This is a genomic window from Zymomonas mobilis (assembly GCF_006715975.1).
GTDB lineage: Bacteria > Pseudomonadota > Alphaproteobacteria > Sphingomonadales > Sphingomonadaceae > Zymomonas > Zymomonas mobilis_B.
On the sequence record NZ_VFOF01000001.1, the window covers coordinates 125,343 to 183,013 of the forward strand.

The following is a 57,671-nucleotide window of genomic DNA, read 5'->3' on the forward strand; positions in this document are numbered from 1 at the left end:
TGGTTTTGCACCGCGATGATAAGCGGGGTTTGGCCACTATTGTCGGTAAGATTGGGATCAGCGCCGCTTTCCAATAAGAGCTGGGCACCGTCATCCCAACCGATTTGGGTGGCGAGCATCAGGGGCGTTTGGCCAGCCTTGTTTTTGACGTCTACCCTTGTTCTTTTATACAGAAAATAGGCCAGCCAAGGATTATCCCGTCCTTTAACCGCCAAGTGAAGCGCCGTATCGCCGCTACTATAGTCCTTGCTGTTGACGATGCTGGGTTGTTGATCGACAAGGGTCGTAATCTGATTGGTATCATGATCACGAACAGCCTTTAAAAAAGTATAGCTGTCGCTTTGCGCTTGTACGGCTATCGGGGCGGCTGCCAACCCCAAGGCCAGCATAACGCTGGAAATTTTTTTAAGGGACATTTGTTTCTCCGCTCCGAGACATGTTTTTTCCTGTTACGGTTCTTTTTATAATTATCAACGGGCGATCAGGCTATTTTCATTATATTACAGGAAATATCGCTACAAAAGGCCGGTTAACAGGTTATGGGGGATAATAACTTCTTTTCCAAAGAATTTTCCAGAGAATAAAGGTTTGTTGATGATTGATCGTTTTTGGGAAAAAATCCCGTTGGACGCCATGAAAAGGGAAGAATGGGAGGCGCTCTGTGACGGTTGTGGCAAATGCTGTCTTTTCAAGTTGGAAGACGAAGATACCGGTGATGTCGTTTATACCAATGTGGCTTGCCGTCTTTTAGATCGTGCTAGCGGTCAATGCTGTGATTATCAGCATCGTAAGAAATACGTGCCCGATTGTGTCCGTCTGGATGTGTCCTTGTTAGGGAAAATTCCGTGGTTGCCGGAAAGCTGTGCATATCGTCTTCTTTATGAGAAGCAGCCTTTACCGGAATGGCATTATTTGATCTGTGGCGATCGCGAAGAAGTCCATAAAATCGGGGAATCTGTTCGGGGATGGACAGTGTCAGAAGATCAGGCTGGTGACCTCGAAAATCATCTGGTTGAGCCACCTGTGTGATAAGGCAAAAAATCGGTATTTGGGTATAAATAGCTGGTTTTTGAAGGCGTTTTATCCGAGTGGCGAGAAATAAAATTTTCCTAAAATAAGAAAATATTTTGGGAATAAATTCGATATTTTTGATATTTTTTAAAATAAATATATGATATTTTGCGGTGTTTTTGTATTAAAATTTTTGTATTTTATTGTCTGTAATAATACGACTATATTCTCAACAGATTTTTTGAATATATAGACTATTCATGAAATAATATAAGAATATTAAATTGTAATATAAGAATATTATTTTGAATAAAAATTTATATTTAAATATTGGGTGTAAAATACGGAATTTGATATGGCGCTATGCCAAGAAAAAGATGAATTGTTATTGTCTTTATCTATACCTTACCTGTTATCACCGCTGATCATTCTTTATATTTCGATTTTTCCTTCCTACCTATCCGCGCAGTCTACATCGCTGGATTCAAAAGACTTGAAACCCTCGCCACTTTCCCTCTCGGATCAAGGACAGGTGATTTTAGAAGATGGAGAGAAGGCGAAGACATCAAATCCGAATGAGTCCAGCCGGATATCTGAAGGTAAGCAGGATGGCGCGCAGTCTGCTGCGATAGGGCGAAAGGCTTCTGATCAGAAGGCCGCTGATATTGTTGTTACTTCCAAAAAATATTCTGAAAATATCCAGAATATTGGCCGTTCTGTCAGTGTTATTTCGGGTGATGCCCTTGTTACCCGTAATGTGAACAATGTTTTTGATCTGCAATATCAGACGCCGTCTTTGCAAGTGACGCCGCAATTTGGAAGCGGACAGCCTGTTTTTGCGATGCGGGGCGTCGGGTTTAATAATTATTCCAGCAACAATACGTCTTCTGTGCTGGTTTATATGGATGAGGTCGCCAATCCTATTGGTTTTGCAACCAACGGGATGATGTTTGATATTCAGCGGGTTGAAGTCGCGAGAGGCCCGCAAGGTATGGCTTCCGGTCGCAATACGACAGGAGGATCTGTCAATTATACTTTGAACAAGCCGAGCGACCATTATACCGGCAGTTTATCGGTTCAATATGGCCGTTTTAACGCGACCAAAGTTGATGGCTATATTTCGGGACCTATTAATGATCGGCTCCGTTTCCGGCTATCAGGACAAAGTGAGCAAGGAGGCGCTTGGCAGCATAACGACCAAGGGCAATCTTTGGGGCGCGTTAATCGCAACGCCGCCAGATTATTATTTGATTATGATGCCAATGATGATCTGACTTTCGAGCTGAATTTACATGGAAGTTACGACCGTTCGGAAGCCAATGGATTACATCTGTTCTCTCCGTTGACGGCCGCCTCTGGTCAAGTTTTGCCTGCCGATCAAAGCCGTTACATTACCCGTTGGGGCACGTCGGCGGCCTTTGCCCGTGAGGTCGGTGTCAATCAAGATACGAAGCCTTTCAGCCATATTGATACTGGCGGGGTTAGCTTTCGGAGTGAGCAGCAATTCTCTTTTGCTAAATTGACGAATATCTTCAGCTATGACGGAATTCGGCGGCGAGAATATGATAATTTTGATGCTTCAACCTTAGGCTTGGCGGATGTTTCTTTCCGGACGAAAGCCCGTGTTCTTGCCAATGAAATCAGGCTGACTTCTGATCCGCATGAGCATTTGAATTGGGTTGCAGGAATCTATTATGGTCGCCAGAGTTTGAGTGATCGCTATCAATCGGGTTTTACGGATGCCGCGGCCTATGGAGCCGATGGTGATGTGCGTTATAGCCAAAGGGTCAATACGGTTGCTGCCTTTGGTCAGGTTAATTATCATTTTTCGGATAAGCTAAATTTTATCGGTGGCTTTCGGATTGAGCATGAATCCCGCACGCTTTTAAATCTGGCTTCCCATTATATTACCGATGGCGTTATCATTAATCCTGATAATGCGATTGGTCACCGTAATACCAGTTTTACCCAGCCAACCGGTAAAGTTGAAATTGATTATCATCCGGTAAAAAACGATATGCTTTATGCGTCTTTTACGCGGGGTATAAAATCAGGCGGTTTTACAACCTATAATTCTAATAATGCCGCCTTATCGGCAAAGCCTTTCAAAGCGGAATCTTTGTTGGCCTATGAAGTTGGTAACAAATTATCTTTAAATCAGGCGCATTTGACCCTGAATGTTGTGGGTTTTTATTATGATTATTCCAATCAGCAAATTCAGTCAGCGACTTTTAATAGTGCCAATGGTGGGTTGATTGGTCAGATTGTGAACGCGCCAAAATCGCATCTTTATGGTGGCGAAATCGAAGCAACATGGACGCCGCTTAAGGACTTGACGCTGTCGCAGTCTGCGGGTTGGGCTGTCGGGCAATTCGATCGCTTTTCATCTTTGAAAGGCGTGCAGAAATTGCCAGATAATAGCTATGCCGGTATTTACAAAAGTCGGAAGGGTGAATCCCTGCCCTTTCCGAAATTTACCTTGAATGGCTCGGCCAGTTATCGCTGGACGATTGGTGATTTTTATCTGACCACGGGTATGAATTACAGTCGGAGAAGCCGTTATCATTCCTTCTTCGGGGGAATCTATAACGTGCCTAGCTATACATTATGGGGTGCCGATATAACGCTTTCTCCGAAAAACAGTCGCTGGACGGTGGCTATTTTTGGGAAAAATATTTTCAACAAGCGCTATGATGTCACCCGCAATTTTTTCATATCCGGTGATAATATTGCCCTGTCGGGTATGCCCGCTACTTGGGGTGTTCGGTTAAGCGGAAAATTCTGATCCAGATGTAATCTTGGATGAGGTGAGAGGAAAGCTCAAAACCTCTTTTATAGATAAGCAAAAGAACAGCCTATTGTTGATTACCTTGATTCGGCAATAAAACGGAATTGGATTCGTTTTTGAGCAATTAGCAGCTCGATTAAAAATAAGAAAAAAGATAATAAATTTTGAATGAGTTCTCAAAGAATAGCCTGAAAGGCTATTCGGGAGGAATATTCCGTCGATAAAAATTAAGAAAATCAAATAAATATCAATAAAACTCTATATACAAAATTTCGCAAGAATGTAATAATTTAATGATGCATTTTTGAAGAATGTTAACATGAAAAAACCTATCTTGCGCCGATTATTGTTAAAAATATCCATTGCAGTCTTATCTGTAGCAATACCGATTGGATCTGATGCCTTTGCCCTGACAACTATGGGAAAATATCAGATCATCCGTATCAAAGATGCTGCAGAGCGCGGTGATCGTAATGCTGAACGCCTTCTTGGATATTTGTATTCGAAGGGGGGTATCGGAGGAATTCCAAAAGATTTCCATCTGGCATTACATTGGTATGAGGAAGCCGCCAAAGATCGAGATTCTGAAGCCGCGCAAATGCTTGGCCTGCTTTATTATAATGGGGATGGTGTTCCTGCCGATATAGGAAAGGCAGCCTATTGGTTTGAAAAAGCCGCGCATGAAGGCAACTGGGAAGCTGCCAGACGTTTAGCCACATTGTATATTAATGGTGAAGGCGTCGCCAAAAATGTCCAAAAAGGCATTTCATGGTACGAAAAAGCAATCATATTGGGCGATACCGAATCCAGCCGTCGATTAGGGATGCTTTATTGGATGGGGGAGGATGTTCCGCGTAACCCCAAAAAGGCGCTGCATTTGCTCGAAAAATCAGCCAATGACGGTAACAGCAAAGCATCGAGAACGCTCGCTCAGTTCTATTCTGATGGAGAGAGTCTGCCTGTTGATAAAAATAAAGCCGTGCATTGGTTGGAAAAAGCAGCAGAACAAGGCGATACGCCTTCTCGGAGTGTTTTGGCTACTGAGTATTATTTTGGAAAAGATCTTACGTCATCGGATAAAGGAAAAGCCGCCTATTGGTACGAAAAAGCGGCAAAAGACTATGATGGCGTTTCTGCAAAAATGCTTGGAAGTCTTTACTATAATGGAAGCGGTGTAAAATTAGATAAAGAAAAAGGTATTTATTGGTTAAAACGGGCTGCCGAATTAGGTGAACCAGAAGCCCAAAAACTAGTCGGTATTTTTTATCAAAAATCGAATGAGCTCGCCGACAAAGAAAAATCTGAATTTTGGCTCAAACTGGCGGCGATGCATGGTGACGAAGAAGCCAAAAAATGGGTTCATATTCTTTATGAAAATCCAGATCCAAAAATTTTAGAAACCCATAAAAACGTGATGCAGGCCTTGCAAGCAAAGGCTGAAAGCGGCGATAAAGAAGCCCAATATGATCTGGCTTTAAAATATTATGAGGGTGTTGAAATCCCTCAAGATTTTACACAAGCGGCCAACTGGTTTCAAAAGGCATCGGATCAGGGCGATTATAGTGCTGAGGTCAATCTTGGTGCCCTTTATTATCAAGGGAAAGGGGTTTCTCAAGATTTTCAAAAAGCGGCAGCTTTATTTCAGAAAGCGGCAGATCAGAATTATGCTCGTGCAGAATTATTTCTAGGAATTTTATACGAAAAAGGCGAAGGCGTTGCCAAAAATACTGAAAAGGCTTTGAAATTATATCAACAAGCGGCTGATCAAGATGAACCCGATGCCGCATTCATATTGGGATATGCCTATGATAAGGGAGACATTATCCCGAAAAACGCCAATAAAGCCGCGCGTTGGTATGAAAAAGCCGCACAGGCGGGTAGCCTTCGTGGCCAGATCAATATCGGGAATGATTATTTAACCGGCACTGGCGTCTCGAAAAACGTTCAGACCGCGATTTATTGGTTTCAGAAAGCGGCTGAAGAAAATAATATGATGGCCGAGTATAATCTCGGAATGGCCTATGCCGACAAAAACAATAAGGATATTTTTGATAAAGAAACGGCGACTTATTGGCTCCAGAAAGCCGTCGAGCATGGCTCTTCTAAGGCGAAGGCATATCTTGATGAAATCGATAATGAAGAAAAGCTCTCTTTGAATAAATAACCAGCGTTAAAGTTTTTTATTCGAGATTGAAGAAATCCTGATCAACGCGTTTGATTTCTATCGTTCGGCTAGTTCGGACGCCGACGTTATGTTCAATCATCAAATCGGCCAGCATTTCGCCATTGATGAGTATTACCCGTTGCGGCAAATGTTCGACATATTCTAAGGCGGGCATGCTGAATGAAGAGGTCGTAACAAAAACGCCTTTTGTTGCCCGATGGCCGACCAGACTACCAACAAAGGCCTGTATTTCAGGGCGACCGACACTAACATGAGGGGCATAGCGTTTAGCCTGCACATAGATGCGGTCTATGCCCAAGCGGTCTTCATTGATGACCCCGTCTACACCACCATCGCCCGTGCCACCAATCCGGCGTGCGGCGTCTTCATGATTACCTCCATAACCCATGGCGACCATCAGATCGACAATCAGTTGTTCAAAAAAAGTCGGATTTTTCTCTGCAATTTGATGCAGAATTTCAGAGCGCAGTTCTGTCTGTAATTCTTTATGCGCGGCTTCCATTCGTTCTTCCGGCGTTCCGGTAACGTGATCTTGCGTTGTCGTTGGAACAGATGTTTCTTGAGTATCTTGGCTATAATTGCGGTTACAATAGTCGATGAAGGGCGGATAATTTTTGAGTGTCGTTACCGTGATTTCAGAAGGTTTTGTTCGAAGGAGCTGTTTTCCGCTTTTGCTAATTGTGAATTGTCCTCTTGTCGGGATATTGAGCAATCCAGCTTTTGTAAGATAGGTTTTTGCCCAACTAATACGATTATGCAGTAAACGTTCCCGTCCACTGGGAAGCATTTCGTCCCGATCCGTTGCGGAAAGGCCTAACTCATCGGCGATAGCTATTTCTGCTTCTGCCATCCGTTTTTGCCCTGTTGCTGCGAAACGCAGAACAGGAAGCATCAGTTGCGAGAAACTAGGAACCGCCATTATCCAGCCTTTTATTCTTAATCTTGGTGAAACGCCTTACCTTGAGAGAGTATAACTTTTGAAGCGGTTGGCTATAGCGTCTTTTAAGAGGGTAATTTTTAGAAATATCTTTGGGGCGTTGTTGAGGCGCGCAAAATAGAGAAAGGCCGGATGAAACCGGCCTTCCCATAATTTATTTTTAGTGGCGGAAGTGACGGGTTCCGGTGAAGATCATCGAAATACCGGCTTTGTTCGCGGCGTCGATTACTTCCTGATCACGGATTGATCCGCCTGGCTGAATAACCGTTGTTGCCCCTGCTTCTGTTGCGGTGATTAAACCATCAGCAAAGGGAAAAAATGCATCAGAGGCAACCGCAGAGCCATGTGTGCGGACTTCTGACCAACCAGCTCTTTTAGCAGCATCTTCGGCTTTCCATGCGGCAATACGTGCGGATTCAAGGCGGTTCATCTGTCCTGCACCGATACCGACCGTCGCATTGTCACGGGCATAGACAATCGCATTGGATTTGACATGCTTGGCCACTGTCCATGCGAAAAGAGCATCTTTCATCTGCTGTTCGGTGGGTTTGGTTTCAGTGACAACCTGTAAGGCTGTTTCATCCAGCAAGCTACCATCACGGGACTGAACCAAAACGCCGCCTGCGATTGAGCGGACATTAAGGCCGTTCCGTTTCGGATCTTGCAATTTACCCGTAATCAGCAAGCGAAGATTTTTCTTTTTAGCGAAGATAGCTTTTGCCGTTTCATCCGCATCGGGAGCAACCACAACTTCGGTAAAGATTCCGGTGATGGCTTCAGCCGTTGCGCCATCCAATGGGCGATTGACCGCAATAATGCCGCCAAAAGCAGAAACACTGTCGCAGGAGAGGGCTGCGTTATAGGCTTCAATCAGGCTGTCACCGGAGGCAACACCACAAGGATTGGCATGTTTCAGAATAACAACTGTCGGAGGACCATCGCGGAATTCGCTGATCAGATCCAAAGCAGCATCGGCATCGCCATAGTTATTATAGCTGAGTGCTTTTCCCTGTAACTGTTCGGCCTGTGCTATGCCGTTAACGGCTGGCCAATCCGGTAAATTGGGCAAGGTCGGGATATAGAGCGCTGCTTTCTGGTGCGGATTTTCGCCGTAACGCAAAGAAGACGCTTTTTTCAGCGGAAGGGTTAACAGCTCTGGTAACTCTTCTTTGAGGTCAGCGGCGAACCATGCCGAAATAGCGGCATCATATTGAGCCGTAGCGGCATAAGCTTTTGCGGCGAAACGGCGGCGGCTGGTCAGGGTTGTTGCCCCGCCATTATCAGCCAGTTCGGCAATCAAGACCGAATAGTCTGAAGGATCGGTAACAATCGTCACGTGATCATGATTTTTGGCCGCTGAACGAACCATTGAAGGCCCGCCAATATCGATATTTTCGATGACTTCCTGCCGTCCGGCGCCTTTGGCAACGGTTTCACGGAAAGGATAAAGATTGACCACAACCAGATCAATTGCGGTGATGTCATGCGCTTTCATCGCAGCGACATGTTCGGGGTTATTTCTGACCGCGAGCAAACCGCCATGAACCTTGGGATGAAGGGTTTTGACCCGACCATCCATCATTTCGGGGAAACCGGTGAAATCGCTGATATCCGTTACCGCCAAGCCTGCGTCTCGCAGTAATTTGGCTGTGCCTCCGGTGGAAATCAGTTTGATGTCATGGGCGGCCAAGGCCTGTCCCAATTCGACCAATCCTGTTTTATCAGAAACAGAAAGCAATGCGGTTTTAATCGCTATATCGGTCATAGATGCCTTATCCTGTCAGTTTTTCCGACTAATCTGGGCGGCATAGGTGATTTATGGGGCAGGTTCCAGAGGGTTATCGATCTGTGGAATGAAAAACCTGTTATTAAAAGAGGATTGGGTAGGCTTTTTTGTTAAATAGACCCGCTTTATTTTAAAAAATATAAGGAAGATAATGATACCATTTATGAGATGGATACTTTTCGGTTCTTAAATGGATAAGGCGGCTATCGTGGTCACATTCTGAAAGAAGATGATTGGTTTTATAGCCGCCTCGGAATCGATAATTCTGATGGGCAAAAAAGCTGGGGTTATCCGGCTCTTTTCAAGACCCATGCGATGTTGCAGCCACCTGCCGGTGTCAGGCCGGAGATGGTGATTTGATTGGTTAGGCGTGGCCAGCCTGTCGGATCAATCCATAAGCTGGGTTCACAGCCCAATTTTCCACCACGGCAACGGAATTGCCATAAGGCACCGCGTTCGATCCGGAGCAAAGCGCCCAAGCCGTCAGCGGTATTGGTGACTTCAACCCAAGGTGCCAGATGGAAGCGAAGGATGAAGGGCATTTCGCTGGCTCTTCTCCGTCCAGCAGGAAGCAGAATATCTTCGCCGCGTAATTCCCAGCCATTGGCAGACAAGGTCAGTTTACGGCGGTGAATAAAGCCGAAGCGCCGCATATAACCATCATGGCTACCTTCGAGTAGGCTGCCATTTTGGCCTTCATGACGGTCGAGTTCGACTTCACTAACGCCGCGTCCCAAACTGCCGTCTTCCATGATGGCGGTTGAGTTGCTGTCTTTCAGGATCAGAGTGGAATGCGCCGCCGTTGCACGCAGCAATTGGCTGAGCTCTGGCGGCAAGGCTTCGTTATTATCGCCTTGATCGAGATCGCTGCCTAAAAGCCCGCCACAATTGACAATAAGTCTATCTGCGCCGTCTGACATTTCGAAAGCCAAGGTCGAAGCCGAAGCGAGACCTGCCCGATGGGTAACCGGAGGCGGTGCTGTATCAATAACCAAGGTGGTTTGGCCATGGCTGAGGCGTTGATAGCCCCATTCGCCGGCTCTGCTGAGCGGACGGCTACGGATACCAGCGGCATAGATGGCTGCATCGACCCGTTTTTTATCGACGGGCACGCCGCCTTGGAAACTGGCGAGGCCACCGTCACCTAATGTCACGCCAAGCAATGCCCTGACTGCTCGCGCCATAAGGCGGGTAATCATGGTATTGGGCTGCATATCGCGAGAGTGATAAACCGCGAGAAGCATCGCGCTATATTCAATCAGTTCTAGCTGATCGTAAGGCGTGCGGCTGATAATGCCACCATCTTCAAAGAGGCAGCGGTTTAAGGCTTTGAGCAAGCCTTGTTCATGGCGTTGTAAAAAGGTTTTTTCATCAGGCAGCAGCAAAGTTGCAGCAACCAGCCCCATCCATGCAATCGCGCGATTAAGGCCATTTGGCATCTTATCGGCGCTGCGGGTCAGATGGCGGCCACCCCGAGCGAGGCTGTTTAATAATTTGGAGCGATAAACCAGATCGGTTGAAGAGAGAATAAGCGGGGCATAAGCACCCCAGAATAGGATTCTGCGTCCCCAAATATCTGGTTGCCATGCTTTATCATCAATTTCTTCCGCATGGACTTCGAGCCAGTTGCGGGTCAGCTTTTCCGCAATTTTCGCAACCTCTTGCCGGTTTCCCGCGGCAGCAAGGTCGCGAAGCCAGATAAAGCTGTGAAGATAATCGGTGAATTCAGGCGAAACGCCCTCTACAGGGAAAAGAGGGTGATCCAGCTTGATTTTTTCATGGAAGAAACGAATTTCTCCATTGCGGATGGCATTACCCGCTTCGGCATTACCGGAAAAAGGATCCCGTGGCACCGCCATGAGCCGTAAAGGCGGCCGCCCCCGCAAACGCAGGGCATAAAAAGGCGTATGCCAAGACAACCGGCTGAGACGGTTTATGATCCGTTCGGTTAACGAGGGTTGTTTATCGCTGTTAACACGGATCAGCCATTTACCGGGCTTGTTGTCTCCGGAGTTTTCATCTCCGTTAAGGTCGGGATCTCCCTTTTCATTCATGATTTACGCAGTATCCTGATATTATCGGTGTAACATGTGGCGCCGCCTTTGAAGCTGGCAGTTCCGGCGACCAGCACATCGGCACCAGCCTCGACCGCCAGCGGCGCAGTTTGGGCATCAATGCCGCCATCTACTTCCAGTCGGATATCACGACCGGATGCGGTAATTCTTTTTCGGATATCATTGATTTTGGTTAATTGGGTTTTGATAAATTTTTGCCCCCCAAAACCGGGATTGACGCTCATCACCATGATGAGGTCAAGGTCATCAATCAGATAATCAAGCCAGCTTAACGGGGTTGCCGGATTGAAAACCAGTCCGGCTTTCTTGCCGAGTGATTTGATATGTTGGATGGTGCGATGGGGATGGGCACCGGCTTCTGGATGGAAGCTGATGATATCGGCACCGGCTTCGGCGAAAGCATCGATATAGCTATCAACCGGAGCAATCATCAAATGAACATCGAAAGGTTTTTGGCTGTAAGGGCGAAGTGCCTTTACGACCATGGGGCCGATCGTGATGTTTGGCACGAAATGGCCATCCATGACATCAATATGAATCCAATCGGCACCAGCCTGATCTATCGCCGTCACCTCTTCCCCGAGATGGGCAAAATCCGCCGAAAGGATAGAGGGGGCAATCAGGGGTAATTTACTCATAAAAATAGCCAGACAGAATATAGATACAAAAACTGTTAAGGTCGCTTTTAAGATAAAAGCGACCTTAATATGAAGGTATTCGTATTTACCACGTATTAAAATAGCGAACTGATTCCACTGAGACTATTATAAATCCATTCGGAAAAAATAGCCCGAATTGAGTCATTTTGCTTCTTTTTTGGTGTACCGTGTAAAATACGCTATAAAAAAGCCGTCATTGCCGCCTTTTATTGCCAAATTTTCGGGCAATATACGAAGCCAGCCTTCTGGAGAGGGCGATAAACCTTCTGGAAGAGAAGATTTTTCTACAGAATCAATCTGGTAATCGGGATGGCTGGCCAGAAAATCACGAATGACCGCTTCGCCTTCTTCCGGTTCCAGTGAACAGACCGCATAGACAAGCTTCCCGCCTTCTTTCACCCATGTCGAAGCCCGATCGAGCAGTTTTTTCTGCTGTTCGGCCATATCGGCAATGATGTGGCTGCTGACCCGATAAAGAACATCGGGATGCCGCCGGAAGATACCGCTGGCAGAGCAGGGGGCATCCAGCAAGATGGCGTCGACTTCTTCTTTGGGTTTGAAATCAGCAAGATCGGAGGTCACGACATTGGCGGTTAAGCCCATTCTTTTCAGATTGTCATGCAGTCTAGTCAGCCTTTTGGCAGCGATATCGACCGCTGTGACCTGCCAGCCTTGCGATGCCAATTGCATCGTTTTGCCACCCGGTGCCGCGCAAAGATCAAGGATGCTGCGGTTGTCACCTTTTCCCAATAATCGAGCCGCAAGCGAGGCTGAAATATCCTGCACCCACCATGCGCCTTCTTCATATCCAGGAAGTTCGGCAATAGGAGGGTGATCTTCTGGAAGACGGATATGACCGGAGAAGAGGCTCTCTCCACCCAGCTTTTCTTGCCATAAGGCCGTTTGTTCTGGATCTTTCAGTGTCAGATCAACAGGAGCTTGTTGTGCGAGTGCGCGTTCCGCTGCAGCAAGCATTGGATCGCCCCATGCTTTTTCCCAGCGATAGGCGGTTTCATCCGGCAATGTGGGATATTCCGCTAAGGCCACGCCTTCTCGTCTATCCAAAGTACCATAGACGCCATGCACCAGACGGCGAGGACCGCCATCCACCAAAGGCAGAACGGTTGCAATCGCGACATGTGCCGGTTGCTTCAAAACCAGCTTTTGAGCGAGTGCCATTCTAAGCACCATGCGGGCTTTGACATCGGGGGCGAGCGGTTTCGCCGTAGCGCTGTCAATCAGGTCATCGAGATCATGACACCAACGCAAAACAGCCGCGGCCAAGGCATGCACCAATGCCCGATCGGCATTTTGCTTTAGGCCTTGGGTAATCCGTCCGATAACCTGTTCAAGGGGGAGCCCTTGTCTCAGAACCGCTTCGAGAAGCTGCAATGCCGCCTGTCTGACCGGAAGGCCGATAGGTTGAGCATTTTTCCTTTGCGGATTGCGTTTCATCGAAGAGGCAGAGGCGCGCCCCTCATTTGATGGTCGCGCCTCTGTCCGGCTGTCTTTCCGTTTTGGACGGGATGGTCGTAGATTATTCATAAAATTCCCGACCAAAATGGCAAAAGGACAATATGTTTACAGGAGAAAGACTGGATCACGCGGATTTCGTCTCGCCAGATTGTGCCTTGGCAACGGCAACCATAGCGGGACGCAACAGACGGTCATGGATGGTATAACCCGCCTGCATTTCCTGAATAACCGTGCCTTCCGGTTTATCGCTTTCCATTTCGATCATGGCCTGATGCAGATTTGGATCCAATTTCTGACCCACGGATTCTACTTTTTTGATGCCATGACGCTGAAGAATGTTCAAAAGTTCTTTGCCGGTCATTTCAATGCCGGTTACCAGATTTTTGATTTTTTCATCCTGTTTGATGTCAGCCGGAATAGCGGCAAGAGCGCGTTCCATATTATCGGCAACCGAGAGCATATCCCGTGCAAAGCCGGTTACCGAATAGGTAATGGCTTCTTTTTTCTCTTTTTCGAGACGGCGGCGCGTGTTTTGAGCTTCGGCCTGAGTATAGAGCAGGTCTTTTTTCAGCTTTTCATTTTCGGCCTGCAAGTCATCTGCCTCGTTATTGGCATTTTCAGCCGATGGTTCTTCTTCTGGATTTTCAGTTTTGCTATCCAGATTTTCGACGTCTTCGTATTTTTTCTGTTCTTCGGTCATGCGATTGTTCTCGATAAGGTTTTTGCTGTGAAGTCAACCATGGGGACGATGCGGCCATAGTTCAACCTTGTAGGCCCTATCACCGCGACCACCCCGACCATATGTCCATCTTCTCCGTGATAGGGAGACGCGATAACGGAAGAACCCGAAAGCGAAAACAACTTATTTTCGGAACCAATAAAAATTTGTGCGGCATCGCTTTCCGAGACTTTTTCAAGCAGGCTGGCGATTTCCTTTTTATCTTCCAGTTCTTCCAGAAGTTGTTTGGCGCGATCCAGATCTTCGCTGGCATCCTGAAGCAGGTTTGATTGCCCCCTGACAATCAGGACAGGTCTTTTTCGGCTATCTTCCGACCAAACCGCAAGGCCTCGCTGGATCAAGTCGGAGGCCGCAGAATCCAGTTCGTTTCTTTCCAGATCAATCTGGTTGAACAGGGATTTTTTTGCTTCGGAAAAGCTATAGCCAGAAAAATGGGCGTTTATATAGTTGCTGGCTTCCGTCAAAGCCGAAGCCGGAAAGCTCGTGGATAATTCAATTACCCTGTTTTCGACAGAACCATCCGAGCCGACAATAATGGCAAGCGCCCGATTGTCGTCGAGCACGACAAAGCCCAATTGTTTTAGAACCAACTCTTGTTTTGGCACCAGCACCAATCCGGCGCAGGCCGAAAGACCAGAGAGGGTCATTGTCGCGTTGACCAGTCTTTCTTTGGCCGAATGTCCCCGAATAACATCTGCTTCGATAGCCGAACGTTCTTCTTCACTCGGTTCAGAAAGCTGCATCATGCCATTGACGAAAAGACGCAAGCCCAGTTCCGTCGGCATACGTCCAGCCGAAATATGCGGGCTGAGCAACAGACCTTTGGTTTCGAGTTCTTGAAGCACGTAACGAATGGAGGCGGGGGAAAGATTTACCCCCTGACTTGCCAGCGTTTTTGAGCCGACTGGCAATCCGCTTCCAAGGTAACTTTCCACCACCAGTTGGAAAATATCGCGCGCCCGCGATGATAACTCTATGACCGGTATGGATGACATAGCCTATAAGTAAACATCGAAATGCTTTTCGTCACCCCTCGGACGAGAATAAATATCCCGCTATGATACCCTTTTTGCAAGAAAGACGGTCGGTTTTGATTGAATGACAGGGGCGGTCGTGGCAGGAGGGCGGTCTGTTATTTGATTATTTTTTCTGTGGCCTGTATTTTCTGGCGAGAACCGGAATTTCCGGATTGCAGAAGCTTCCATTTGTCAGGGTTCTTACCCGAAGAAAGGTTATCCTATGCGTCCTTCAGGTCGTGCACCGGATCAGTTACGCACTCTTTCCATTGAAACCGGATTTACCCGTCACGCCGAAGGGTCATGTCTGATCAGCTTTGGAGACACCCGTGTTTTGGTCACGGCTTCACTGGAGGAGCGTCTGCCTTCATGGCTGCGTGGTAAAGGTCAGGGATGGGTAACCGCAGAATATGGCATGTTGCCCCGTTCAACTCATAGCCGTACCAATCGTGAAGCCGCTCGCGGGAAGCAATCTGGTCGGACGCAGGAAATTCAGCGTTTGATCGGTCGTTCTTTGCGTGCCGGTGTTGATATGAAAAAGCTGGGTGAACGTCAGATTACCATCGATTGTGATGTGTTGCAGGCCGATGGTGGCACCCGCACCGCTTCTATTTCCGGTGGATGGGTTGCCTTGCGCTTGGCCGTCAATAAATTATTACAATCCGGTCAGTTGACCGAAGACCCGATCATTTCCCAAGTCGCCGCCGTTTCTTGTGGTATTTCGCAGGGCGTGCCGGTGCTTGATCTCGATTATGCCGAGGATTCAACCGCCGAAGCTGATGCCAATTTCGTAATGATGGGCGATAGCCGTTTGATCGAAGTTCAGGCCAGTGCCGAAGGCGCGCCTTATGATGAAGAAGGTTTGTTGCGTCTGTTGCGTCTTGCACGCATGGGTTGCCAGCAGATCTTTACTGCCCAGAAAAATGCGGTAGCCTAAAAATGACAACATCTGCCCCTTCTGAAAAGCGTCGCCATCTGGAACCCGGTCGTTTGGTTTTGGCGAGCCACAACACAGGCAAGCTGCGGGAGATCCGCGAGCTGTTAGAGCCTTATGGTCTGGAAACGGTGTCGGCGGCTGAATTGGGATTGCCTGAACCGGTCGAAGATGGCGACAGTTTTATAGCCAATGCCGAAATAAAAGCGCGTTATGTTGCCGAGAAAACCGGATCGGTGGCCTTGGCTGATGATAGCGGTCTTTGCGTTGAAGCTTTGGATCAGGCACCCGGTATTTATTCGGCACGATGGGCGGGCGAACCCCGTGATTTCGATATGGCGATGGAACGGGTGCATCGCGAGCTTGAGGCCAAAGGGGCGGATGCTTCTAAGCGGGCGCATTTCGTTTGTGCTTTGTCGCTTTGTTGGCCGGACGGGCATGTCGAAAATTTCGAAGGGCATGTCTGGGGTGAACTGATCTGGCCGCCGCGCGGTGAGCGTGGTTTTGGTTATGATCCGATGTTCGTTGCCGATGGCCATACGCAAAGCTTTGCTGAAATCGGTGCCGAGGCGAAAAAGGCGATCAGTCATCGCAGTGATGCTTTTAAACAGCTTTTGGCGGCCTGTATCGGTTAGGTGATGACATCCCGATTCAGTGATAGGGGCGGGCAGGATGCGCCTTTGGCTTTGTATATCCATTGGCCTTTCTGCCTTGCGAAATGCCCTTATTGCGATTTTAACAGTCATGTCCGGTCTGGCATTGATCAAGCCGTTTGGCGTGATGCTTTGCTGGCCGATATGGCTTATGAAGCCCGTCTGACAGCCGGAAGGCCGTTAGGGTCAATTTTCTTTGGAGGTGGCACGCCTTCCTTGATGCCGCCGGAGACCGTGGCGACTTTGATCGAAGCGGCTGGCCGTTATTGGAAAATGGCGGCTGATATTGAAATTACCCTTGAGGCTAATCCGTCTTCTGTCGAAGCGGATCGTTTTCAGTCCTTGGCCTTGGCGGGGGTGAACCGTCTGTCTTTGGGTGTTCAGGCCTTGGATGACGAGAGCCTTCGTTTTTTAGGGCGGATTCATAATGTCGAAGAGGCTTTGTCCGCCTTGGAGGTTGCCCAGCGCGCTTTTCCACGGGTGAGTTTTGATCTGATTTATGGGCGGCCTGACCAATCTATCGAGGATTGGCAGCGGGAATTAAAACAAGCTTTGGCCTTTGGCACCGATCATCTGTCGCTTTATCAATTAACTATCGAAGAAGGCACTCGCTTTCACAGTCTGGTGAGACAAGGCCAATTCACCCCGATGGATGGCGACAAAGCCGCCGATCTTTTTGATCTCACCCGCGAGATGACCAAAGCGGCAGGCATTCCCGCTTATGAAATATCCAACCATGCCCGTAAAAATTCGGAAAGCCGCCATAATCTCACCTATTGGCGCTATGGCGATTATATCGGCATTGGTGCGGGAGCGCATGGGCGGAGGCATCATGCGGTGACTATCCGGCACCGTAAGCCGGAAAATTGGTTGGCTGCGATTAAAGGCCAGCATCATGGGATTAAAGAAGAAACGCCGATTACCGCAAGAGATCAGGCGATTGAAGCCTTGTTGATGGGATTACGTCTGACGGAAGGTGTCGATTTAGAGCGGATAGCGCGCCGGACAGGCTTGGATGTATCCGAATTTCTCGATCTCGCCGCTATTCAATATTACAGCGACCAAGGATTACTCACCTTCAATAACGGCTTATTACGCATCACCGAGCAAGGCGTTCTATTAACAGATGCCTTGATAAGAGAAATTAGTTTATAATACATCGCCTAGATTATTCGTTATTTAAATAAAGAGTAAGACGTGCAATGTCCAATTTCTTTTCTACGTTACTCGATTCTAAATTATTCAGTGGTTTTTGGTGTGTAGTAATCTCTATTATTGTCAACTTTTTCATTACAAAACACATGAAAGAATCTGATCAAAAAAGAGAATATGAAAAAGAGCAAAAAAGACTTAATAAAAAAACAATATTAGCAATGAATCAATTGTGCATTTATTATCATTTTATAATTAAAGAAATTAAAAAAATTGGAGAATTTTTAGAAAAAAACAACATGAACCAAGATAATACTTATTTAATTAATAAAATCAAATCACTTGGTTTTATATGTAATAAAATCATCTTATCTGAAGATGATATTTTCGATATAGTTGAAATTTTGGGAATGAATAGATCAATACATTACAGAGAATTGATTTTTAATATCAATTACGTTATAGATCTAGCAAAATCTTATGACAAAGATTGTAATTTTATTATAAAACAGGCAAAAAACGGATCTGCATTAATAGATCAAGAAATTTTTAAAGATAATCCAATTATTATATTAAGAATGAATGCAAATATACGTACAATACATTCAATTTCTAATCAAATCACTGAAGAGATAATAAATTTATTATCTATTTTAATTAACAGTGATCATTTCTATGAAAAAGATAAAGAAATAAATCTACCAAAAATTGATGGCGGTTTCGAAACCATCAAAAGAACCGCCCCTTAATAAAACTCATACAATCGGAAAGCGATTAAGCCGCCTCCGCCTCTCTTTCCAATCGGGTAAAAAGCGATCCATAAAACCATAAAAACGGCGATTATGGGAAGCCTCCAACAGATGCACCATCTCATGCACCACCACATATTCGAGACATTCGGGCGGTTTTTTTACTAATTCGCTATTGAGCCAAATACGACGCGCTTTGACGTTACAGCTTCCCCAAAGGGTTTTCATTTTTTTGACGCGCCAGATGGCGGCTTTGACCCCGATGATTGCTTCCCAGCGTTTCGCTAGATCAGGAATGGCCTGTTCCAGTTGTTGTCGGAACCAGATTTCAAGCTGTTTTGCCTGTTTTTCCGGTGAAGGGGTTATGGCTGTTTTGATTTGTAATTGGGAAGGCGGGATGCAACAGATTTGCGACTGTAACGTGCCGGTTATAATTTCTAAGCGATATTTTTGACCCCAGAGCCAATAATATTCACCGTTAGCCTGATCTACTTTGTTTTGTATTACCTTTTGATGATATTTTTGCCGTTTTTCTATCCATGCGGCGCGGCCTGCGAGGATATTCCGGAGCGTGGTTTCTTTCAGCTGTTTTGGCACTGATACCGATATTGAACCATCGGCGGGCGAGATTCTGATATAAAGGTTTTTGATCTCTTTTCGGATGATACGAAGTTGTAGCCCGTTTAGGACGATATCTTTTATCTCTTCCTTTGCCATGGGCTTTTTTAACGTAGAAAAACTGTTTCTGTCCCGATTATTTTGAAATAATGGCCATTCTCGATTGACCTTGGTGGTAATTGCGCTGTTGCCGTCTTTTTTCTCTGTCTATCGCGGTTTAGAGAAGAGAGCCTTTGTTAAAAAGGTTGTTTGTTCGGGGGAAATCGGGGAAAGGAAAAATATATTTTAGCGAGTAAACAAAATATTGTTATCATTTCTTTGATATATGCCCTTAAAATATAGCGACCGCTATTTGTGGATCGACAGGTCATCTTTCAAAGTTTATGATGCCATTTCGAATTTGATCGTTCTTTAATCTGTTATAAAAACGGATCGTTGATACTGAAAGCCCTTGTATAATGACGAATGAGGCATCTCTCACTTCTATTCCGTTGCCAGCGGAGAAACTGGCGCAATTACAGACGGTCACGCATGGCCTCTCGACAGCGCAAATAGCCTGGATTTCAGGGTATCTATGGGGAAAAACAGGCGAAGCCGCCGGTAAAAATCAGCCGATTTCGGTGGTAGGTGCCGGTGAAGCCGCAAGCCCGATTGTCGAAACCCCTGTTATCACCATATTGTCCGCTTCACAGACGGGTAATGCCAGAAGAGTCGCCGAAGAATTGCGCGATGATTTGTTGGCGGCCAATCTGAAAGTCAATTTAATCAATACTGGTGATTACAAATTCAAGCAGATTGCCCAAGAGAAATTGATCCTTTTGGTAACCTCGACCCAAGGGGAAGGGGAACCACCAGAAGAGGCCGTGGCTTTCTATAAATTTTTGTTTTCGAAAAAAGCCCCTCAATTAACGGAGACTGCTTTTGCTGTCTTTGGGTTGGGCGATATTACCTATGAGCATTTTGCCCAAGCCGGTAATGATTTCGATCGCCGTTTTGCCGAATTGGGGGCGGAGCGTTTGCTTCCCCGTGTGGATGCGGATGTCGATTACGAAGATGCCGCAGCCGCATGGCGCAAGGAGATCACCGATCTTTTGCAAAAGCGGTTACCTTCTGTAACCTCTGCCCAGATTGCTGCGACTAATATTCGTCCGGTTGATGAGGTTTCTAGCGTTCCTTATAACAAGGAAACGCCTTTAACGGCGACTTTGTCGGTTAATCAGAAGATTACTGGTCGTGGTTCTGACAAAGATGTCCGCCATATCGAAATTGATCTTGGGGATTCCGGTCTTCGTTATACCGCCGGCGATGCTTTGGGCATCTGGTATGAAAATGATCCCGAATTGGTTCGCGAATGTCTCGATCTGTTAGGATTGAGCGGCGAAGAGAGCGTTAAGGTCGAGGATAAAATTCTGCCTTTGGCAGAGGCCTTGCAGACCTCTTTTGAACTTACTGTCAATAATACGCGGTTGGTAGAAGGCTATGCGACGATATCGCAGAGCAAGCTTTTGGAAAAACTGGTAGCCGATAAAGCGGCTTTGCAGGATTATGCCCAGAAGACCCCGATTGTCGATATGATCCGTCAGGCTGAAGCGCCGTTGACGGCAGAACAGCTTATCAGCCTTTTAAGACCGTTGACCCCGCGCCTTTATTCGATTGCGTCTTCGCAGGCTGAAGTCGAGAGCGAAGTGCATTTGACGGTCGCGGTTGTCCGCTATGAATATGACGGACGACCCCGCGCCGGAGGGGCTTCTAGTTTTCTGGCAGAACGCCTTCCCGAAGAGGGTGAGGTTCGGATTTTTGTCGAATATAATGATAATTTCCGTTTGCCGGATGATCCCAACGCGCCTGTTATTATGATTGGCCCTGGAACGGGTATTGCGCCTTTCCGTGCTTTTATGCAGCAGCGGGAAAGTGACGGAGCGCAGGGCAAAAACTGGCTCTTTTTCGGTAACCCTCATTTTGTTGAGGATTTCTTGTATCAGGTCGAATGGCAGCGTTATGTCAAAGAAGGCCTGTTGACCCATATTGATTTGGCATGGTCACGCGATCAATCCCAAAAAATCTATGTGCAGGATAAGTTACGCGAGAAGGCGGCTGAAGTCTGGCGCTGGATTAAAGAGGACGGCGCTTATCTCTATGTTTGCGGTGACGCTACCCATATGGCCAAAGATGTCGATCAAGCGTTGATTGATATTATCCGTGACCAAGGCGGCATGAATGAAGAAGCTGCCGACGAGTTTTTAACCGAGTTGCGCCTTGAGCGCCGTTATCAGCGAGATGTATACTGATGAGCGACAAACATCCGAAGCCGCTGGTGGTTGATGCCCCTTTATCCGATGCCGAAAGGCTGAAACGGGAAAGCAATTTTCTGCGTGGCACCATTGCCGAAGATTTGAATGATGGCCTGACCGGCGGATTTAACGGCGATAATGCAACCTTGATCCGTTTTCATGGCATGTATCAGCAGGATGATCGTGATATCCGCGCCGAACGTGCTGAGGAAAAGCTGGAACCGCGTTATGCGATGATGCTGCGTTGCCGGTTGCCAGGGGGTATTATTTCCCCCAGCCAGTGGTTGAAAATGGATCGCTTTGCGACCGAGAAAACCCTTTATCGCAGTATTCGTTTGACCAACCGCCAGACCTTCCAGTTTCATGGTATTTTGAAAAAAGACCTGAAAACGGTTCATCAGATTTTGCATGAAGTCGGGTTGGATGCTTTGGCAACCGCCAACGATGTTAACCGGAATGTGCTTTGCACCTCTAATCCGGTCGAATCCGAATTGCATGCCGAAGCCTATGAATGGGCCAAAAAGATTTCGGAGCATTTGCTGCCGCAGACCCATGCCTATGCCGAGATCTGGCTTGACCAGAAAAAGCTGGCGACGACGGATCAGGAACCTATTTTAGGGAAGACTTATCTGCCGCGGAAATTCAAAACGACCGTGGTCATTCCGCCGCAGAATGATGTCGATATCTATGCCAATGATCTTAACTTTATCGCGGTTGCCGAAAATGACCATCTGATTGGCTTTAATGTTCTGATCGGTGGCGGTCTTTCGATTACTATCGGTGATAAAACGACCCATCCGGGCGTGGCTCAAGAAATCGGTTATGTGCCAGCCGAGAAGGTTTTGGCTGTGGCTGAAGCGGTCGTTACCACCCAGCGCGATTGGGGTAATCGGAGCAACCGTAAAAATGCCCGTTTGCGTTATACCATCGAACGGGTCGGGTTGGATGTTTTTGCGGCGGAAGTCGAAAAACGGGCAGGCGTTAAACTTGAACCGACGCGTCCCTTTACCCTGACCGGCCGTGGCGATCGTTTTGGATGGGTCAAAGGCATTGATAACCAGTGGCATCTGACCTTGTTCATCGAAAATGGTCGTTTGCAGGATTATCCCCATCACCCCTTAAAAACCGGTATTGCCGAAATTGCCAAGGTGCATAAAGGCGATTTCCGGTTGACCGCCAATCAGAATTTGATCGTTGCTGGTGTCGCTGAAAGCGATAAAGACGCGATTGAAAAGATCGCCCGCGATCATGGCTTGCTAGAAAATATTTCCGAGCTTCGTAAAAATTCGATGGCTTGCGTTTCTTTCCCGACCTGTCCTTTGGCAATGGCCGAAGCCGAGCGTTTTTTGCCGGACTTCCTGACCAAAGTTGAAGCGGTGATGGCAAAGCACGATATCGCTGATGAGCATATCGTTTTTCGCGCCACGGGTTGCCCCAATAACTGTGGTCGAGCGTTGCTGGCCGAAATCGGTTTGGTGGGTAGAGCGATTGGCCGCTATAATCTTTATATTGGTGGCGATCGTGCCGGATCGCGGATGCCTCGTCTGTTCCGTGAAAATATCGCCGAGGATGAAATTCTGTCTGAAGTCGATAAATTGATTGGCCGTTGGGCAAAAGAGCGCGACGGAAAAGAGGCTTTTGGCGATTTTGTGGTTCGTGCTGGTATCGTTAATGCGGTTACTGACCCCGCCCGCGATTTTTACGAATAGGAGGCCTTGATGTCTGCGTTTCATCTCGATCAGTTAAAATCTTTGCCCAAGGCGGAGCAGGATGCCGCCTTGGCGGAAGCTAACCAGCAATTGGAACAGATGAGCGCAGAAGAGCGCCTCGGCTGGGCTTTTGATAATCTGGCGGGTAATTTTGTGCTGTCTTCCAGCTTTGGCATTCAAGCCGCTGTGATGTTGCATCTGGTTACACGCCAGAAAGCCGATATTCCGGTTATTTTGACCGATACCGGCTATCTTTTCCCTGAAACCTACCGTTTTATTGATTTGTTGACCGAGAAGCTTGATTTGAATCTTCAGGTCTTTCGTGCGCCGCTTTCTGCTGCATGGCAGGAAGCCCGTTACGGCAAATTATGGGAGCAAGGGGTCGAGGGGATCGAGCGTTATAACGAAATCAACAAAGTTGAGCCGATGAATCGGGCTTTGAAGACTTTGGAAGCGGGTACATGGTTTGCCGGTTTGCGGCGTGACCAATCAAAAAGTCGGTCGCATTTGCCAATTTTGGCGATCCAGCGTGGTGTTTTCAAATTTTTGCCGATTATCGAATGGGATAACCGTAAGATCCATTATTACCTGAAAGAGAATGATTTGCCTTACCATCCTTTGTGGGATGAAGGGTATCTTTCGGTAGGTGATACCCATACGACCCGTAAATGGGAAGAAGGGATGAGCGAAGAAGAAACCCGCTTTTTTGGTTTGAAGCGGGAATGTGGTTTGCATGAAGGATAATTAATTCTGGCCTTGTTGGCCGGATTATATGTCTTTTGAAATAGATAGCCGGCCTTCAGATATTTAAAGGCCGGCTTGAAGTGCGTTACCTAAACTTTAGCAAGGTAAAGAAAAGCTACCTGTCTTTTTCGAGAAGGTGACTGCTAAGTCCCTGCATTCGAGGCTTGCCACTCTATTTCTATGGGATTTGGTTGGATATATTAAAAGTAGAGCCGCTGCCTTCGGAAATATAACCTGAATCGGTGGAGGCTTTCCAAAGGCTATTATGGATTATCTTCCCCTTTTTGCAGATATTAGACAGCGCCCTGTTTTGGTGGTTGGCGGTGGTGAAGTGGCCGCCCGAAAAGTGGCTTTGCTGAAAAAAGCCGGAGCGGTTGTCAAGATTGTAGCCAAGGCGTTGCAGGCTGAATTGCTCGATTTAGAGCAGAAGAATGAAATAGAATGGTTGGCGCAAAGTTTCCTGCCTGAACAGCTTGATGATGTTTTTTTGGTTATTGCGGCCACCGATAACAAAGTCTTGAACCAGACGGTTTATGAAGCGGCCGAACAGCGTCATCGCCTTGTCAATGTGGTCGATGACCAAGCCAAATGTTCCTTTATCTTTCCTTCTATTGTTGATCGGTCACCGGTGACGGTGGCCTTGTCTTCTTCCGGTGCCTCTCCGGTTCTTGTCCGAATGTTGAGAGAAAAACTGGAAGCCTTGTTACCGCAAAGCTTGGGTAAGATGGCTGAAATCGCTGGAAAATGGCGTCCAGCGGTTAAAGAAAAATTGCCCCAAATAAAAGATCGCCGTGTTTTTTGGGAAGAGGCCTTTCAGGGGGTGTTTGCCCAAAAGGTTGGTAGCGGCCATTTTGAAGAAGCCGAAAAAACGCTGGCAGATCAGCTTGAAAAAGGGGCGGAAAAACAGGGGGAAATTATTCTGGTCGGGGCAGGCCCCGGAGATGCCGGTTTGTTAACGCTGCGCGGATTACAAGCATTACAACAAGCTGATGTCGTTCTTTATGATTATTTGGTTAGCCCTGCTGTTCTGGAAATGATACGTCGTGATGCCCGTAAAATATGTGTCGGGAAAAGAGCCGGACATCATTCGGTTGTTCAGGATGAAACCAACCGACAATTAGTCGCGTTGGCCAGTCAGGGTAAAAAAGTAGTGCGTTTGAAAGGCGGTGATCCTTTTATTTTCGGGCGTGGCGGCGAAGAATTACAAGCAGCCCGTGAAGCCGGTATTGCTTTTCAAGTTGTGCCAGGCATTACCGCTGCATCCGGTGCGGCAGCCTATGCCGGTATTCCTTTGACCCATCGGGATTATTCGCAAAGTGTGGTATTTATTACCGGACATTGCCGTCAGGACGGAAAAGGATTGGATTGGGCGACTTTAGCGCGTCCTCATCAGACTTTGGTTATTTATATGGGCGTTATGAATGCCGGTAAAATTAGCGAAGCTTTGATACAATATGGTAGAAAAGCAGATACGCCGGTCGCGATTATTGCCCATGCGACGAAACCGGAGCAACAAATACTGAATGGTCGGCTCGACCAGTTGGAAAATCTTGCCAAACAGGCTGAAACACCTGCCTTGCTTATCATCGGTGAGGTAAGCGGTTTACAGTCTGATCTCGCGTGGTTTTCTTCTCAATCAGACAAAGAAGACCGTCAGTCTTCTCTTATAAATCTGGCTTAAAGGATTAGTGATGCACGAAGAACGGCTCACACATTTACGGCAGTTAGAGGCGGAAAGCATCTATATCCTCCGCGAAGTTGCGGCGGAATTTGGTAATCCGGTGATGCTTTATTCGATCGGGAAAGATTCTTCGGTCATGTTGCATCTGGCTCGGAAGGCTTTCTTTCCGGGGACGCTGCCTTTCCCGTTATTGCATGTCGATACTGGCTGGAAATTCCGCGAAATGTATGAATTCCGCGATAAAACTGCGAAGGAATACGGTTTTAACCTGTTGGTGTATCGTAACCCCGAAGGGGAAGCTTTGGGGATTAATCCTTTTATTCATGGTAGTGCAAAGCATACGGATATCATGAAAACCGAAGGTCTGAAGCAGGCTTTGGATAAATATGGTTTTGATGCCGCCTTTGGCGGTGCCAGACGGGATGAAGAAAAATCCCGCGCCAAAGAACGGATTTATTCTTTCCGTGATAAATTCCATCGCTGGGACCCGAAAAATCAGCGCCCTGAATTATGGCATAATTATAATGGCCAGATAAATAAGGGTGAATCTATCCGCGTGTTCCCGCTGTCGAATTGGACTGAGCTGGATATTTGGCAGTATATCTATCTTGAGAATATCGAGATTGTGCCGCTTTATCTGGCCGCGCCCCGTCCGGTGGTCGAACGCGACGGCATGTTGATGATGGTCGATGATAATCGCATCGATTTGAAGCCCGATGAAAAAATAGAAGAGCGGATGGTTCGCTTCCGCACCTTGGGATGTTGGCCTTTGACGGGGGCTGTTGAATCCCAAGCGCAGACCTTGCCTGAAATTATCGAAGAAATGCTGGTTTCAACCACCAGTGAGCGACAAGGCCGTGTCATTGATCGCGATCAGTCGGGATCAATGGAACTGAAAAAACGTCAGGGTTATTTCTAGGATTCGAGCCATGCAGAATAATATTATTGCCAAACAGATTGCGGAAAAAGGCGGGGTTGAAGCCTATTTGAAAGCCCAGCAATATAAAGGCCTGTTGCGTTTTTTGACCTGCGGTAGTGTCGATGATGGCAAAAGCACCCTGATTGGCCGTTTGTTACATGATACCCGCCAGATTTACGAAGATCAGCTGTCTTCTTTGCATAATGACAGCAAGCGGCATGGCACGCAGGGTGAAAAGCTGGATCTGGCTTTGTTAGTCGATGGTTTGCAGGCCGAGCGCGAGCAGGGCATCACCATTGATGTTGCCTATCGGTATTTTTCGACTGAAAAACGTAAATTCATTATCGCTGATACCCCAGGGCATGAGCAATATACCCGCAATATGGCGACCGGCGCATCGACCTGTGATCTGGCCGTTTTATTGATTGATGCCCGCAAAGGCGTTTTAGCGCAGACCCGTCGTCACAGTTTTATTGCGACCTTGTTGGGCATCAAGCATTTGATTGTTGCCGTCAATAAAATGGATTTGGTCGAATATAGCGAAACAGTGTTTCATCAGATCGAGCGGGATTACCTCGATTTTGCCGGAAATCTGGCACCCGATCTGGATATCCGTTTTGTACCGCTTTCCGCTTTGGAAGGCGATAATATCGTCAATGAAAGCGTCTATATGCCTTGGTATAAGGGGGCTTCTTTGCTGGAGATATTGGAAACGGTTGAAGTCGCAAGAGCCGCGGAACAGCAGCCGATGCGTTTTCCTGTCCAATATGTCAATCGGCCTAATCTGGATTTCCGTGGCTACGCCGGAACCGTGGCTTCCGGTATTTTGCGGGTAGGCGAACGGATCAAGGTTTTGCCGTCTGGTGTGGAATCAACCATTGCCCGCATCGTTACCTTTGACGGTGATCTGACCGAAGCGGTTGCCAGTGAAGCCGTTACGGTCGTTTTGGAAGACGAAATTGATATCAGTCGTGGCGATTTGATTGTCGATAGCCGCGAAAATATGAAGTCAGTGCAATCCGCCCAGTGCAATGTGGTTTGGATGGCAGAAAAGCCGTTGGCTGTTGGTCAAAGCTATGACATCAAGATTTCCGGCAAAAAGAGCCGCGCCCGCGTCACCAATATTCATTACCAGTTCGATATTAATAACCTGACCAAGCAGCCTGCTGATCTGTTGCCTTTAAATGGTATCGGTCTTGTGGATCTGCTTTTCGATGAGCCGTTATTGCTGGATCGGTATCAGGATAATCCGGTGACCGGTGGTCTGATTTTTATTGATCGTTTGAGCAATGTCACGGTGGGTGCCGGTTTGGTCGATAATCTGTTGGAAGACCAGACAGCGACACCATCGGAATATAGTGCCTTTGAATTGGAATTAAACGCGCTGATCCGTCGCCACTTCCCGCATTGGGAAGCCCGTGATTTATTGGCCGGAAAATAAGGGGCGATTATGACGAAACAGTCCCGATCAGGAATTACGCCAGACGATCCCAATATCGTCTGGCATCACCATCCGGTGACGAGAGAAAGCCGTGAGGCTTTGCATCATCATAAAGGTTTGGTTTTGTGGTTTACCGGCCTTTCGGGATCAGGAAAATCGACGGTCGCCGGTGCATTGGAGCAGGTGTTACATAGTCGGAATGTCAGCAGCTATTTATTGGATGGTGACAATATTCGGCATGGCCTGTGCCGTGACCTTGGTTTTTCTGATACGGATCGTAAGGAAAATATCCGGCGGGTTGGTGAAGTTGCCAAATTGATGGCGGATGCGGGATTGGTCGTTTTGACGGCTTTTATTTCGCCCCACAAAGCAGAGCGCCAGATGGTGCGGGATATGATGGGTGAAGGCCGTTTTATCGAAATTTTCGTAGATACGCCTTTGACCATTTGTGAGGCGCGTGATCCAAAAGGGCTTTATAAAAAAGCCCGTGCGGGTGAGTTGAAAAACTTTACCGGTATCGATTCCGTTTATGAAGCGCCGGAACATCCTGAAATCCATTTGAATGGTCAGGAGACATTACCAGCTTTGACATCGCAGTTATTGGATGCCTTGGAGCCTTATTTGAAGGTTTCGCTGTAAAGCCGGTCAAAAAAATTTTAGCAAAAAGCCTTCCCGCAGAAAACGGGAAGGCTTTTTTGTTTGGGATAAGGAATGCTAGAAAATTTGATTGAGGGCGGCGATGATTTGGGTCACCTCATCTTCTGTTCCGATGGATAGTCGAATCCAGTCATTTAACGGCGGAAAAGAGCGCGCAACGACAATACCGGATTGATAGAATTTTTCTCTCACTTCGGCGGCGGGGCGCGGTGATTTGAAGAAGACAAAATTGGTTTGGCTGGCAGTATGGGTGAGTTTTAATTGATCCAAAGCTTGGGTCAGGCGCGTTCTGCCCTTGGCGTTATAGTCATGTAGCGTTTGCCGCCTTTTTTGATCGGATAAGGCAGCACTAGCCGCGGCGATTGTCAGTCGGCTGAGTCCATGGGAGTTACCAAAACCTGCCTCGCGTAGCGATGACGCCAAGGCTTTGGGCGCGAGGAGATAACCGATTGGAAGACCGGCTAGGCCGTAAATTTTATCGAGCGTTCGGAAAACCGCGATATTGGCACCGTTTTTGGTGAAGGCGGCGGCGGTTTGAGCTGAATCCGCATATTCGAGATAGGCTTCATCAACAATGACAAGCGTTTTTTGCGAAGCCTGTCTTAGGAAATGAGCGAAGTCATTATGGTTATTGGTTGTCCCGCTGGGATTGTGGGGATTGACCAGATAAACAGCTTTTGTATATGGCGTGATGGCTTTTTCCAGAGCGGGAAGGTCGTTTTCCAATGCTTGGTTCAAAGGCACGGCGATGCTGGTTAAGCCTGCTGGTTTTCCGGCATCCACCAAGGCGGTATAGCCCGGAACAGAATAAACGACATTGCCTTGATTGGGTTTGCTGGCCGCCAGAAAAAGACCCAAGCTATCGAGAATTTCACCGAGGATGATTTGATCGGGATCTATATTTTCGAGGGTGGCGATTTGTTGGATCAATTTTTCTGCCGCCGCCGGATCGCTATAGCGCCCGAGCTGGCCGAGTTGTTCCGTGATGGCCTGTTTTACCGATGGTGATGCACCGAAAGGATTTTCATTTAGATTGGCATAAATGAGCGGTTTTTTGCCGTCTGTATTCGCCGTTTTTCCAAAGGCCTGTGTTGCCATGGGTAAAAAAGCCGTCAGCGCAGAGAGCGAAAGAAATTGCCGTTTGTTGAGCGTGGACAAGGGCTGGCTCCTGATAAGAATAAGATGAATGGATTAAAAATTGTATGAAGTTTGGAGGTAATAGAAGCCACCATTGACCCCGATTTGGCTGGCAGCACCGTCATATTTGCCGGAACCATAATAGCCGTTCGCCGCTGGAATTCGGGTAGTATGGGCGTTGAAAAGATTATTCGCGCCAATGGCTACCCGTAATTTTTCAATGGGATGATACCCGATTTCAAGATTGGTTATCCAACGGGGGTTATTATGGATGCGGTTGAAATCAGTCATCGAATAGGCATTGGGGCCTTGATACCATGTCATTTCATCTGTGGTCTGGCCAAAGCGTTGTTCATGCAGGCTGACATCCCATCTTTTCGACAAAGATTCCCAACGGCCACCAAAGGTGATCCGGTTTTTAGGCGTGCTGCTGGTGAGATACGCCCGTGTTTGTGCGTTGAGAGAAGACATCCCGTTCGCCAGTTGATTGACGTGACGGATGGTGGTGGCATTGACATTGAGGGCGATATCCCAGTCGATGATACCGAATTTTTCAAAGCGGGTATGGTAACTGGCAGTGAAGTCTAACCCGCGCGTGCGGGTGGTTGCCCCATTGGTAAAGAACCATGCCGATATATTTTGCGATTCCAAGGTAGAAGGCACCGATACTCCTTGGAGATTAAGGGCAGCAAGGGCGGCTTCGCCCGAAATACCAGGGCCACTGATAATCCGGTTACGAATACGGATTTGATAGCTGTCTAAGGTGAAATGAAGGTTTTTGAGCGGTGAATAAACCAGCCCTGCTGTGATATTGGTTGCGCTTTCAGGTTTGAGGGGCACTGCCCCGAGCAGTTTCGCCGCGGCGGAATTAGCGCCTAAAGTACCGCTGGCGCTGTCGGGCCCGACCGATAATGTGCTGAAATATTCATTGGCTAAGCTGGGCGCTCTCGTCCCGCTGCTGAAGGTCGAGCGAAGAGCAAAGTTATCGGTAAAGTCGTAGCGGGTTGATGCCTTGCCGTTAAGCGTGTGACCAAAATCGCTGTAATATTCATAGCGTCCGGCTAAATCGACTTGCCAGCGTTTGGTTAAATGTGCGGAAAGATCGAGATAGCCGCTATACACATTGCGGGCATTGGAATCTGCCACGGCGGGGATGATGCCGGTTCGGGCTTGCGTTCCGCCATAGAGATAAGAGGCGGGATCGCCTGCGGTTGTTTTATAAGTTTCGTAACGATGGGCAAAGCCAGTCGCAACAGTCAGTGGGCTATAGATCAGTGGGAGTTTTATGTCTCGGCTGAGGTCGAGGCTGTTATTGAGTTGGGTTGTCGAATAATTGTTTAGATGCACCGATAATGGCGTTGAGCCTGTGGCTGCGTAAAGGCCAAGATTGGCTGTTTTATCAAGATCATTGCGAATGAAATTGCCGCCATAGGTGGAATTGATATCCCAATGCCAGCCGAGGAAATCATTGCCCCGTAAACCGAGGGATGCTGAAAAGTCATTTTCCGATAGTTTTTGTAAAGGCGTAAAGCCGTTAGGATAGGCTTGGGGAAAACTGCTGCCTGTCCGATAGACTTGGTTAACTTCGCTGTTTCGGTGGGAGTAAGTGTCGGTCGTATAGAGTTCTATGCCATTTCCGAAATCATAGCCGCCATTGAGGCCGAAGTTATAGCGGGTTGCCATGGGATCGCCGACGACTTTTAATGTGTGGCTGCCCGTTCGGCTGTCTATACCGTCGCGGCTGGTATGATTTTGATGCCGGAAGTCGAAGGCGACATCAAGGAAACCGGATTTTCCGAGTTTGAAGCCTTTATTAAAACCGGCCTGTCCGACGAAGCCGTCCCCCGCATAAGTCTGGCCGATTTGACTGCGGACATTGCCGCCATGGGTATCGGATTTTAAAATAATATTGACGACACCGGCAATGGCATCGGAGCCATATTGGGCGGCGGCACCGTCTTTTAAAACTTCGATATGGTCGATCAACTCAGGCGCGATGAGGTCTAGATCGGTGGGGGTTGCGGCATCGGCAAAGCCGTCGATGTAAAGAAATGCGCTGTTATGGCGGCGTTTGCCGTTGACCAAAACAAGGGTTTGGTTGGGATTGAGGCCGCGCAAGCTAACAAAATTGGTGGGAGCAGCTACAAATTGCCCCACTGCCGGTTGCGTGACCGAAGGCACCAATTGTGCCAGCGCCGAAGTGATATTGGTTTGTCCTGTTTCGGCGAGTTCTTTGTTGGTGAGAAGCTCGATCGGGGAAAGGCTGTCCCGTATTTTTTTATGGGTTTCGCGGGTGCCAGTGACGATAATGGCATCATTTGATGAGGTTTCTGCGGTATCGGCGGCGGCATGCACCGGATGTGGCAGGAGCAGCCATGAAAAAGAGAAAAGAAAACCTCCCCTTATAAGAAAATTTTTCATAAGCCCCCCTTTTTGGCTTTAGATAATAATAGCTTTCTCCATCTTCTCTTTGGTTGTTCATTATTTAACGTTTTGATGTAATCTAAATATCGTTTAGTGGCATAAAGTATTTGTTTATTGATTTTTAATTAGTGAAATATGTTATATATTTTTATAATGCCCTTGCTGTTTCTGCGCTTTTTGAGGTGCGAAACTGGAAAAATGGCTGCAATGAAAAGATCATTTCAGGATCGGATATAAGGACAGGATCAGTAAGCCTGCCATCGTGAAATTGAAGATGCGGAGCAGCAGAGGACGGTTCATCCATTGGTGAAGAAAGCTGCCAAAGACCATCCAAAGAAGGCTGCAAGGGAGCAGGATAAAAAGCCCCAAAAGAGCGGCTTTGAGCAAATCTGGAAAGGCATAGCCTTTCGGGAGATAGGTCGAGGCAATGCCGGTTGCAGCCAGCCATAATTTAGGATTGATAAGCTGTAATCCGAGCGATTGGAAAAAGCCGAAGGATTGGCTATTTTTGGGATTATTGCTGGTTTTTGATGTCGCAATTTTCCATGCGAGATAAAGCAAATAGGCGACGCATATATATTTCATGGCCGTATAGAGAAAGGGAAATAGCCTAAAAAGGGCATTGAACCCTGACCCAACCAAAAGCGCTAAAAGAAAAAAGCCAAGGCACACCCCTGCCAAAAAGGGCAATGATTTTTTGAAACCATAATTGAAGCAGGATGCGGATAACATAGTGTTATTGGGCCCTGGTGTAATGCTGTTCGATAACAGGAACAGGCAGAGAGACGAGCATTCTGTTAAAGACAGCATCATGAGAAACCCCGTATTTTGAAGTGCAAAAAAGCGGTGGCGGACAGCCGTTGTGACCCTGTTAAAGGCGCGAAATCGGGAGTGTTGCTTGCCACGCCTTTTCTTCTGTTGAGGTAATGTTGGGATATTCATCTTTCCAACAGATAGTTCAGGTTATTCCAATCACTTGAAGTGATGAATGAGATTGGAAGAGTGATGACCCTTGAGCAGCTTCGTATTTTTGTAAGCGTGGCAGAGCGTCAGCATATGACCGCAGCATCCCAAGCGTTGCATCTTTCCCAGTCGGCGGTTTCATCGGCTATTGCCGCCTTGGAAAACCGTTATGGCGTGAAGCTGTTTCATCGTGTTGGTCGTGGTATTTGTTTGAGTGAAGCTGGGCAGCTTTTTTTAGAAGAGGCGCGGTCGATATTGAGGCGCGCTGAAACGGCCGAAATTATGTTGAGTGAAATGGGCGGTTTGAAGCGTGGGACTTTGCGCTTGGTCGCAAGTCAGACGATTGCTTCTTATTGGTTGCCTCCGCAGCTTTTAGCTTTTCGGAAGCGTTATCGGTTATTGAATTTGGATGTCGCGATCGGAAATACCGAGCAGGCGGCTTTGCAGGTCGAGCAGGGGAATGTTGATCTGGGTTTTGTTGAAGGTGCGGTCGATCATCCATCATTAGCGCATTGGCCGATTGGACAGGATCATTTGTTATTGGTGCGTTCTGCACCTTTTCCTGAAAAAGCGATTGATGCCGATTATCTGCGTTCGGCTTGTTGGGTCGTCCGTGAAAAAGGCTCTGGCACGCGTTCCACCTTTGATCAATTTTTGCGGCTTTATGGTGTTGATCCCGATAGTTTGAAGACGGTTTTGGTTTTGCCTTCCAATGAATCTGTGCGGACAGCAGTGGAAGCGGGAGCCGGTATTTCGGCGTTGTCTTCTTTTGTGGTGACGCCTGCGATTATGGCGGGCAGTCTCTATGCGGCTGATTTAGAGTTGATGCCGCGTCCGTTTTTTGCTTTGCGCCACAAAGAGCGATATCGCAGCAAGGCTGCCGATGCATTTTTGGATTTAATTGGCGAGATACTGCCGAAGTAAGTGCGGTTGGCTTCAATAAAAAACCGGATAGCAAAGAGCTATCCGGTTTCTGTGACGTTCGATATCTTGTGCAATTAAACGAGGCGTAAGCCGACGATGAAGAGAATGGTTGCCAGCACGGAACGCTGCACCGTTTCATTGACCTTGCCGATAAACAGGCTGCCCAAGATGATACCAGGAATAGAGCCGACCAAAAGGGAAAGCAGCATTGGAACGTCAATGGCGCCCATCATCCAGTGACCTGATCCAGCGATAAGCGTCAAAGGCACCGCATGGGCAATGTCGGAGCCCACAATTTTGGCGGTAGGAAGCGTTGGATAAAGGATAATCAACACGGTAACGCCAATGGCACCGGCACCCACCGACGAAAGAGATACCAACACACCGAGCAGAAAACCGAGAAAGACCGTCAGAAAGGCGGTGCTGTTTTTTCCAATGGGTTTATTGCGGCGATTTGCCCATGCCCGTATTTTTTCACGGAATAACACGCTGGGGGCGGTCAGCAGTAAGGCGATACCCAATGTTACCGAAATAATATGGGAGGTAGTTGAAGACGGCATCCCAAGATAATGCAGGAAGAGTAGGCTGAGAATGGAAGCCGGAATACTGCCTGCGCATAAACGGGAAACAACCTGCCAATCAACCGACCCTTTGAAACCATGGATGCCAGTTCCAACGAATTTGGTAGCAGATGCGTAAAGCAGATCGGTTCCGACAGCTGTTTGGGGATGAACACCGAACAGCAAAATAAGAAGCGGGGTCATCAAGGAACCACCGCCGACGCCGGTCATACCTACAAGAAAGCCGATCACTAAGCCTGATATTGAATAGAGTGGCTGCAAAGCATGAAGGGCGGACATAGGCATTCCCGTTTCGTATCGTTACCGAACAATCTGGATTGCCGGAAAGACAAAAGGCGGGAGAGTTTCCGCCTATGCTTGTCCGTATCCCAGATTGTGATGAAACAACCCTTGTTAAAGGATCGTTTTCGTCATAACCAAATTAGGGAAAGCCTAGGTCAAGAGAAATATAGTTTTACTATCAGTGGGTATAAATTTACTATTCGACGGTAACGCTCTTTGCGAGGTTGCGAGGCTGATCGACATCCGTGCCTTTAATAACCGCAACATGATAGGCCAAAAGTTGCACCGGAATAGCATAGACAATCGGTGCAATCAAAGGATGAACCTTTGGCATTGTTAAAGTTGCAAGGCAGTTGTCTCCGGCTTCAAGAATACCTTTCTCATCCGAGATAAGAATGACCTTGCCGCCTCTCGCCTGCATTTCTTGCATATTGGAAACCGTCTTTTCAAAAAGCGGCCCTGACGGTGCCAGAACGATGATCGGCACCTTGTCATCAATAAGCGCAATAGGGCCATGCTTCATTTCGCCAGCCGCATAGCCTTCGGCGTGAATATAGCTGATCTCTTTCAGCTTTAACGCGCCTTCCATCGCCAAAGGAAAATCGGGGCCACGACCAATATAGAGAACATCCCGCGCAGGGGCGATAGAAGCCGCAACGGTTTCGATCTTGTCATTAAAAGCAAGGGCGGCATTAAGGGCGGCGGGTGCTTCGGCTAGATGGCGAACAATTTCTTGTTCGTCCTTAGCAGAGATCTGACCTTTTACCTGTGCGATATGAGTTGCCAAGGCGGCGAGAACCGCAAGCTGGCAAGTAAAGGCTTTGGTTGAGGCTACCCCGATTTCGGGGCCTGCATGAGTTGGGAGCAACAGGTCGGCTTCGCGTGCCATGCTGCTGGTCGGGACATTGACCACGACCGCGATTTTTTGTCCTCCTGCCTTGGCATGGCGGAGAGCTGCCAACGTATCCGCGGTTTCACCCGATTGGCTGATGAAAACGGATAAGCCGCCTTCTTCCATCACAGGTTCACGATAGCGGTATTCGGAAGCTGCCTCAATTTCGACCGGCACACGGGCGAAGCGTTCAATCCAGTAGCGGGCGACCATGCCCGCATAATAGCTGGTTCCACAAGCGACAATCGTGACGCGTTTGATGCTGGATAAATCAAAATCGGACGTTGGGAGGGCAACCTGTCCTTCGACAGGGCGGAGATAGCTTTGTAGGGTTTGAGCAACAACGACCGGCTGTTCGAAGATTTCTTTCTGCATGAAATGGCGGTAATTGCCTTTTTCCACCATCAGGCCGCTGGCACCGGACATAACCGCAGGTCTGTCGACGATGCGGTCTTCTATATCGTGAATTTCGATAGTGTCGCGGGTCAGAACAACCCAGTCACCTTCTTCAAGATAGCTGATCTTTTGGGTTAGAGGGGCAAGCGCCAAGGCATCCGAGCCGAGGTAGTTTTCCCCATCACCATAGCCAACCACCAAAGGAGAACCCAGTCGGGCACCAATCAAAAGATCGGGATAGTTTTTGAACAGGATCGCCAGTGCAAAAGCGCCCCGTAATTTTTTAAGAACGATGGAAACCGCATGGCGTGGGTCTTTGCCCGCCTGCATCTGTTCATCGAGTAGATGGGCGACGACTTCGGTATCGGTTTCACTTTCAAAATGATGGCCGCGTTCTAGTAATTCGTCACGCAGTGTTTTGAAGTTTTCAATAATGCCGTTGTGAACAACGGCTACATCGCCAGCGATATGGGGATGGGCATTGGCGACCGTCGGTGCGCCATGGGTTGCCCAGCGTGTATGCGCGATACCGATAGTGCCGGGAAGCGGATTATTAGCCAGCACCCGACCGAGGTTATCCAGCTTGCCTTCTGCACGGCGGCGATCCAGTTGGCCATCATGAATAGTGCACATACCGGCGGAATCATAACCGCGATATTCCAGACGTCGCAGGCCCTGAAACAAACGTTCCGAAAGATCTTCGCGCCCGATAATACCGATAATACCGCACATAATTCTATTTCCCGATTTTTAGCTATTATTTTAAAAGGTCGGCCGTCTGTGAGAAGGGTGCAATGTAAGAAATCTTTTCGAATTTTATAGGGCTAAAATCCGCCTTTTTTCTTTTTCGAACTCTTCTTCTGTCAGAATACCCTGATTTTTGAGCGCAGCCAGTTTTTCGAGCTGGGTTACTTTATCCGATGTGTTTTGATGGAAGGGTTTGATCTTCTTGATCGGGTCAGAGCGATATTGATCCCGTTCTTTATCCGTCATTTGGATGAAGGCATTGACTGCCTTTTTATAGATATGGCTGATCTCATGTTTTTGCCCCGCCGTGCTTATCGTGATTTCGCCGAAAAACAGGCTGGTTGAGCCTTGGATGGCGGTGATATCGGAGAGGTCGATAATAACCTGATCGCCACCGAACAGCATGCCTTTATCGAGGAATATGATCCGCCGGTTCGTCAGAACAATAAGCCATGTGTGATCATTCATCATGCCGGATGTAATCGCGACAGGGGTTTCTTCATCGTCCAATATTTCGGGAAGAGCATAGAATTCTTTTTTCGTGAAAAAGGGAAGGTTATGCGTTTCCCGTGAAAGGCGTTTGTATTCTGCCTTTAATGCCGATTTATCCGCCGTTTTATAGTCGATCATGTCCCTGTCCTTTGATGATCCTGCCCTTTATCTTAGTCTTTTTTAGAATGATCTCTGTGCCAATAATATCCATGATAGTGTATTTTATGCTGACTGAGTAACTTGCGATAGCTGAAACCGCGGTGAATAGCGGGTTTTAGAAGTTGGAATATTTTTTATGGCAGCGCTTCTGCCATGAGATTTATGCACTGTCGCAAAATAGAAAGCATGCATGATGAAATTCCTGTTGGCTCCGGATTCTTTCAAAGGCAGCCTGACCGCAAAAGAAGCGGCAGGTGCGATGCAAAAGGCGATCAAGAAGATTTGGCCGGAAGCCGAAACGGTTATTTTGCCAATGGCCGATGGGGGCGAAGGCACAGTGCAATCCTTGGTCGATGCGACGGATGGATATCTGGTGACCGAGCAGGTGATGAATCCGTTGATGCAAGTCGTTATGGCTGAGTATGGCGTGTTGGGCGACCAGAAGACGGCTGTGATCGAAATGGCTGCCGCAAGTGGTATTCAATTTGTGGCGGGAGAGGCTAAAAATCCGCTTATCACGACGACCTATGGCACGGGTCAGTTGATTAAGGCGGCGTTAGATCGGGGTATTCGCAAAATCATCATTGGGGTCGGTGGGAGTGCGACCAATGATGGCGGTGCAGGTATGGCTGAAGCCTTGGGCGTGCGGTTTTTAAACAAAGACGGTCGGCCAATTGCGCGAGGTGGTGGCAGCCTGTCTGAATTAGTTGAGATCGACGTTTTTGGCATTGATCCTCGTTTAGCTGAGAGCGAGATTATTATTGCTTCGGATGTCACCAATCCTTTGGTGGGGGAGATTGGGGCGAGCGCGGTATTTGCGCCTCAAAAAGGGGCAACGCCTGCGATGGTTCGGCAGTTGGATGATAATTTGCGGCATTATGCAGCGGTTATAAAAGCAACCTTGGGCAAGGATATTGCCGACAAGGCGGGGGCGGGTGCCGCCGGTGGTCTGGGTGGTGGTTTATTGGCCTTCACCCAAGCTTCGATAGAAAAAGGGATTGAGCTGGTTATCCGCATCACGGGTCTTATGGAGAAAAGCAAAGCCGCTGATTATGTGTTGACGGGTGAGGGCGGTATTGATTTCCAGACCCAATATGGAAAAACCCCGATGGGCGTGGCGCAGGCAGCGAAGAAAGCTAATCCTGAAACGACGGTGATTGCCTTAGGGGGCTATGTTGGTGAGGGGATAGATAGCCTTTACGAAAAAGGCATTGATTCGATTTTTGGGATTTTGCCTGCGGCGATGCCGTTGGAGAAAGCATTGTTGTCGGCGGCAGCCAATGTCGAGCGTAGCACTGAAAATATTGTGCGTTTGATAAGAGTGAATAGGCGATCGAGGTAGTTGGTTTAGAATTTTAAATTATAAATAATAATTTTTTATGTAAAATTTAATTATATTTTATTACTTAATTTTTTATTTTGTTTAATCAATTGTTTATAGATGAAGTATATCATTAAATAATTAATTTTCATTCTAGTAATTACGTAGTTAAGAATTTTTAAATTAATAATAATTTATTTGAATGTATTTTATTAAAGGTTTTTAAAATTATAGAGTGAATTAAAATGAGGAAAATAAGATGTTAATTTTAAATTATATTAAGGATGTAATGTTAAATGATAAAAAACCAATATGGGTTACGATTCTCTTTTCTGTAATTACATTGTGTGTTTCGTCTTATTTTACATATCAATTTGCACCTAAACTGAACTTAAAGTCTAAAATAGATGAAACTCGACGTGAACATTTTTCAGAAATAACAAAAAAATTAAATGAAGAGATACTAGATCTATTACAAAAATCTAGACATTTGGATGAAGCATTAGAAAAAAATGATTATATTCAAGCAGAAAAAAATAGAAATGAATGTTTGGATTCTATAAATAAATTACAGTGGGTCTTGGTAGATATTAAAGCTCAGTTAAGAGATGATTTAGAGAAAAGTGAAGTAAATCAATTAGGTTCTTCCCTTGATAATTTAAAAAATACTATTGATTTGTCTGTCAAAGTTCAAAATCAAAATGACATTTCTAATGCTATGGGTGACTTTACAGTTTGCACTAAAAATGTTTTAGATGAACTTTATAAAGAATCATCGTTGAAATAAGTAATTATTTTATATGGTTGAGCGCCAACAAATAATTGGCGTGCAAAATATATCATTTTTCTATTTTTTCATACAATTTAAAAATGCTTTATAATTACTCTGTCAGCATAATAATTATTGATTATGCTCTTCCTGAATGTCGTGGGAGGCTTTGGCGTAGAAATCGGCGACTTTGGTCGTGATGTCTGTGCCGTCGTTATCGAGAACGACCATTCTGATGACCTCATCCATTTTAACCTTGTACCCTTCCACTGCAATATTCATCGCGGTTTCGGTAATGAACCAGCCGAAGAAAATGACGGCATCGCCGAATTGGGCATCATCGGTGGCGACTGTCCGCAGCGATCCGAAGCAGGGAAAGGTAAACTCAATTCTCATAATATCGTCTCAATACACCACAGAATGGAGAATTCCAAAAGGGGGGTATTACTTTAACGGATTAGCGGCTGTCGCAACAGTCGAATAATCAATGACGTGGTTCATCTGTTCGATCACTCCATCAATTGGGCAGAGTGTTCCGACCCGCGTTTTTTGACAATCCGGTTTTTTATATTCTGCGGTGAGCAGCTTATTCTGTTGGTTTATGGGCGTAAGTGAACGGGTTTGATCGAGTGACTGGGTTTGGAAATAAAGGCGGATAAAGCGTTTTTTCGTCACGCGATCTTGCCATCTTTCAAAAACTAAACTGCTGGTGGGCGGAATATTGCCACGAGGATAGTCACCCAGCTGCCATGTGAAAGACATCAGGCGTCGGATAAAAGCAACATTGGTATCATGGGCAACATATAAGAGATAGGCGACATCAGGTGGCCCTGCGACGGTTTGTCTCGCGGTGGTTGAGCTGCTACCCGTTCCCAATTCCAAGGCCATACGGATTTGGTTCAGTAAAACCGATCCGCCTTGTTGTGCCACCGAGAAGCGATCATCCCCGACATCATAACGGAGTGTCAGCAATGGCAGTAAGGCACCGACTGCCGCAGCGTTAGGCGCTTTCCCGAAGGCGACTTCGGAAAGGGGTTTATTCTCGCTATATTGGAGAAGCAGCACTTCCCCCATGCTGCCGAGGCTTTCAAGGCCGCTGATGCTGACCCCGCCTTTGTCTTTATCCTTAATTTGCCATGGGGTGTCGAACATCGGGCAGGCTTTGCCCGGCAGGCAGACGGCGGATTTGAGACGGGCGATTTCTGGCTGCATCCGTTGGCGAGCGCTGGATAAGCTGCCCCCCAATATTTGTTCTATTTCTGCTTTGGCTTTTTCCAGAGGAATGGTGGGCGGCACCAATTTTTGGAAATGGAACAGATAGTCAGAATTCATATCAGTGTAGTGAATGGGAATATTGCAGGCCGGAAACATCCCATCGACATAGGCCAAGGCGGTAGCCTTTGACCGTTCGACCGGACTACTCCAGATATAGACATCTTTGGAAAGGCCACAGCCTGATTTCAGAAGGCCGTTTTTCCGGTAATATTCCCCCTCATAGCGGGCTTTGAGCATCGAAGCGGCATAGCCATGTCCCGTTAGTTCACCCAAGGGGGTGACCCATTCTGACCAGCTCCGGTTAGTGCCTGCTGCGAGATAGTCAGCTTCTTTGGGCGTTGGCGGGCGGACACCGTGACGGCTTAATTCCACGACCTTTTCAAGAACATAGCGAGGTTCTGTTTTTGCCGACATCGCTCCGCTATTTAGCGTGAGACACATTATGCCGCCGAGGATCGCCCAATATTTCACAGCTTTTCTATCCCTGTTATAAATTTGCCCGCATGTTGTTCGAAAAAAAGGGTTAAAATATCCGCTCGCGTCACGAATATTTTAACCCTGTCTTCCGATACAAAAGGCAATGAAGCGATGTCTCGCATCAGAAATCTGTATCGGAAGCCAAGATATTGTTATTAGTCCGTTGGTAAAATGCTGCTGGCATCATTCAACAGGATAACGTCTTCCTGTGTCAGATTTATTTCGGTGGCCTTTTTAAGGCTGTTCATTTGTTCGATGCTGGTGGCGCTGGCAATCGGAGCCGTGATGGCCGGACGGGTCAGTAACCATGCCAAGGCGATTTCAGCTGGTTTGGCATTCTGTCTTTTTGAGACTTCGTCCAAAGCCGCCAAGATACGCATCCCGCGATTATTCAGATATTTTTTAATGCCTTCGCCGCGTTTACTTTGACCGAGATCGGCTTCGGAACGGTATTTGCCGGACAGAAAACCGGAGGCCAAGCTGTAATAGGGAATAACCCCGATATTATGCGCCACGCATAAATCGGAAAGGCCGCCTTCGTAGCCGTTGCGGTCATAGAGATTATATTCCGGCTGTAAGGTTTGATAGGCTGGAAGATTTTTATCAGCTGCAATTTTTAAAGCACGGTCGAGTTGGGTCGCGCTGTAATTCGAAGCGCCGATCGCCCTAACTTTGCCTTCTTTAATAAGATCCTGATAAACGCTGAGCGTTTCTTCATCATCGACCGTTTCATCAGGGAAATGGGATTGGTAAAGGTCAATTGTTTCGATGGATAATCTTTTCAGCGAAGCTTCGACTGCGAGACGAATATAACCAGCCTTGAGGCCTTTTCGTTTGTCATCGCCAAAATCGCCGCCGACCTTGGTAAAAATCAGGACTTTGTCGCGTTTTGACGGGTGGGCTTGTAACCAATGGCCGATAATGGTTTCGGATTCGCCGCCTTTGTTGCCTTCGACCCAAGACGAATACATATCGGCGGTATCTATGGCGTTAAAACCGGCATCAACCCATGCATCCAATAGAGCAAAGCTGCGTTTTTCATCGACTGTCCAGCCAAAGACATTGCCGCCGAAAATAATCGGGGCAACCTGAAATCCGGTGTTTCCTAATGGGCGCTGTTTCATTGGGCATCCTATCCTGAAAAAAGCAGGGCTATTTAGTCTTTGCGTGCAAAAAGCCTGTTACCATCAAAAGGTGACAGGGATTTCGAGCCTATCATATTCTGGCTGTGGGGGAATGGGGCAAATCACATCATTTGGGGGTGATGAGGTGCTTTTTTAAAAAGAGAGAAATACGCGCAATTGAGGGCGATCGCTGCGCGATAATTGGATGGCTATAATTTTGCTTATCACAGGTACTCTTTACCAAATGGCTTCATAATGTCAGGGCAAAAAAGAGCGGTAGGATCGGGTTTTACCGAAAGGGTTTTCTTTCAAACATGGGGCATGAAGGTTCATGGCTAAAGCGTATTTTTGCTTGGTTAGAAGCTGATATTGCTGTGTAGACCGAAGACGACTTCATTGCCGACTTGCTTGCCGGTATTGGCATTGAGCACCCCGCCTGATGGATGCACGATATATTGAAGGTCAGGTTGTAAGACCATCCAAGGCGTGATCTGTGCCTGATAAGTCAATTCTATATGATGTTCGGTGCCCGCTATCGGTTGATAGGTGCCCGCGTTGAAATAGCGTAAATCGCGGTCATAAGCGCGTTGTCTGGAGCTGGTTCGTCCCATGCCCCAAGCGATACCAACGGTGTCATTATTCCGTCCTTTAAAGGGCGCTTTCAGGTTAAAACCGGCATCAATGGCAAAAGAGACAAGGTTGCGGTCGCCCATATTACCCGTTGGTCGAACGAAGACGCCTAAGGATGTCGGAGAATTTAAGGATGGCCGCCAGATCATTTGGTCGATGATACCGTAAATCATCCAGTTGCCGCGATGCATTCTGGGATTGCCCGTGCTGTCCGGCGAGGCGAGCAGATTGCCATTCGTGTCGTAACGTTGATCGGGGAAGCGTCCGGTATCGTAGAAGCCGCCCAAGCGGTAGATACCCGGCAAACCCGGATTTTCAGTGAGATTGGACATGTCTTCTGGTTGGGGGTTGATGGCATATTGTAGTTCTGCGATCAGAAAAGCGCCGCCACTCATGTTGAAATTGGCACCATTGCTATGGACGCTTTGATTGGTCGGATCGGCAGTATTATAAAAGCTGTGACCGGAGGGGTTATCGTCGGCGGCCGCAAAAAGAACAGTTAGCTGATTGTTGGGACGATAGCGGAAACGGATAGCCGGAGAGGCCAATGGCCATGCAGGCCCGCCGCCATAGAGATTGACCGAAGGTGCCATTGGCCAGCCAAAATTGGCGTTCAGATAAAGCGCGCCGTAATCGCTGATGAGAAATTCTGTATCAAGATCTTGTTGTCCGATTTTGATATCGAGTTTGTCGTGGAAGAAGCTCTGTTGATACCATAATTCAAATAGACGGGTAGAACGGTCGGCTTCAAAACCGCTGACAGGGTTATAAACGGAGAGCTGTTCCTGACTGATCGAGCGTCCCCGTGTTTGCAGCGCGCTGACATTGAACAAACCGCCTTTGAGGCCGATCAGTTTTTCGAGGTCAATTCTGACGGTTGGGGCGGTGACAGCTTCGTAGGCGGGTTTGCCGCTGGTTCCGCCGGAAACATTGCCCCATAATTCATCATATTCTTCGAGATCGAAGGTGATCCCGTATTTGTAGAGCCATGTCCGAATGCCGCCCATATCGCCGAGAAGATTACCACTGGTATCGAGTTTGTCTTTGTTTTCTGCGGTGGGAGCGGGAGCGGTTGTTTTGGAATCTCTGGCAGCGGCGGGATCGATCTGGCTGACGAGGGGGGTAGAATTGCCTAATTTTGCGCTGTCTCTTTGTATTTGGGTGTCAGGTTGAGCAGCCGCAGCACTATTGGTGGGAAGAATAAAAAACGAGCTTGCAAGAAGCAAACAGGATCTAAGACAATCAGTTTTCGAATGATCCATAGAACAAGCTGCGCATATTTTCTTTTTTCTTTTATCGGAATGAGATTTTGGAAATAAATCCGCTTTCAAGAAGGATGTATGCTTTTGAGCGTTGTTCCTGTCAATGATTGCCATATTTATTTTCCCTCTATTCCGTTCATTCCTAATGCTGATAATGGATTTGGTTATTAGCATTGCGTAAATAAAAAAGGCTTTCCGGCTTTGATCTTGGCTAATCGGTCAAGAAGTTCTGATCATTATTTGGGATGTGGGTCAGAAAAAGAGCGTATTATTTTTCTCGACACCCAATGGTATAAAATATCGTTACTTTTTCTATGTTGATTCGGTATTTTCATAACAGTGGCATTGCTAATGATAATTCGTTTCATTATCAAACTATTTTTTACAGTTATCGGTTTTTCCGATTTGTTCTCGGCTATCAAAAAGGGTGCTAAGGACTGATTTAAAACCATTTTTTTAATAATAAAAAAATACCGCGGATGCAAAAAAAGGAAGATGGGCTGTTATCCTTCTAAAAAAGATTAGTTTTTTTAGATAATCAAAAGAAATTTTTAAATTAACCTGAATTACAAAATTACACTCGATAAAAGAGTCTGTGTTGAGCTTGGCGATATTTGGTTGATATATTTTTATTTCTGATGAGAGAAAAATACGAACTTTTGAAATATTTTAACTGAGGCACTGATATTCTATTGAATATTTTTGTCGTGTCTTGGTTATCTTTTTTACTATAGAAGATGTGAGACCTTGCCTAATAAAGAAGTGCATTTTCTTCTTTTCTATTATTTTTTAGGAAAATTATATATTTTTCATGGGCGTAAGGCTATTTATGTTTTTCCTGACTGTTCTATGTAAATAGATTGCCTGATATAATTTATTAAATATCTGACATATTATTTTATTTTTATGATTTTTTGTTTAATTTTTTTTGAAAATCACTAGGTTATGTTGACAAAGGGTATAATTTAAGATTTTTAGAGATAACTTGAGAACAAGTTTTGTAGGGCAGATAGGATGCGAGGAGATCTGACAGACGCGGAGTGGGAGATAATAGAGGGTCTTCTTCCAAGCGAACGAGGCCGCTGCGCGCGTCCCGCCAAAAGTAATCGGTTATTTCTCAATGGTATGCTTTATGTGCTTCGAACAGGCTGCCCGTGGCGAGATATGCATGAACGTTATGGGAAATGGAATTCGGTCTATGTTCGGTTTCGTAGGTGGGCAGAACAGGGTGTCTGGGACGCTCTTCTTGAAACCCTGGTTGACCTTGGCCTGACAGATGACTGGCAACATATGATAGATAGTACGATTATTCGCGCCCACAGCCAAGCGGCTGGCGCAAAAGGGGGACGTATAAGGAAGGCTTTGGTCGCAGCCGCGGAGGCTTTACGAGCAAGATCCACGCCCGTTCCGATGGTCAAGGCCGCCCTCTAGCTTTCGAACTTACAGGTGGTGAGGTCTCTGATTATTCTGGCGCTGATAGCTTGATAGATATCCCTGTCACAACACCCCACCGTTTTCTCGCTGATAAAGGATATGATAGCGATAGGTTACGCGAAAAACTGCTTTTTCGAGGCATCCTTCCTGTTATCCCGCCTCGTTCCAATCGGAAAAAGCCTATTCCTTATAATCTCCAGCACTACAAAGATCGTAATCGTATTGAGCGGATGTTCAATAAGTTGAAGCAGTTCAGACGTATTGCCACACGCTATGACAAAACCAGAAAATCTTTCCTCGCCTTCCTTCATATCGCGGCCGTAAAATTGTGGTTACCTTCCTTTGTCAACATAACCTAGCATTATATCTTTTTGATTTTGTGAAGTAATAAAAAGCACAGTTTCCGATTATTTCTACTTTATCGCTATCGGATAATAATCATGGGTTATCTTTTTAGGAAACAGCTTGTTATCCTGAGCTTAAGAATGATGACGGTATCTTTTATTCCGGTTTCTGAAAAAATAGGGGTGTAACCGTGAAATTGACGAAAAAGAGCTTGTTTTTTCAGAAAAATATTTGGCTTCCTCTGCTGGTTGTTTGGTCTCCTGTTGCGTCTTTTCCTGCCTTTGCTGTGGTTAAATCGGTCGATGTTAAAAAGGCAAATAGTAGTTTTGAGCAAGGGCTGCGTTATTATCACGGCCAGAATGCAGCGCAGAGTTACGCTCAAGCGAAAGAGTATTTTCAGAAGGCCGCCGATATGGGGCATGCCGAAGCGCAATTTTATCTAGGTGCGCTCTATGAACGCGGAAAAGGGGTACCGCGCAACTATAAAACCGCCTTTTCATGGTATCAAAAAGCGGCCGATCAGGGCTTTGTGAAAGCTGAAAATAACGTCGGCAGTATGTATCAATATGGCGTGGGGGTTCCCCAGAATTTTCAATCGGCTTTGACCTGGTTGCAACGGGCAGCAGGTCAAGGAGATAAGGTCGCCCAGACCAATTTGGGCGATATGTATTATCAGGGATTAGGCACCGCCCAAGATTATAAAACCGCCGCTATTTGGTATCAGAAGGCCGCTGCGCAAGGGTATGCTTTGGCGGAATATAATCTGGGCGTGATGTATAGTCAGGGTCAGGGCGTTACCCAAGATATGGCGACCGCTGCCACATGGTATCAAAAGGCAGCCGATCAGAAGCTTCCGGCTGCAGAATATAATATCGCCTATTTGTATGACAAAGGCCAAGGCGTGGTGCAGGATCGCAAGATTGCTTTGGCGTGGTATCAGAAGGCGGCCGATCAAGGCTTTGTAAAAGCGCAATCCAATTTAGCTGGCATTCTTTATCATCAGGCCAATGGTAAAGCCCCAATTTATAAAGAGGCGGCCTCTTGGTATCAGAAAGCGGCCGAGCAAGGGGATGTGGTTGCCCTCTTCATGTTAGGGAAAATGGCGCATCTGGGCGAGGGAACCGAACGGAATGACGTCGATGGCTATATGTGGTTTAGTCTGGCTGCGCGTTTAGGGCTGAAAAATGCCGAGAATAACTGTCAGATTTTGAGTAAAATGATGACGCCTGCCCAGATTACGCAAGCGCAGAAATTGGCACAGGAATGGCTGACCAAGCATCCGTCTTTTCCGTTGAGAAGTTAACTCGGTTTTTTATCGGAATGTCTTGAGCGTTATAAAGGGAAGGCTTTGATTACAATCTTTGTAAAATTATTTACCAAGCTGCATGATATTTTATAATAATTTATCTTTGTATATTTTATTTGAATAATTTTATTGTTACACTGCTTCGGTTGATGAAATTTTGCAAGAGAGACTCTTGATGAGTCACCTATCATAGAGGGCGGCCGGTTTTGGGAATCGCTGTCTCTATTCTTTGATAGATTGGTAGAACAAGGCCGGAAAATGGAACAATTTCAGACATTAACCGATATGCAGCTTTTTAATGCTGATGAAGAGCCGATGGGTTCGGTTGCAGAAGTGATTTTGCCGGAGCCTGTTTATAAGCTTGTGCCGTCGGATGACCCTGCTGTGGCCGATGAAGTGACTTTGGCTAGTTTGGGAAGTCTGGCTTTTACAGCAGATGAAGCGCTGGTCGAGGCTGTGCGCCAAAAAGGCTTTACCAAAATTTTTCTGCGGAGTGCCGATAACGCGATCGACCTTACTGGAAGAGGCGTTTTGAAAGCCGTTGATGGGCGCGGTGTTTTAAAGCTTTCTTATTATAAAGAGATCAGAGACAAAAAGCTGGTTACCGAATTAGATCCTTTCCACATGGTGGAAGTGGTGAATGGTCTTGATTTAGGGGCGCGCGCTCGTGATGCGCTGGGGCTTTCGCCGGAAGATTTATAAAAGGGCACAAGACAGCAAGAGGCTGTTTTTGAGTGGGATGTCAAAGAGTCCTCTCTTTTGTTTTTGGAGATTTCCAAGAAAAGCCCGTTCCTTTGATATCGAAGCGAAAAGGTGATTTTGCCTTAAACATTCTAGCCATGCGCGCTAAGATGGCGTTGCCCTTGTAATGGCGAGAAGAGAAGGCGGATCGGCTGATGAATCTGAAGCTCTATATCTACGAACATTGTCCTTTCTGTGTGAAGGCCAGAATGATTTTTGGTCTGAAAGATTTAGCTTTCGACCAGATTATCTTGCAGCATAATGATGAAGCGCAGCCGATCAGAATGACCGGTTATAAGCTGGTGCCTATTCTAGAAGAAAATGGCCGATTTATGGGCGAAAGTATGGATATCGTCGAATATATCGACAAAGAAAAAGGGACGCCTTTGCTGAAAGGCGCGCGTAATCCGGCTGTTTTGCGCGCGATGCATAGCTTTTCTGGTATTTATTCGCTGCTTTATCCGCGTGCGGTTATGGCACCTTTACCTGAATTCGCGACCCAAGCGGCAAGACGCTATTTCATTCGACGGAAAGAAGGCGAAGTGGGTGATTTCGAGCATTGCCTGCAAGATACGCCGCGTTTGGTTCGTCGTTATGAAGATAGCTTGGAGCAGTTGGAACCGTTGATTCAGTCACCGGAAGCGGTCAATGGTCAGCTCTCTACCGATGATATTCATTTATTCGCGCAGTTGCGGAGTTTGTCCTTGGTGAAAGATGTGCGCTATCCTGAAAAAGTGGATCGCTATCGTCGCCGTATGGCGGATCTGACGGGCATGTTTTTGTTTGATGCGATTGCCCGTTAGGCATCAGAATATTGCAAGAATGAAGATTGAGGGCTGGGCGGCTCAAGAAATAAGTCTGTTTGAGAAAGGATAGTTAGGCTGTGAAATTTCTGGCCTGATAGACTTTAAAAAATGCCGCTGTGCTACCCTATTTTCAAGATAAAAATTATTTGAGAAAATCCAGACTTTGCCAAGCCATATTGGCTTGGCAAAGTCTGGTTAGAATTAGCTTTTTGCTACGCGCCAGATCCGGTTGCTGGCTTCATCCGCAATGAGTAAGGCACCTGCGCCATCGCCGGTCATGCCCGCTGGCAAACCATAGACTTTATTCCCTTGGCGGAAATTTTTGACGACGGTTATCGGCTTGCCCGTTGCTTCGCCTTTATTATCGAAAGGCACGAAAACAACCTGATAGCCCGACCATGGATAGCGATATAAGGAACCATGTTCGGAAACAAAGGCGCCGTTTTTAAAGCTATCGCCAAGATCAACATTACCAGAAGCCGGATCATGGGCAAAAACCAGAGCCAAGGGTGCCACATGGGGCCCCAAGGAATAATCAGGCCAAGAAACCGTGGTCTGGGTTAGTTTGTCGATTTTTTTGAAGTGACGGTCAGGATAGCCGCCCCAATAAAATTGTGGCCAGCCGTAATAATCACCAGGATTAAGCTGGGTCATATAATCCGGCACCATATCCGAACCAACGCCGTCCCGTTCGTCAACGACTGTCCATAAAGCCTTGGTCTGGGGATTGAAGGCCATGCCAACCGGATTGCGGAGACCCGCCGTATAAAGCCGATGGGAATTGTCTTTGAGATCAATTTCCCAGACAGCGGCGCGTTCTTTTTCCAGCGCCATTCCTTTTTCAGCGATATTGGTCGCTGAACCAACCGCCGCATAAAGATAGCGTCCATCTGGACTGAGCGTGATATTCCGCGTCCAGTTGAGATTGATATCACCCGCAGGGAGTGCCACGATTTGGCGACCCGCCTCGGTGATATGATCTTCACCCCTTTTATAGGGATAGGCCAAAACGGCATCGCTGGTGGCGACATAAAGAATGTCGCCCTTTAAAGCGATTCCGAATGGGGAATGCAGTTGGTCGATGAAAACCGTTTTCTGGTCAGCCACGCCGTCATGATTGCTGTCACGCAGCAAGACGATTCTGTCGGGTGAAGAGTCAGTTTCGCGGCGGGTGAGATGCCAGAAAAGGCGCTTTAAAAATCCGGGTTTATGGCGAGATGAGATCGGCGCTTTTGATTCCGAAGCAAGAATATCGCCATTCGGTAACAGATAAAGCCAATGGGGATGATAAAGCTTTTCCGCGAAAAGCGATATTTTTAAACCCGAAGCCGCTTCTGGTTTTTTGTTATCCGACCATCCGACAAAACGCCCCGGATTGAAAACCGGCCATAACAAATGCCGTCTGGGTTCGGTCAGAACCGGTTTAACGCCGGTTACCTGATCGAAGGGGACATGCGCCCGATCTCGGATAATAAACGGTGCGCTGACACAGGCCAGAAGCAACATTCCGCTGAGAAGACGCCGTCGGTAGCTCATCCGGCTCCAGATATTTTTAAGCATAAAAAGCGTTAATCCCCATCTGGATTATTGGCCGGTGGGTAAAGTTTGACCCGTTCCACATGACGGCTGTCTCCGGCGAGAATCTCAATGCGCCAACCGCTGGGATGTTCCAAAATCTCGCCCCGTTGCGGCACATGGCCTGCCAAAACAGTGGCAAGGCCGCCGATGGTATCGACATCCTCTTCAACTTCGCTGAGATGGGGATCAATCCATTCCGCGATGTCTTCTAATTCTGTCCGGCCTTCGGCTTCCCAAATGCCGTCTGGACGAGCGGTCAGAAGCGCAGTCGGTGCCTCGTCATGTTCGTCTTCGATATCGCCGATGATTTCTTCTACCAGATCTTCAATCGTAATCAGACCTTCGGTACCGGAATATTCATCCAGAACGATCGCCATATGGGTACGCGTTGCCCGCATTTCTGCCAGCAGATCGAGTACGCCCATTGTTTCAGGAACATAGCGCGGTTGGCGAAGGAGGGCTTTTAAATCGAAATTGTCTTTTTTACCCTCAGCAAGCAGGCTGAAGATATCTTTGACATGGAGCATTCCGATAATGTCGTCCAACGTCTCTTTATAAACCGGAAGACGGCTGAGGCCGCTATGGGCAAAAGCCGCAATCAGATCATGCCCGTTGATAGTGTCGGGAACCGCGACGATATCAGCACGAGGCGTGCCAACATCGCCCGCAGATCGGCGACCAAAATGCAAAAGGCGACGGAGCATCCGTCTTTCTATCGGGGATAAGTCATCGCGATCAGGCGTATCATGCTCATGCTCTTCGATGGCTTTTTCAATGACTTCGCGTAGGGTGGGTTCTTTTTCTTCGTGGAAAAGAAAATTACGAAGGCCGCGCCACAGGCCGCCTCCGTTGTCGGTACTGGAATCTTCAGACATCTCCCGCGCGTTATCTCCGCTTAATTGGTGGGTAATAGGGTGAACGGACTTGATTTATCCGTCAAGGCTTTCCTTGTTCGGTTCATCATCCGGATAAGGATCGGCAATATTGAGTATGGCTAAGGCTTTTCTTTCCAAGCCTTCCATCTCTTCGGCTTCGGCTTCCACAATATGGTCGTAACCTAATAAGTGAAGCGTGCCATGGGTGATTAAATGGGTCACATGATTTTCAAGAGAAATGCCTTTTTCCAAGGCTTCTTTCTTGGCGACATCAAAGGCCAAGATAATATCCCCGAGCAGGCATTCTGAACCAACCATTTGTTTGATGGTCGCCAATTCTTCCGCTTCCATCATGGGGAAGGAGAGAACATTGGTCGGGCGGTCTTTGTCCCGCCATGTTTTATTTAAATCGTGAACGGTATCGTTATCGGAAAAGCAAACCGAAATTTCGGTTTCGTATTCTTTGGAAAGGAGAAAATTGGAAGCACTGACCGAAAGCGCCTGTTCACAGGCTGTTTGTGCCAGTGCTGCCCAATCTGGAGGTTCTGGCCATGATTCAGATATATCGGCTTCAACCGTTATCATCAGGATTCTCTTCTGGAGGATTGTCGAAGGCGTTGAGATCGACCGTTGCCGGATTTTGTTCAAGCATGGCTAAACGGGCGCGGCCTATCGGTGTATTTTCATAGGCATCAACGATCCGTCCGACCAAAGGATGGCGGACAACATCTTGCACCGTAAAGCGGGTGATACCAATACCATCGACATTTTCAAGACGGCGTACCGCATCGGCTAGACCAGATTTCCCCGGATTGGGTAAATCGACCTGTAACGGATCACCGCAAACAACCATCCGGCTGTTCATACCGAAGCGGGTCAGAAGCATTTTCATCTGTGCCGGTGTGGTATTCTGAGCTTCGTCGAGAATAACAAAGGCATCGGATAAAGTGCGTCCCCGCATGAAGGCCAAAGGTGCGATTTCGATCTCACCATTTTCAAGGCGGCGTTCGACCTGCTCCGCCGGAAGCATATCGTAAAGCGCATCATAGAGTGGTCGAAGATAAGGATCGACCTTCTCTTTCATATCGCCGGGAAGGAAGCCCAATCTTTCACCGGCTTCGACCGCCGGACGAGAAAGGATCAGGCGATCAACCGAACCTTGCATCATTTGTTGCACCGCTTGGGCAACGGCAAGATAGGTTTTTCCGGTTCCAGCAGGCCCGAGAGCAAAGATAAGATCTTTCGACTTTAATTGCTCCATATAGCGAATTTGGGTTGCCGAGCGCGGAATGATCGTTTTTTTCCGTGTGCGGATGACCAATTCCGGCGCAGAGCTGTTTTCAGTCCGCATGATGCCTTCCATCGAATTGTCGGAGGACATTGAGATAAAGGCTTCAACCGCGCCTTTATCGAGATCTTGCCCTTGAATAATCCGGTTGTAGATGCTGGTTAGCACTTCGCGGGCGCGTGCCGCATGGGTTGCTTCACCTTCAATTTGTAAACGATTCCCTCTGGCCGCGATATAAACGCCCAGACGGTTTTCAATGGTTACCAAATTTTGGTCATATTCACCAAAGAGACGTCCTAATAGTTGAGGCTTATCAAAAATAAGCTCAAGTCGGGCAAGATCACCGGCCTGAGCCTGCACCATTTTGCGCGCCATTCTTTTTCCCTGTATCGTCGCCCCTTTGAAGGCGTGGCTTTCGTGATGCTAGACTATTTCCTGTGACAAGGGAACTACCGAACTTGGGATGTTTTTTTCGGCAGAGAATCTAGACCGTTTCAAGCTTGTCGATGGTGATCGGTTGGCCTTTTACACTATTGGGACCGGCATCGGTTAAGACGACCTCTACCGTGTCACCAATGGCTACAGGCGTTTCGACGATGACGGATTGCAGCCAAGGCGATTTCCCGATCATCTGGCCTTCTTTTTTGCCATGACGTTCAATCAGAACCGCTGTTTTCCGGCCTACCGTCTGCTGATTAAACTCAAACTGATGCTGGTTCAAAAGAGCTTGTAACCGTTGCAATCTTTCGCGGCTGATTTCTGGCTCGATTTGATCAATCATGTCAGCCGCAGGCGTTCCTGGACGCGGGCTGTAAGCAAAGCTAAAGGCCAAAGAATAACGAACTTCTGAAATGAGATCCAAGGTTTCCTGAAAATCCTGTTCCGTTTCGCCCGGAAAGCCGACAATAAAATCACCGGATAAAGCGATATCCGGCCGCACCGCTTTTAAGCGATTCATCAAGGCCAGATAGCTTTCAGTGGTATGGGCGCGGTTCATGGCTTTCAGGATGCGATTGCTGCCTGATTGCACGGGTAAATGCAAAAAGGGCATCAGCTTTTTTACTTCGCCATGCGCTTCGATCAGGCCATCCGTCATGTCATTCGGGTGGCTGGTGGTGTAGCGGATACGTTCCAAACCGTCGATTTTATCCAGCGCGCGGATCAGGCCATCAAGGCCTTGGGCGCGTCCGGCTTCGTCTTCGCCTGACCAACCATTTACATTCTGACCCAAAAGCGTGATTTCTTTCGCGCCTTTGTCAACAAGAGCATGCGCTTCTTTGATGATACGAGACCAAGGACGGGAGACTTCGGCACCGCGTGTGTAGGGCACGACGCAATAGGTGCAAAATTTGTCGCAGCCTTCCTGCACCGTGAGAAAGGCGCTTGCCCCGACTTTCCGGCGTTCAGGGAGCGCATCGAATTTGGATTCGAGCGGCATATCAATATCGACGACTTTACCCGCTGCTGCTTTTTCGATCAGTTCGGGTAAATGGTGATAGGCTTGAGGCCCGACGACGATATCGACCATTTTAGTGCGTGCCAGCACCTCGGCACCTTCGGCTTGCGCGACACATCCGGCCAAGGCAATCATGGGAGAAGAGCCGTCAGGTCGTCTTAACCGACCAATTTGAGAATAAACTTTTTCAGCCGCTTTTTCGCGGATATGGCAGGTGTTGAGAACGACCAGATCGGCGGTTTCCGCGTCTTTGGCCGGTTTCATACCTTGTGATTCCAGTAATTCTGACATCCTTTCGCCGTCATAGCTATTCATCTGGCAGCCAAAGGATTTGATGTAAAAATGCTTTAAAGAAGGTCGGTTCATAAAAAAGCTATAGCCAAACAGTTGAAAAGCCGGAAGAGGCCGGAGCATATTTCACCGCCCTCTTCTTACTTTTTATCTTGGAGCGTGGCAAAAGCAGCCTATTCTAAACCTTGATCCGGTATCGGGAGACCATTTTCGCGCAGACGATCCAAGGCGAGAACCATAATCATCCGGTCATCAATGGTGACCAAACCTTCCAAAAAGCGTGCCGCCGTGGATTCCCCGACATCAGGAACCGGCTGCATATCTTCATGACGGGCGGTAACGATATCATTGACCGCGTCGACAATCAGGCCTTGTAACTGTTCCCCGATCTGGACAACGATAATGACGTGACGAGCGGTCGGTTCGGTCATGCCCCACCCCAGACGCTGGCGAAGATCGAAAACCGGTAACACGACACCGCGTAAATTGACGACACCCCGAACATAATTCGGAACATTCGGGAGGTTGGTGGCGGGTGACCATGCGCGTATTTCGCGAATAGCCATTATATCAACCCCGAAAAACTGTTCCCCGATATGGAAGGTGATGAGCTGGCGTGCATCGGAAGAATGCTGCCAATCATGGGCCTGATTTTGTAAAGCCGTGTTTTCTGTCTTTCCTGCCAACAGCTCGTTTTTAGTTTCGCCCATAATGAAGAGCCTCCTTTTTCGCCGCTTGAAAAGTGGTTAAAAATTTTTTCGAAAAACTGTCTGTCCCGAAATAAAATCGTAAAGCCGGTTATGATACTTTAATAGAGCAAACGCCTTAAAAGGAACGGCTGAAAAGCTAAAAATGTTAATGCAGCACCCGTCGAATAGCGGCGGCGAGTTTATCGGGGCTGAAAGGTTTGACAATCCAGCCTGTCGCGCCAGCCATCCTTGCGCGTTGTTTTTTCTCGTCAGAGGTTTCGGTTGTCAGAACCAAAATCGGCATGTTGCGCCAACTGTCATCCTGTCTGACATTTTCGATGAGGCCGAAACCGTCCATTCTGGGCATGTTGATGTCGGTGATAAGCAAATCGGGTCGATGATTGCTTAATTTTTCCATCGCATCCACGCCGTCCTCTGCTTCTATGATGGAATATCCCATCTTGCTTAGGGCAGCTCGCAATAACATGCGCATACTGGGAGAGTCATCAACAGTCATTATCGTTTGAGCCATGATATATTCCTGAAAGCTAGCACTCACTCAAAAATCTATAATACGAGGTCTTTATTAAAAAATTGCGCAATGTCCTGAACGGAAAAGACCAAAATTAGATAAAGCGCAGAATGAAGCCGATATAGGACACTACCTTACAAAAGGTAATATCAGAAAAAGGTAACATCCCCCGCTTTGTCGGGAACGATTTCGAGCCGTTCGACAGGTCTCTGGTTTTCGACATGGCGGCAGCGAGCGAGACCCAAGGCTGGACAAAAATCCACTCTTCTGGCCGTCGTTCCGCCAATATCTTCTGCGCTGAGCTGGATCTGTTCATCCTCTAAAAAGCGACGAGCAAATTCGGCATTTTTGATCCCGATGTCCCCAAATCCGCTCCGCATGGTTGCCCCACCATAAAGGCGGGCGCGGAGGCGGTTACGGTGCGCGCCTTTGGTCAGCATCGCGTTAATCAAGACTTCCATAGCGTAAACGCCATAACGCTTGAGCGAATGAGGGTCCTGATCGGAACCGCTAGGTTCGGCTAACAGAAAATGGTTCATGCCTCCGATTTTTGCCACAGGGTCGAAAAGACAAGCGGCAATACAGCTGCCTAAAACCGTGGAAAAGACAACATTTTCGTCACTCGAGACCTGCTTTTCTCCCTGCATCACGTCGATACGTTTGAACTCGTTGATATTAATTTTCATATTTTATCTCGGCCACAGTTTTTGCTTCCTGTAGCGTTCAGGCGCAGGCCTCCAGCGCTTTCGCCGCGATGCGAGGTAAGGGAAGCTGGGTTTCAACAGCGCCCATTCGGTAGGCCGCGGCGGGCATACCGTAAACGACGCAACTTTCTTCATCCTGTCCGATGGTAACGGAACCCGTGTCGCGCATGGCCTTTAGCCCCATCGCACCATCTTGTCCCATACCGGTCAGAATAACACCTACAGCCCGACGACCGCAGTTTTTGGCTACCGATAAAAATAATCTGTCCACTGAAGGGCGATGGCCGCTCATCGGTTCATCGGACACCAATAGACAGCGAGGCCCGTGAGCCGCGTTCTGAAATTCCAGATGGCGTTCACCACCAGGGGCAATATAGATATGTCCCGGGACAAGGGGGTCACCGGTTTTAGCTTCGGATACCTTGGGGGGACACATCCGATCGAGACGATTGGCAAAGCTAGCCGTAAAGAGCGGCGGCATATGTTGGACGATGAGGGTCGGAGGACAGTTTGCCGGAAAGTCTTTTAACAGAGCCAGCAGCGTTTCGACACCACCCGTCGAAGCACCAATAGCAATGATGCTGCCCGGTTTCGGACGATAGCCAGAAGAAACTGCCGGTTTTGCCGGAGCAGCATTCTGGGCAGGCCGACTGCGGAAAAGCGGACGATGGCGCCCGCTTTTTGAGGCGGCCTTGATCATGCCAATTAAGACCTGACTTTGGCTTCTGTCGGAAGCAAAACCGAGGGCTGGTTTGGCAAAACAGTCAAACGCCCCCAATTCCATCGCCTTCAAAGTCGCTTCTGCGCCAGCTTCGGTCAAGGCCGAGACCATGATGACCGGCATAGGGCGAAGCCGCATGACTTTTTCGAGAAAATCCAGACCATCCATGCCAGGCATTTCAATGTCCAGCGTCATGACATCAGGATTGAGTTCTTTTATCATCTGGCGGGCTGTGGATGGACAGTCTGCTTTCCCGACAACTTCGATTTCGGGATCTGACGAAATCATCATTGATAAGATGGCACGCATCGTGGGCGAGTCATCAACAATAAGTACTTTGACAGTCACATCGACCTCTTTTGATAAATAGTTTGACCTTTGGAGACAAAATCCTGTGAGGCTTTGCCAACAAGGCGTTCTGAATGGCCGATATAGAGATAGCCGCCCGTGAGTAATTTTTTGGAAAAATTCTGGAATAGGGTGGTTTTTGTCGGCTCGTCGAAATAGATCATGACATTCCGGCAAAAAATGACATCGAATTGCTGTTTCATCGGCCAAGTCCCCAGCAAGTTCAGTTCCTTGAAGGCAATGAGTTGCTGTAAGGCGGGATTGACGACCATTGAATCACCATCCGGTGTCATCCAGATATTACGGAGACTGGCTGGAATGGATTCTGCGATACTGTTCGGATAGCGGCCAGAGCGAGCAGTTGCCAACACATGCGGCGCTAAATCCGAGGCCAGAATACGAAAGTCATGTTTGAGCAGCCAGCGCGGCAAATTCCGGTCGGTACCGGCAAGCGCCATCACCAAGCTGTAGGGTTCTTCGCC

Annotated in this window: 49 protein-coding genes and 1 pseudogene (2 of these 50 cut by a window edge); 21 read left to right on the plus strand and 29 right to left on the minus strand. The window is 47.4% G+C overall.

Annotated elements, in window-relative coordinates; all coding sequences use genetic code 11:
• Positions 1-416, minus strand: partial view of an ankyrin repeat domain-containing protein gene (locus tag FBY58_RS00565; RefSeq protein WP_141918921.1) — the 5' portion only. The gene continues 187 nt to the left of window position 1, outside the view; 416 of the gene's 603 nt are visible here — the first part of the coding sequence; the start codon lies at positions 414-416; its stop codon lies off the left edge, out of view.
• A gap of 178 nt (positions 417-594) precedes the next feature.
• On the opposite strand from FBY58_RS00565, the gene FBY58_RS00570 reads away from it, so the two are divergent.
• The 3 genes from FBY58_RS00570 to FBY58_RS00580 all read left to right on the plus strand — a co-directional run bounded on the left by FBY58_RS00570 (position 595) and on the right by FBY58_RS00580 (position 5,963).
• On the plus strand, positions 595-1,029 hold the full coding sequence (locus FBY58_RS00570; RefSeq protein ID WP_141918923.1) for a YcgN family cysteine cluster protein: 435 nt from the start codon (positions 595-597) through the stop codon (positions 1,027-1,029).
• 337 nt (positions 1,030-1,366) lie between these two features.
• Entirely contained in the window at positions 1,367-3,796 is a 2,430-nt protein-coding gene (locus tag FBY58_RS00575; protein ID WP_141918925.1) for a TonB-dependent receptor, read from the plus strand.
• 322 nt (positions 3,797-4,118) lie between these two features.
• Entirely contained in the window at positions 4,119-5,963 is a 1,845-nt protein-coding gene (locus FBY58_RS00580; RefSeq protein WP_141918927.1) for an SEL1-like repeat protein, read from the plus strand.
• 16 nt (positions 5,964-5,979) lie between these two features.
• Here the strand turns inward: FBY58_RS00580 and FBY58_RS00585 are convergent, their stop codons facing one another.
• The 7 genes from FBY58_RS00585 to hrcA all read right to left on the minus strand — a co-directional run bounded on the left by FBY58_RS00585 (position 5,980) and on the right by hrcA (position 14,651).
• Positions 5,980-6,903 carry a restriction endonuclease gene (locus FBY58_RS00585; protein WP_141918929.1) on the minus strand — a complete coding sequence of 308 codons (924 nt, stop codon included), beginning with the start codon at positions 6,901-6,903 and terminating at the stop codon, positions 5,980-5,982.
• Between the two features lie 178 nt (positions 6,904-7,081).
• Positions 7,082-8,686: a bifunctional phosphoribosylaminoimidazolecarboxamide formyltransferase/IMP cyclohydrolase gene (gene purH, locus FBY58_RS00590; RefSeq protein WP_141918931.1), complete on the minus strand. Its 1,605-nt coding sequence runs from the start codon at positions 8,684-8,686 to the stop codon at positions 7,082-7,084.
• 308 nt (positions 8,687-8,994) lie between these two features.
• Positions 8,995-10,761, minus strand: coding sequence for a heparinase II/III family protein (locus FBY58_RS00595; RefSeq protein WP_141918934.1), 1,767 nt, complete (start codon positions 10,759-10,761; stop codon positions 8,995-8,997).
• The gene (rpe, locus tag FBY58_RS00600) at positions 10,758-11,420 is read right to left on the minus strand and encodes a ribulose-phosphate 3-epimerase (RefSeq protein WP_141918936.1); all 663 of its coding nucleotides are present in this window, start codon (positions 11,418-11,420) and stop codon (positions 10,758-10,760) included. The genes FBY58_RS00595 and rpe overlap by 4 nt, the downstream gene beginning before the upstream one ends.
• Before the next feature lie 162 nt (positions 11,421-11,582).
• Entirely contained in the window at positions 11,583-12,986 is a 1,404-nt protein-coding gene (locus tag FBY58_RS00605; protein WP_141918938.1) for an RsmB/NOP family class I SAM-dependent RNA methyltransferase, read from the minus strand.
• Positions 12,987-13,041: 55 nt separating this feature from the next.
• Positions 13,042-13,617, minus strand: coding sequence for a nucleotide exchange factor GrpE (gene grpE, locus FBY58_RS00610; protein ID WP_141918940.1), 576 nt, complete (start codon positions 13,615-13,617; stop codon positions 13,042-13,044).
• A complete protein-coding gene (hrcA, locus tag FBY58_RS00615; protein ID WP_141918942.1) occupies positions 13,614-14,651 on the minus strand; it encodes a heat-inducible transcriptional repressor HrcA in 1,038 nt (345 codons plus the stop codon). Before hrcA ends, grpE begins: the two co-directional genes overlap by 4 nt.
• A gap of 244 nt (positions 14,652-14,895) precedes the next feature.
• Between hrcA and rph the strand changes: the two genes are divergently transcribed.
• From rph to FBY58_RS00635, 4 genes are read left to right on the plus strand one after another with little or no spacing between them, the layout of a single operon-like run.
• Positions 14,896-15,609 carry a ribonuclease PH gene (rph, locus tag FBY58_RS00620; protein WP_141918944.1) on the plus strand — a complete coding sequence of 238 codons (714 nt, stop codon included), beginning with the start codon at positions 14,896-14,898 and terminating at the stop codon, positions 15,607-15,609.
• Positions 15,610-15,611: 2 nt separating this feature from the next.
• The gene (rdgB, locus tag FBY58_RS00625) at positions 15,612-16,241 is read left to right on the plus strand and encodes an RdgB/HAM1 family non-canonical purine NTP pyrophosphatase (RefSeq protein ID WP_141918947.1); all 630 of its coding nucleotides are present in this window, start codon (positions 15,612-15,614) and stop codon (positions 16,239-16,241) included.
• A gap of 3 nt (positions 16,242-16,244) precedes the next feature.
• Positions 16,245-17,414 (plus strand): radical SAM family heme chaperone HemW, encoded by a 1,170-nt coding sequence (gene hemW / locus FBY58_RS00630; protein WP_141918949.1) that lies wholly within the window; start codon positions 16,245-16,247, stop codon positions 17,412-17,414.
• 47 nt (positions 17,415-17,461) lie between these two features.
• The gene (locus FBY58_RS00635; RefSeq protein WP_141918951.1) at positions 17,462-18,160 is read left to right on the plus strand and encodes a hypothetical protein; all 699 of its coding nucleotides are present in this window, start codon (positions 17,462-17,464) and stop codon (positions 18,158-18,160) included.
• Between the two features lie 6 nt (positions 18,161-18,166).
• On the opposite strand, the gene FBY58_RS00640 is transcribed toward FBY58_RS00635, so the two are convergent.
• Entirely contained in the window at positions 18,167-18,877 is a 711-nt protein-coding gene (locus FBY58_RS00640) for a SprT family zinc-dependent metalloprotease (RefSeq protein WP_141918953.1), read from the minus strand.
• A gap of 359 nt (positions 18,878-19,236) precedes the next feature.
• On the opposite strand from FBY58_RS00640, the gene cysJ reads away from it, so the two are divergent.
• The 7 genes from cysJ (at position 19,237) to cysC (ending at position 28,202) form a co-directional block, all read left to right on the plus strand.
• Entirely contained in the window at positions 19,237-21,066 is a 1,830-nt protein-coding gene (gene cysJ, locus FBY58_RS00645; RefSeq protein WP_141918955.1) for an NADPH-dependent assimilatory sulfite reductase flavoprotein subunit, read from the plus strand.
• Positions 21,066-22,778 (plus strand): assimilatory sulfite reductase (NADPH) hemoprotein subunit, encoded by a 1,713-nt coding sequence (cysI, locus tag FBY58_RS00650; RefSeq protein WP_141918957.1) that lies wholly within the window; start codon positions 21,066-21,068, stop codon positions 22,776-22,778. Before cysJ ends, cysI begins: the two co-directional genes overlap by 1 nt.
• 9 nt (positions 22,779-22,787) lie before the next feature.
• Positions 22,788-23,522, plus strand: coding sequence for a phosphoadenylyl-sulfate reductase (locus FBY58_RS00655; protein ID WP_141918959.1), 735 nt, complete (start codon positions 22,788-22,790; stop codon positions 23,520-23,522).
• Positions 23,523-23,787: 265 nt separating this feature from the next.
• Positions 23,788-25,203 (plus strand): siroheme synthase CysG, encoded by a 1,416-nt coding sequence (gene cysG / locus FBY58_RS00660; RefSeq protein ID WP_141918961.1) that lies wholly within the window; start codon positions 23,788-23,790, stop codon positions 25,201-25,203.
• Positions 25,204-25,213: 10 nt separating this feature from the next.
• Positions 25,214-26,122 carry a sulfate adenylyltransferase subunit CysD gene (gene cysD, locus FBY58_RS00665; RefSeq protein WP_141918963.1) on the plus strand — a complete coding sequence of 303 codons (909 nt, stop codon included), beginning with the start codon at positions 25,214-25,216 and terminating at the stop codon, positions 26,120-26,122.
• A gap of 10 nt (positions 26,123-26,132) precedes the next feature.
• Positions 26,133-27,563, plus strand: coding sequence for a sulfate adenylyltransferase subunit CysN (gene cysN, locus FBY58_RS00670; protein ID WP_141918965.1), 1,431 nt, complete (start codon positions 26,133-26,135; stop codon positions 27,561-27,563).
• Positions 27,564-27,572: 9 nt separating this feature from the next.
• Positions 27,573-28,202 (plus strand): adenylyl-sulfate kinase, encoded by a 630-nt coding sequence (cysC, locus tag FBY58_RS00675; RefSeq protein WP_141918967.1) that lies wholly within the window; start codon positions 27,573-27,575, stop codon positions 28,200-28,202.
• A 75-nt stretch (positions 28,203-28,277) separates the two neighbouring features.
• On the opposite strand, the gene FBY58_RS00680 is transcribed toward cysC, so the two are convergent.
• The 3 genes from FBY58_RS00680 to FBY58_RS00690 all read right to left on the minus strand — a co-directional run bounded on the left by FBY58_RS00680 (position 28,278) and on the right by FBY58_RS00690 (position 32,594).
• Positions 28,278-29,378: a histidinol-phosphate transaminase gene (locus FBY58_RS00680; RefSeq protein WP_260431991.1), complete on the minus strand. Its 1,101-nt coding sequence runs from the start codon at positions 29,376-29,378 to the stop codon at positions 28,278-28,280.
• A 33-nt stretch (positions 29,379-29,411) separates the two neighbouring features.
• Positions 29,412-31,778 (minus strand): TonB-dependent siderophore receptor, encoded by a 2,367-nt coding sequence (locus FBY58_RS00685; RefSeq protein WP_141918969.1) that lies wholly within the window; start codon positions 31,776-31,778, stop codon positions 29,412-29,414.
• 219 nt (positions 31,779-31,997) lie between these two features.
• The gene (locus FBY58_RS00690) at positions 31,998-32,594 is read right to left on the minus strand and encodes a LysE family translocator (protein WP_260431992.1); all 597 of its coding nucleotides are present in this window, start codon (positions 32,592-32,594) and stop codon (positions 31,998-32,000) included.
• A 192-nt stretch (positions 32,595-32,786) separates the two neighbouring features.
• Between FBY58_RS00690 and FBY58_RS00695 the strand changes: the two genes are divergently transcribed.
• Positions 32,787-33,668 carry a LysR family transcriptional regulator gene (locus FBY58_RS00695; protein WP_141918971.1) on the plus strand — a complete coding sequence of 294 codons (882 nt, stop codon included), beginning with the start codon at positions 32,787-32,789 and terminating at the stop codon, positions 33,666-33,668.
• A 74-nt stretch (positions 33,669-33,742) separates the two neighbouring features.
• Here the strand turns inward: FBY58_RS00695 and FBY58_RS00700 are convergent, their stop codons facing one another.
• From FBY58_RS00700 to FBY58_RS00710, 3 genes are all read right to left on the minus strand, one after another.
• Positions 33,743-34,528 (minus strand): sulfite exporter TauE/SafE family protein, encoded by a 786-nt coding sequence (locus FBY58_RS00700; RefSeq protein WP_141918973.1) that lies wholly within the window; start codon positions 34,526-34,528, stop codon positions 33,743-33,745.
• Positions 34,529-34,727: 199 nt separating this feature from the next.
• Positions 34,728-36,551 (minus strand): glutamine--fructose-6-phosphate transaminase (isomerizing), encoded by a 1,824-nt coding sequence (glmS, locus tag FBY58_RS00705; protein ID WP_141918975.1) that lies wholly within the window; start codon positions 36,549-36,551, stop codon positions 34,728-34,730.
• A gap of 84 nt (positions 36,552-36,635) precedes the next feature.
• A complete protein-coding gene (locus tag FBY58_RS00710; protein ID WP_141918977.1) occupies positions 36,636-37,196 on the minus strand; it encodes a PH domain-containing protein in 561 nt (186 codons plus the stop codon).
• Positions 37,197-37,407: 211 nt separating this feature from the next.
• Between FBY58_RS00710 and FBY58_RS00715 the strand changes: the two genes are divergently transcribed.
• Together FBY58_RS00715 and FBY58_RS00720 are read left to right on the plus strand one after the other, a co-directional pair.
• On the plus strand, positions 37,408-38,559 hold the full coding sequence (locus tag FBY58_RS00715) for a glycerate kinase (RefSeq protein ID WP_260431993.1): 1,152 nt from the start codon (positions 37,408-37,410) through the stop codon (positions 38,557-38,559).
• 238 nt (positions 38,560-38,797) lie between these two features.
• Positions 38,798-39,325: a hypothetical protein gene (locus FBY58_RS00720; protein ID WP_141918979.1), complete on the plus strand. Its 528-nt coding sequence runs from the start codon at positions 38,798-38,800 to the stop codon at positions 39,323-39,325.
• 114 nt (positions 39,326-39,439) lie between these two features.
• Here FBY58_RS00720 and FBY58_RS00725 read toward each other — a convergent pair whose 3' ends face one another.
• The 4 genes from FBY58_RS00725 to FBY58_RS00740 form a co-directional block, all read right to left on the minus strand.
• Complete coding sequence (locus FBY58_RS00725) at positions 39,440-39,703, minus strand: hypothetical protein (RefSeq protein ID WP_141918981.1); 264 nt, start codon at positions 39,701-39,703, stop codon at positions 39,440-39,442.
• A 48-nt stretch (positions 39,704-39,751) separates the two neighbouring features.
• Positions 39,752-41,023, minus strand: a complete 1,272-nt coding sequence (locus FBY58_RS00730; RefSeq protein ID WP_260431994.1) for a histidine-type phosphatase — start codon at positions 41,021-41,023, stop codon at positions 39,752-39,754.
• Positions 41,024-41,214: 191 nt separating this feature from the next.
• Positions 41,215-42,183 carry an aldo/keto reductase gene (locus FBY58_RS00735; protein ID WP_141918985.1) on the minus strand — a complete coding sequence of 323 codons (969 nt, stop codon included), beginning with the start codon at positions 42,181-42,183 and terminating at the stop codon, positions 41,215-41,217.
• 356 nt (positions 42,184-42,539) lie between these two features.
• On the minus strand, positions 42,540-44,075 hold the full coding sequence (locus tag FBY58_RS00740) for a carbohydrate porin (protein WP_260431995.1): 1,536 nt from the start codon (positions 44,073-44,075) through the stop codon (positions 42,540-42,542).
• Positions 44,076-45,089: 1,014 nt separating this feature from the next.
• Between FBY58_RS00740 and FBY58_RS00745 the strand changes: the two are divergent.
• The 4 genes and pseudogenes from FBY58_RS00745 to grxB all read left to right on the plus strand — a co-directional run bounded on the left by FBY58_RS00745 (position 45,090) and on the right by grxB (position 48,704).
• Positions 45,090-45,868: pseudogene (locus FBY58_RS00745) on the plus strand (IS5 family transposase).
• 176 nt (positions 45,869-46,044) lie between these two features.
• On the plus strand, positions 46,045-47,157 hold the full coding sequence (locus FBY58_RS00750) for a tetratricopeptide repeat protein (protein WP_141918988.1): 1,113 nt from the start codon (positions 46,045-46,047) through the stop codon (positions 47,155-47,157).
• 261 nt (positions 47,158-47,418) lie between these two features.
• Positions 47,419-47,862 (plus strand): phage major tail tube protein, encoded by a 444-nt coding sequence (locus tag FBY58_RS00755; RefSeq protein ID WP_141918991.1) that lies wholly within the window; start codon positions 47,419-47,421, stop codon positions 47,860-47,862.
• Between the two features lie 194 nt (positions 47,863-48,056).
• The gene (gene grxB, locus FBY58_RS00760; protein ID WP_141918993.1) at positions 48,057-48,704 is read left to right on the plus strand and encodes a glutaredoxin 2; all 648 of its coding nucleotides are present in this window, start codon (positions 48,057-48,059) and stop codon (positions 48,702-48,704) included.
• 204 nt (positions 48,705-48,908) lie between these two features.
• Here the strand turns inward: grxB and FBY58_RS00765 are convergent, their stop codons facing one another.
• The 10 genes from FBY58_RS00765 to FBY58_RS00810 form a co-directional block, all read right to left on the minus strand.
• A complete protein-coding gene (locus tag FBY58_RS00765; RefSeq protein WP_141918995.1) occupies positions 48,909-50,267 on the minus strand; it encodes a sorbosone dehydrogenase family protein in 1,359 nt (452 codons plus the stop codon).
• An 8-nt stretch (positions 50,268-50,275) separates the two neighbouring features.
• Positions 50,276-51,160 (minus strand): hemolysin family protein, encoded by an 885-nt coding sequence (locus FBY58_RS00770; protein WP_141918997.1) that lies wholly within the window; start codon positions 51,158-51,160, stop codon positions 50,276-50,278.
• A gap of 54 nt (positions 51,161-51,214) precedes the next feature.
• On the minus strand, positions 51,215-51,745 hold the full coding sequence (gene ybeY / locus FBY58_RS00775) for an rRNA maturation RNase YbeY (RefSeq protein WP_141918999.1): 531 nt from the start codon (positions 51,743-51,745) through the stop codon (positions 51,215-51,217).
• On the minus strand, positions 51,732-52,823 hold the full coding sequence (locus FBY58_RS00780; protein WP_141919001.1) for a PhoH family protein: 1,092 nt from the start codon (positions 52,821-52,823) through the stop codon (positions 51,732-51,734). Before FBY58_RS00780 ends, ybeY begins: the two co-directional genes overlap by 14 nt.
• A gap of 109 nt (positions 52,824-52,932) precedes the next feature.
• The gene (miaB, locus tag FBY58_RS00785; RefSeq protein WP_141920574.1) at positions 52,933-54,270 is read right to left on the minus strand and encodes a tRNA (N6-isopentenyl adenosine(37)-C2)-methylthiotransferase MiaB; all 1,338 of its coding nucleotides are present in this window, start codon (positions 54,268-54,270) and stop codon (positions 52,933-52,935) included.
• 98 nt (positions 54,271-54,368) lie between these two features.
• Complete coding sequence (locus FBY58_RS00790; RefSeq protein ID WP_141919004.1) at positions 54,369-54,905, minus strand: chemotaxis protein CheW; 537 nt, start codon at positions 54,903-54,905, stop codon at positions 54,369-54,371.
• Positions 54,906-55,050: 145 nt separating this feature from the next.
• Positions 55,051-55,416, minus strand: coding sequence for a response regulator (locus tag FBY58_RS00795; RefSeq protein WP_141919006.1), 366 nt, complete (start codon positions 55,414-55,416; stop codon positions 55,051-55,053).
• 149 nt (positions 55,417-55,565) lie between these two features.
• On the minus strand, positions 55,566-56,102 hold the full coding sequence (locus tag FBY58_RS00800; protein ID WP_141919008.1) for a chemotaxis protein CheD: 537 nt from the start codon (positions 56,100-56,102) through the stop codon (positions 55,566-55,568).
• A 37-nt stretch (positions 56,103-56,139) separates the two neighbouring features.
• Positions 56,140-57,189 (minus strand): chemotaxis response regulator protein-glutamate methylesterase, encoded by a 1,050-nt coding sequence (locus FBY58_RS00805; protein ID WP_141919010.1) that lies wholly within the window; start codon positions 57,187-57,189, stop codon positions 56,140-56,142.
• Positions 57,186-57,671: the 3' portion of a protein-glutamate O-methyltransferase CheR gene (locus FBY58_RS00810; protein ID WP_141919011.1), read on the minus strand. It continues 387 nt past the right edge of the window; only the last 486 of its 873 coding nucleotides appear in the window; its start codon lies off the right edge, out of view — the gene reads right to left on this strand; its stop codon occupies positions 57,186-57,188. The genes FBY58_RS00805 and FBY58_RS00810 overlap by 4 nt, the downstream gene beginning before the upstream one ends.

Coding starts and splice junctions, on each gene's coding strand:
- FBY58_RS00585 (WP_141918929.1), bottom strand. CDS start 6,903: ATGGCGGTTCCTAGTTTCTCGCAACTGATGCTTCCTGTTCTGCGTTTC.
- FBY58_RS00800 (WP_141919008.1), bottom strand. CDS start 56,102: ATGAAAATTAATATCAACGAGTTCAAACGTATCGACGTGATGCAGGGA.
- hemW (WP_141918949.1), top strand. CDS start 16,245: ATGACATCCCGATTCAGTGATAGGGGCGGGCAGGATGCGCCTTTGGCT.
- glmS (WP_141918975.1), bottom strand. CDS start 36,551: ATGTGCGGTATTATCGGTATTATCGGGCGCGAAGATCTTTCGGAACGT.
- FBY58_RS00710 (WP_141918977.1), bottom strand. CDS start 37,196: ATGATCGACTATAAAACGGCGGATAAATCGGCATTAAAGGCAGAATAC.
- FBY58_RS00735 (WP_141918985.1), bottom strand. CDS start 42,183: ATGAAACAGCGCCCATTAGGAAACACCGGATTTCAGGTTGCCCCGATT.
- FBY58_RS00730 (WP_260431994.1), bottom strand. CDS start 41,023: ATGTGTCTCACGCTAAATAGCGGAGCGATGTCGGCAAAAACAGAACCT.
- cysG (WP_141918961.1), top strand. CDS start 23,788: ATGGATTATCTTCCCCTTTTTGCAGATATTAGACAGCGCCCTGTTTTG.
- purH (WP_141918931.1), bottom strand. CDS start 8,686: ATGACCGATATAGCGATTAAAACCGCATTGCTTTCTGTTTCTGATAAA.
- rpe (WP_141918936.1), bottom strand. CDS start 11,420: ATGAGTAAATTACCCCTGATTGCCCCCTCTATCCTTTCGGCGGATTTT.
- FBY58_RS00795 (WP_141919006.1), bottom strand. CDS start 55,416: ATGGCTCAAACGATAATGACTGTTGATGACTCTCCCAGTATGCGCATG.
- FBY58_RS00790 (WP_141919004.1), bottom strand. CDS start 54,905: ATGGGCGAAACTAAAAACGAGCTGTTGGCAGGAAAGACAGAAAACACG.
- cysI (WP_141918957.1), top strand. CDS start 21,066: ATGAGCGACAAACATCCGAAGCCGCTGGTGGTTGATGCCCCTTTATCC.
- FBY58_RS00700 (WP_141918973.1), bottom strand. CDS start 34,528: ATGTCCGCCCTTCATGCTTTGCAGCCACTCTATTCAATATCAGGCTTA.
- FBY58_RS00725 (WP_141918981.1), bottom strand. CDS start 39,703: ATGAGAATTGAGTTTACCTTTCCCTGCTTCGGATCGCTGCGGACAGTC.
- FBY58_RS00580 (WP_141918927.1), top strand. CDS start 4,119: ATGAAAAAACCTATCTTGCGCCGATTATTGTTAAAAATATCCATTGCA.
- cysC (WP_141918967.1), top strand. CDS start 27,573: ATGACGAAACAGTCCCGATCAGGAATTACGCCAGACGATCCCAATATC.
- FBY58_RS00765 (WP_141918995.1), bottom strand. CDS start 50,267: ATGCTTAAAAATATCTGGAGCCGGATGAGCTACCGACGGCGTCTTCTC.
- FBY58_RS00635 (WP_141918951.1), top strand. CDS start 17,462: ATGTCCAATTTCTTTTCTACGTTACTCGATTCTAAATTATTCAGTGGT.
- FBY58_RS00715 (WP_260431993.1), top strand. CDS start 37,408: ATGATGAAATTCCTGTTGGCTCCGGATTCTTTCAAAGGCAGCCTGACC.
- FBY58_RS00575 (WP_141918925.1), top strand. CDS start 1,367: ATGGCGCTATGCCAAGAAAAAGATGAATTGTTATTGTCTTTATCTATA.
- FBY58_RS00740 (WP_260431995.1), bottom strand. CDS start 44,075: ATGGATCATTCGAAAACTGATTGTCTTAGATCCTGTTTGCTTCTTGCA.
- FBY58_RS00655 (WP_141918959.1), top strand. CDS start 22,788: ATGTCTGCGTTTCATCTCGATCAGTTAAAATCTTTGCCCAAGGCGGAG.
- ybeY (WP_141918999.1), bottom strand. CDS start 51,745: ATGATAACGGTTGAAGCCGATATATCTGAATCATGGCCAGAACCTCCA.
- FBY58_RS00770 (WP_141918997.1), bottom strand. CDS start 51,160: ATGTCTGAAGATTCCAGTACCGACAACGGAGGCGGCCTGTGGCGCGGC.
- FBY58_RS00640 (WP_141918953.1), bottom strand. CDS start 18,877: ATGGCAAAGGAAGAGATAAAAGATATCGTCCTAAACGGGCTACAACTT.
- hrcA (WP_141918942.1), bottom strand. CDS start 14,651: ATGTCATCCATACCGGTCATAGAGTTATCATCGCGGGCGCGCGATATT.
- FBY58_RS00780 (WP_141919001.1), bottom strand. CDS start 52,823: ATGGCGCGCAAAATGGTGCAGGCTCAGGCCGGTGATCTTGCCCGACTT.
- FBY58_RS00720 (WP_141918979.1), top strand. CDS start 38,798: ATGTTAATTTTAAATTATATTAAGGATGTAATGTTAAATGATAAAAAA.
- grpE (WP_141918940.1), bottom strand. CDS start 13,617: ATGACCGAAGAACAGAAAAAATACGAAGACGTCGAAAATCTGGATAGC.
- grxB (WP_141918993.1), top strand. CDS start 48,057: ATGAATCTGAAGCTCTATATCTACGAACATTGTCCTTTCTGTGTGAAG.
- FBY58_RS00570 (WP_141918923.1), top strand. CDS start 595: ATGATTGATCGTTTTTGGGAAAAAATCCCGTTGGACGCCATGAAAAGG.
- cysD (WP_141918963.1), top strand. CDS start 25,214: ATGCACGAAGAACGGCTCACACATTTACGGCAGTTAGAGGCGGAAAGC.
- FBY58_RS00690 (WP_260431992.1), bottom strand. CDS start 32,594: ATGATGCTGTCTTTAACAGAATGCTCGTCTCTCTGCCTGTTCCTGTTA.
- cysJ (WP_141918955.1), top strand. CDS start 19,237: ATGACGAATGAGGCATCTCTCACTTCTATTCCGTTGCCAGCGGAGAAA.
- FBY58_RS00755 (WP_141918991.1), top strand. CDS start 47,419: ATGGAACAATTTCAGACATTAACCGATATGCAGCTTTTTAATGCTGAT.
- FBY58_RS00605 (WP_141918938.1), bottom strand. CDS start 12,986: ATGAATAATCTACGACCATCCCGTCCAAAACGGAAAGACAGCCGGACA.
- FBY58_RS00685 (WP_141918969.1), bottom strand. CDS start 31,778: ATGAAAAATTTTCTTATAAGGGGAGGTTTTCTTTTCTCTTTTTCATGG.
- rdgB (WP_141918947.1), top strand. CDS start 15,612: ATGACAACATCTGCCCCTTCTGAAAAGCGTCGCCATCTGGAACCCGGT.
- rph (WP_141918944.1), top strand. CDS start 14,896: ATGCGTCCTTCAGGTCGTGCACCGGATCAGTTACGCACTCTTTCCATT.
- miaB (WP_141920574.1), bottom strand. CDS start 54,270: ATGAACCGACCTTCTTTAAAGCATTTTTACATCAAATCCTTTGGCTGC.
- FBY58_RS00595 (WP_141918934.1), bottom strand. CDS start 10,761: ATGAATGAAAAGGGAGATCCCGACCTTAACGGAGATGAAAACTCCGGA.
- cysN (WP_141918965.1), top strand. CDS start 26,133: ATGCAGAATAATATTATTGCCAAACAGATTGCGGAAAAAGGCGGGGTT.
- FBY58_RS00695 (WP_141918971.1), top strand. CDS start 32,787: ATGACCCTTGAGCAGCTTCGTATTTTTGTAAGCGTGGCAGAGCGTCAG.